General features: G+C 38.2%; 65 protein-coding genes and 1 pseudogene (1 of these 66 running past the window's edge). 5 read left to right on the forward strand and 61 right to left on the reverse strand.

The window, feature by feature from the left end:
- The 28 genes from UFO1_RS20360 to UFO1_RS20495 all read right to left on the reverse strand — a co-directional run.
- Positions 1-590 carry the beginning of a tetratricopeptide repeat protein gene (locus tag UFO1_RS20360; RefSeq protein WP_158442851.1) on the reverse strand. 868 nt of this gene lie to the left of the window's left edge, so only the first 590 of its 1458 coding nucleotides appear in the window; its start codon is at positions 588-590; the stop codon falls past the left edge of the window.
- A gap of 174 nt (positions 591-764) precedes the next feature.
- Complete coding sequence (locus UFO1_RS20365; RefSeq protein WP_038673812.1) at positions 765-1394, reverse strand: PIG-L deacetylase family protein; 630 nt, start codon at positions 1392-1394, stop codon at positions 765-767.
- Between the two features lies 1 nt (position 1395).
- Complete coding sequence (locus tag UFO1_RS20370) at positions 1396-2094, reverse strand: WbqC family protein (RefSeq protein WP_038673814.1); 699 nt, start codon at positions 2092-2094, stop codon at positions 1396-1398.
- Positions 2079-3035 (reverse strand): hypothetical protein, encoded by a 957-nt coding sequence (locus UFO1_RS20375; RefSeq protein ID WP_038673817.1) that lies wholly within the window; start codon positions 3033-3035, stop codon positions 2079-2081. Before UFO1_RS20375 ends, UFO1_RS20370 begins: the two co-directional genes overlap by 16 nt.
- On the reverse strand, positions 3017-3691 hold the full coding sequence (locus UFO1_RS20380; RefSeq protein ID WP_201771039.1) for a cytidylyltransferase domain-containing protein: 675 nt from the start codon (positions 3689-3691) through the stop codon (positions 3017-3019). The genes UFO1_RS20375 and UFO1_RS20380 overlap by 19 nt, the downstream gene beginning before the upstream one ends.
- Positions 3692-3715: 24 nt before the next feature.
- A complete protein-coding gene (locus UFO1_RS20385; protein WP_038673819.1) occupies positions 3716-4732 on the reverse strand; it encodes an N-acetylneuraminate synthase family protein in 1017 nt (338 codons plus the stop codon).
- A 17-nt stretch (positions 4733-4749) separates the two neighbouring features.
- Positions 4750-5517 (reverse strand): GNAT family N-acetyltransferase, encoded by a 768-nt coding sequence (locus tag UFO1_RS20390; protein ID WP_038673821.1) that lies wholly within the window; start codon positions 5515-5517, stop codon positions 4750-4752.
- Positions 5504-6649, reverse strand: a complete 1146-nt coding sequence (locus UFO1_RS20395; protein WP_038673823.1) for a DegT/DnrJ/EryC1/StrS aminotransferase family protein — start codon at positions 6647-6649, stop codon at positions 5504-5506. Before UFO1_RS20395 ends, UFO1_RS20390 begins: the two co-directional genes overlap by 14 nt.
- A 19-nt stretch (positions 6650-6668) precedes the next feature.
- Positions 6669-7715, reverse strand: a complete 1047-nt coding sequence (locus UFO1_RS20400; RefSeq protein WP_038673825.1) for a radical SAM/SPASM domain-containing protein — start codon at positions 7713-7715, stop codon at positions 6669-6671.
- A gap of 17 nt (positions 7716-7732) precedes the next feature.
- The gene (locus UFO1_RS20405) at positions 7733-8449 is read right to left on the reverse strand and encodes a nucleotidyltransferase family protein (RefSeq protein WP_038673826.1); all 717 of its coding nucleotides are present in this window, start codon (positions 8447-8449) and stop codon (positions 7733-7735) included.
- Entirely contained in the window at positions 8442-9455 is a 1014-nt protein-coding gene (locus tag UFO1_RS20410) for an NAD-dependent 4,6-dehydratase LegB (protein ID WP_305809521.1), read from the reverse strand. Before UFO1_RS20410 ends, UFO1_RS20405 begins: the two co-directional genes overlap by 8 nt.
- 36 nt (positions 9456-9491) lie before the next feature.
- Complete coding sequence (locus UFO1_RS20415) at positions 9492-9878, reverse strand: flagellar protein FliT (protein ID WP_038673828.1); 387 nt, start codon at positions 9876-9878, stop codon at positions 9492-9494.
- A gap of 13 nt (positions 9879-9891) precedes the next feature.
- On the reverse strand, positions 9892-10278 hold the full coding sequence (gene fliS / locus UFO1_RS20420; protein WP_038673830.1) for a flagellar export chaperone FliS: 387 nt from the start codon (positions 10276-10278) through the stop codon (positions 9892-9894).
- Positions 10271-12127 carry a motility associated factor glycosyltransferase family protein gene (locus UFO1_RS20425; RefSeq protein ID WP_038673832.1) on the reverse strand — a complete coding sequence of 619 codons (1857 nt, stop codon included), beginning with the start codon at positions 12125-12127 and terminating at the stop codon, positions 10271-10273. Before UFO1_RS20425 ends, fliS begins: the two co-directional genes overlap by 8 nt.
- A 1-nt stretch (position 12128) precedes the next feature.
- A complete protein-coding gene (locus UFO1_RS20430) occupies positions 12129-12560 on the reverse strand; it encodes a hypothetical protein (protein WP_038673834.1) in 432 nt (143 codons plus the stop codon).
- Entirely contained in the window at positions 12538-12777 is a 240-nt protein-coding gene (locus UFO1_RS20435) for an Rrf2 family transcriptional regulator (protein WP_038673836.1), read from the reverse strand. Before UFO1_RS20435 ends, UFO1_RS20430 begins: the two co-directional genes overlap by 23 nt.
- Positions 12778-12887: 110 nt before the next feature.
- A complete protein-coding gene (gene fliD, locus UFO1_RS20440) occupies positions 12888-15254 on the reverse strand; it encodes a flagellar filament capping protein FliD (protein WP_038673838.1) in 2367 nt (788 codons plus the stop codon).
- Between the two features lie 14 nt (positions 15255-15268).
- Positions 15269-15589, reverse strand: coding sequence for a flagellar protein FlaG (locus UFO1_RS20445; RefSeq protein WP_038673840.1), 321 nt, complete (start codon positions 15587-15589; stop codon positions 15269-15271).
- A 68-nt stretch (positions 15590-15657) separates the two neighbouring features.
- A complete protein-coding gene (locus tag UFO1_RS20450; protein ID WP_038673842.1) occupies positions 15658-16479 on the reverse strand; it encodes a flagellin in 822 nt (273 codons plus the stop codon).
- A gap of 207 nt (positions 16480-16686) precedes the next feature.
- A complete protein-coding gene (gene csrA / locus UFO1_RS20455) occupies positions 16687-16938 on the reverse strand; it encodes a carbon storage regulator CsrA (RefSeq protein ID WP_038673844.1) in 252 nt (83 codons plus the stop codon).
- 4 nt (positions 16939-16942) lie between these two features.
- A complete protein-coding gene (gene fliW, locus UFO1_RS20460) occupies positions 16943-17350 on the reverse strand; it encodes a flagellar assembly protein FliW (protein WP_038673846.1) in 408 nt (135 codons plus the stop codon).
- A gap of 14 nt (positions 17351-17364) precedes the next feature.
- On the reverse strand, positions 17365-17904 hold the full coding sequence (locus UFO1_RS20465) for a DUF6470 family protein (protein ID WP_038673848.1): 540 nt from the start codon (positions 17902-17904) through the stop codon (positions 17365-17367).
- 40 nt (positions 17905-17944) lie between these two features.
- Complete coding sequence (flgL, locus tag UFO1_RS20470) at positions 17945-18991, reverse strand: flagellar hook-associated protein FlgL (RefSeq protein ID WP_038673850.1); 1047 nt, start codon at positions 18989-18991, stop codon at positions 17945-17947.
- A gap of 26 nt (positions 18992-19017) precedes the next feature.
- A complete protein-coding gene (gene flgK / locus UFO1_RS20475; protein WP_038673852.1) occupies positions 19018-20493 on the reverse strand; it encodes a flagellar hook-associated protein FlgK in 1476 nt (491 codons plus the stop codon).
- Between the two features lie 14 nt (positions 20494-20507).
- Complete coding sequence (gene flgN / locus UFO1_RS20480; protein ID WP_236639265.1) at positions 20508-20996, reverse strand: flagellar export chaperone FlgN; 489 nt, start codon at positions 20994-20996, stop codon at positions 20508-20510.
- A gap of 36 nt (positions 20997-21032) precedes the next feature.
- Entirely contained in the window at positions 21033-21530 is a 498-nt protein-coding gene (locus UFO1_RS20485; RefSeq protein ID WP_038673854.1) for a flagellar protein FlgN, read from the reverse strand.
- Between the two features lie 12 nt (positions 21531-21542).
- Entirely contained in the window at positions 21543-21842 is a 300-nt protein-coding gene (gene flgM / locus UFO1_RS20490; RefSeq protein ID WP_038673856.1) for a flagellar biosynthesis anti-sigma factor FlgM, read from the reverse strand.
- Between the two features lie 106 nt (positions 21843-21948).
- Positions 21949-22341 (reverse strand): flagellar protein, encoded by a 393-nt coding sequence (locus UFO1_RS20495; RefSeq protein ID WP_038673858.1) that lies wholly within the window; start codon positions 22339-22341, stop codon positions 21949-21951.
- A gap of 243 nt (positions 22342-22584) precedes the next feature.
- On the opposite strand from UFO1_RS20495, the gene UFO1_RS20500 reads away from it, so the two are divergent.
- The gene (locus tag UFO1_RS20500) at positions 22585-23187 is read left to right on the forward strand and encodes an HD-GYP domain-containing protein (RefSeq protein ID WP_038673859.1); all 603 of its coding nucleotides are present in this window, start codon (positions 22585-22587) and stop codon (positions 23185-23187) included.
- 2 nt (positions 23188-23189) lie between these two features.
- On the opposite strand, the gene UFO1_RS20505 is transcribed toward UFO1_RS20500, so the two are convergent.
- On the reverse strand, positions 23190-23825 hold the full coding sequence (locus UFO1_RS20505) for a ComF family protein (protein ID WP_236639267.1): 636 nt from the start codon (positions 23823-23825) through the stop codon (positions 23190-23192).
- 215 nt (positions 23826-24040) lie between these two features.
- Positions 24041-26197: an ATP-dependent RecD-like DNA helicase gene (locus tag UFO1_RS20510; protein WP_038673863.1), complete on the reverse strand. Its 2157-nt coding sequence runs from the start codon at positions 26195-26197 to the stop codon at positions 24041-24043.
- A gap of 214 nt (positions 26198-26411) precedes the next feature.
- Here UFO1_RS20510 and UFO1_RS20515 point away from each other — a divergent pair, with 214 nt between their 5' ends.
- A complete protein-coding gene (locus UFO1_RS20515) occupies positions 26412-26657 on the forward strand; it encodes a TIGR03905 family TSCPD domain-containing protein (protein WP_038673864.1) in 246 nt (81 codons plus the stop codon).
- Between the two features lie 110 nt (positions 26658-26767).
- Here the strand turns inward: UFO1_RS20515 and UFO1_RS24610 are convergent, their stop codons facing one another.
- The 8 genes from UFO1_RS24610 to UFO1_RS25500 form a co-directional block, all read right to left on the reverse strand.
- Positions 26768-26911, reverse strand: coding sequence for a YvrJ family protein (locus UFO1_RS24610; RefSeq protein ID WP_071842039.1), 144 nt, complete (start codon positions 26909-26911; stop codon positions 26768-26770).
- Between the two features lie 90 nt (positions 26912-27001).
- Positions 27002-27214 carry a DUF2922 domain-containing protein gene (locus UFO1_RS20520; RefSeq protein WP_038673866.1) on the reverse strand — a complete coding sequence of 71 codons (213 nt, stop codon included), beginning with the start codon at positions 27212-27214 and terminating at the stop codon, positions 27002-27004.
- Between the two features lie 41 nt (positions 27215-27255).
- On the reverse strand, positions 27256-27480 hold the full coding sequence (locus tag UFO1_RS20525; protein WP_038673868.1) for a DUF1659 domain-containing protein: 225 nt from the start codon (positions 27478-27480) through the stop codon (positions 27256-27258).
- Positions 27481-27485: 5 nt separating this feature from the next.
- A complete protein-coding gene (locus UFO1_RS20530; RefSeq protein WP_038673870.1) occupies positions 27486-28070 on the reverse strand; it encodes an RNA polymerase sigma factor in 585 nt (194 codons plus the stop codon).
- A gap of 225 nt (positions 28071-28295) precedes the next feature.
- Positions 28296-30197, reverse strand: a complete 1902-nt coding sequence (locus UFO1_RS20535) for an ATP-binding cassette domain-containing protein (RefSeq protein WP_038673871.1) — start codon at positions 30195-30197, stop codon at positions 28296-28298.
- Between the two features lie 190 nt (positions 30198-30387).
- Positions 30388-31224: a family 1 encapsulin nanocompartment shell protein gene (locus UFO1_RS20540; protein WP_038673873.1), complete on the reverse strand. Its 837-nt coding sequence runs from the start codon at positions 31222-31224 to the stop codon at positions 30388-30390.
- Positions 31225-31249: 25 nt separating this feature from the next.
- On the reverse strand, positions 31250-31600 hold the full coding sequence (locus UFO1_RS20545; RefSeq protein WP_038673875.1) for a demethoxyubiquinone hydroxylase family protein: 351 nt from the start codon (positions 31598-31600) through the stop codon (positions 31250-31252).
- Positions 31601-31748: 148 nt separating this feature from the next.
- Complete coding sequence (locus UFO1_RS25500; protein WP_173406233.1) at positions 31749-31913, reverse strand: hypothetical protein; 165 nt, start codon at positions 31911-31913, stop codon at positions 31749-31751.
- A 285-nt stretch (positions 31914-32198) separates the two neighbouring features.
- Here UFO1_RS25500 and UFO1_RS20550 point away from each other — a divergent pair, with 285 nt between their 5' ends.
- On the forward strand, positions 32199-32756 hold the full coding sequence (locus UFO1_RS20550; RefSeq protein ID WP_038673878.1) for a hypothetical protein: 558 nt from the start codon (positions 32199-32201) through the stop codon (positions 32754-32756).
- A gap of 121 nt (positions 32757-32877) precedes the next feature.
- Here UFO1_RS20550 and UFO1_RS20555 read toward each other — a convergent pair whose 3' ends face one another.
- From UFO1_RS20555 to UFO1_RS20585, 7 genes are all read right to left on the reverse strand, one after another.
- Positions 32878-33357, reverse strand: coding sequence for a hypothetical protein (locus UFO1_RS20555; RefSeq protein WP_038673879.1), 480 nt, complete (start codon positions 33355-33357; stop codon positions 32878-32880).
- Positions 33358-33427: 70 nt separating this feature from the next.
- Complete coding sequence (locus UFO1_RS20560) at positions 33428-34099, reverse strand: response regulator transcription factor (protein ID WP_038673880.1); 672 nt, start codon at positions 34097-34099, stop codon at positions 33428-33430.
- Positions 34100-34185: 86 nt separating this feature from the next.
- Positions 34186-35664, reverse strand: coding sequence for a hypothetical protein (locus UFO1_RS20565; protein WP_038673881.1), 1479 nt, complete (start codon positions 35662-35664; stop codon positions 34186-34188).
- Positions 35665-35697: 33 nt separating this feature from the next.
- A complete protein-coding gene (galU, locus tag UFO1_RS20570) occupies positions 35698-36618 on the reverse strand; it encodes a UTP--glucose-1-phosphate uridylyltransferase GalU (protein WP_038673882.1) in 921 nt (306 codons plus the stop codon).
- 163 nt (positions 36619-36781) lie between these two features.
- Positions 36782-38167 carry a phosphomannomutase/phosphoglucomutase gene (locus UFO1_RS20575; protein WP_038673883.1) on the reverse strand — a complete coding sequence of 462 codons (1386 nt, stop codon included), beginning with the start codon at positions 38165-38167 and terminating at the stop codon, positions 36782-36784.
- Positions 38168-38454: 287 nt separating this feature from the next.
- Positions 38455-38634, reverse strand: coding sequence for a hypothetical protein (locus tag UFO1_RS20580; RefSeq protein ID WP_038673884.1), 180 nt, complete (start codon positions 38632-38634; stop codon positions 38455-38457).
- Between the two features lie 99 nt (positions 38635-38733).
- Entirely contained in the window at positions 38734-38949 is a 216-nt protein-coding gene (locus tag UFO1_RS20585) for a helix-turn-helix domain-containing protein (RefSeq protein WP_038673885.1), read from the reverse strand.
- Positions 38950-39079: 130 nt separating this feature from the next.
- Between UFO1_RS20585 and UFO1_RS20590 the strand changes: the two genes are divergently transcribed.
- A complete protein-coding gene (locus UFO1_RS20590; RefSeq protein WP_038673886.1) occupies positions 39080-39409 on the forward strand; it encodes a helix-turn-helix domain-containing protein in 330 nt (109 codons plus the stop codon).
- Between the two features lie 138 nt (positions 39410-39547).
- On the opposite strand, the gene UFO1_RS20595 is transcribed toward UFO1_RS20590, so the two are convergent.
- The 11 genes from UFO1_RS20595 to UFO1_RS24170 form a co-directional block, all read right to left on the reverse strand.
- Positions 39548-39751, reverse strand: a complete 204-nt coding sequence (locus UFO1_RS20595; protein ID WP_038673887.1) for a hypothetical protein — start codon at positions 39749-39751, stop codon at positions 39548-39550.
- Positions 39752-40025: 274 nt separating this feature from the next.
- Positions 40026-41408, reverse strand: a complete 1383-nt coding sequence (locus UFO1_RS20600; RefSeq protein WP_038673888.1) for a mannose-1-phosphate guanylyltransferase/mannose-6-phosphate isomerase — start codon at positions 41406-41408, stop codon at positions 40026-40028.
- A 264-nt stretch (positions 41409-41672) separates the two neighbouring features.
- Positions 41673-42677, reverse strand: coding sequence for a GDP-mannose 4,6-dehydratase (locus tag UFO1_RS20605; RefSeq protein WP_371256734.1), 1005 nt, complete (start codon positions 42675-42677; stop codon positions 41673-41675).
- A 9-nt stretch (positions 42678-42686) separates the two neighbouring features.
- Complete coding sequence (locus UFO1_RS20610) at positions 42687-44057, reverse strand: UDP-glucose/GDP-mannose dehydrogenase family protein (protein ID WP_038673890.1); 1371 nt, start codon at positions 44055-44057, stop codon at positions 42687-42689.
- 31 nt (positions 44058-44088) lie between these two features.
- Positions 44089-44355, reverse strand: coding sequence for a sugar phosphate nucleotidyltransferase (locus tag UFO1_RS24165; RefSeq protein WP_144390907.1), 267 nt, complete (start codon positions 44353-44355; stop codon positions 44089-44091).
- Positions 44356-44809: 454 nt separating this feature from the next.
- Positions 44810-45934 carry a non-hydrolyzing UDP-N-acetylglucosamine 2-epimerase gene (gene wecB / locus UFO1_RS20620; RefSeq protein ID WP_038673891.1) on the reverse strand — a complete coding sequence of 375 codons (1125 nt, stop codon included), beginning with the start codon at positions 45932-45934 and terminating at the stop codon, positions 44810-44812.
- 5 nt (positions 45935-45939) lie between these two features.
- Positions 45940-47049: a capsular polysaccharide biosynthesis protein CapF gene (locus UFO1_RS20625; RefSeq protein WP_038673892.1), complete on the reverse strand. Its 1110-nt coding sequence runs from the start codon at positions 47047-47049 to the stop codon at positions 45940-45942.
- Complete coding sequence (locus tag UFO1_RS20630) at positions 47046-48077, reverse strand: nucleoside-diphosphate sugar epimerase/dehydratase (RefSeq protein ID WP_305809523.1); 1032 nt, start codon at positions 48075-48077, stop codon at positions 47046-47048. Before UFO1_RS20630 ends, UFO1_RS20625 begins: the two co-directional genes overlap by 4 nt.
- 2 nt (positions 48078-48079) lie before the next feature.
- A complete protein-coding gene (locus UFO1_RS20635; protein WP_038673893.1) occupies positions 48080-49432 on the reverse strand; it encodes a lipopolysaccharide biosynthesis protein in 1353 nt (450 codons plus the stop codon).
- A 643-nt stretch (positions 49433-50075) separates the two neighbouring features.
- On the reverse strand, positions 50076-51347 hold the full coding sequence (locus UFO1_RS20640; RefSeq protein ID WP_038673894.1) for a glycosyltransferase: 1272 nt from the start codon (positions 51345-51347) through the stop codon (positions 50076-50078).
- Positions 51316-52719: a hypothetical protein gene (locus UFO1_RS24170; protein WP_051789035.1), complete on the reverse strand. Its 1404-nt coding sequence runs from the start codon at positions 52717-52719 to the stop codon at positions 51316-51318. Before UFO1_RS24170 ends, UFO1_RS20640 begins: the two co-directional genes overlap by 32 nt.
- A gap of 190 nt (positions 52720-52909) precedes the next feature.
- Here UFO1_RS24170 and UFO1_RS26260 point away from each other — a divergent pair, with 190 nt between their 5' ends.
- A complete protein-coding gene (locus tag UFO1_RS26260) occupies positions 52910-52999 on the forward strand; it encodes a helix-turn-helix domain-containing protein (protein WP_071842041.1) in 90 nt (29 codons plus the stop codon).
- Between the two features lie 361 nt (positions 53000-53360).
- Here UFO1_RS26260 and UFO1_RS25870 read toward each other — a convergent pair.
- The 5 genes and pseudogenes from UFO1_RS25870 to UFO1_RS20670 form a co-directional block, all read right to left on the reverse strand.
- A pseudogene (locus UFO1_RS25870) lies at positions 53361-53662 on the reverse strand (integrase core domain-containing protein); the annotation flags it as partial.
- Between the two features lie 41 nt (positions 53663-53703).
- A complete protein-coding gene (locus UFO1_RS20655; protein ID WP_144390908.1) occupies positions 53704-54879 on the reverse strand; it encodes a glycosyltransferase in 1176 nt (391 codons plus the stop codon).
- Positions 54880-54986: 107 nt separating this feature from the next.
- Positions 54987-56087 (reverse strand): glycosyltransferase family 4 protein, encoded by a 1101-nt coding sequence (locus tag UFO1_RS20660; protein WP_201771040.1) that lies wholly within the window; start codon positions 56085-56087, stop codon positions 54987-54989.
- Positions 56088-56102: 15 nt separating this feature from the next.
- The gene (locus UFO1_RS24620) at positions 56103-56996 is read right to left on the reverse strand and encodes an NAD(P)-dependent oxidoreductase (protein ID WP_071842043.1); all 894 of its coding nucleotides are present in this window, start codon (positions 56994-56996) and stop codon (positions 56103-56105) included.
- Between the two features lie 15 nt (positions 56997-57011).
- The gene (locus UFO1_RS20670) at positions 57012-57632 is read right to left on the reverse strand and encodes a sugar transferase (RefSeq protein ID WP_038673896.1); all 621 of its coding nucleotides are present in this window, start codon (positions 57630-57632) and stop codon (positions 57012-57014) included.
- Between the last annotated feature and the right edge of the window lie 39 nt (positions 57633-57671).

Below are 57671 nucleotides of genomic sequence, written 5' to 3' on the forward strand. Positions count from 1 at the left end.
TCATATTTCTCCCATCCCTTATCATATCGTCCTTGAAGTAGATATACAACACCAAGAGAAAATTGAGTATCCGGACAATCAGGATTCAATTTGATGGCTCGATGAAAGTAAGACTCCGCTTCTTCTAGACGATTCATATATAGCAAAATTGCACCTAGGCTTTTATAGGCATTGGGATAATCCGGTTTTAATTTGATGATTCGTCGAAAACAATTCTCGGCTTCCTCTAGACGATTCAATTCCTTTAAAACAATACTCAGATTGCTATAGGCTTCAAGATAATTGGGGTTTAGCTTAATAGCACTACGAAAACAACTTTCCGCTTCATCAAGGCGGTTGAATGCCATTAAAACCATCCCTAGATTATTATAAGCTTCAAGATAATTGGGAATTAGCGCAATTGCTCGGCGAAAACAGGTCTCTGCTGCATCTAAGCGGTTCGTTGCTTTAAAAACCACACCTAGATTATTGTAAGCTTCTGGATAATTAGGATCCAGTTGAATAGCTTGAATAAAAGCTTCTGCTGCTTGTTGAAACTTCCCGGCATTCGCCAATTTTATTCCAATATTCATATATGTTATCGTATTCATTTGTTTAATTTCTCCTGTTACATTTCCAGCAGTCATCAAAGATACTTATTGCCACCCTTATGACAATTTCGGGAAAATCAATTGTCATTTCCTGAAAATCCACCTAAAGACCCAAAGGGGACACCATAGTAATAGCCCTATAGAACCCAGTAGCAATAAGCCATAATCAGGGAATTACCTCTCTAGCCATTTTACCATCTCATAGACCTCAGCATATTTTACACCAATTCTTTGCCCAGCATTCTCTGCCTCATTCTTAAAAAAACTTACCCATTTGTAAGCCGTTCGCTGTAGTTCCGATTCATGTGACAATAGTGCTTCTTCCTTTTTTACCCAAAAATCAGTTATATCAATATAAAAATTCCCTTTAAAATCAACATTAGAAGGATACCAATTACTTCTATACATCAGCATGTTTGGAACATGTCGACATGAATGGAATGACGCCTTGGCAACCGCTTGATGGTCATGATGAACATCACCAACCCAATGAGTATATACTTTATCTATTTTTTTCGCTTCTACTATCTTTAGAATTTCTTGATTTAATGCCTCTGCAAATTCTACTTCTAACGTATTGAACTTGCCACATATTAGCTCTACTCCAAGTATATCCATAGCCTTTTGACCTTCACTTAAGGCAGTTTCATTGGATCTGATTACTTGATTTTGAGGATTAGCAAATCCAGATAAAGTAGCAACATAAGCATACACAGTATCCCCAGAGGCTACATGTTTTGCAAGTGCTCCTCCACAACCAAGCTCAATATCATCAAAATGTGCTCCTATAGCTAAAATATTCATGTTAACAACTCCTTATTATGTCCCGTGACTGTGTAATACCACAATTGAAAAGCATATCAATTGTACTTAGATACGGAATAAATGCTCCATATAGTTGTGGATAAATAGGATGGTTAAAATCCTGCCAGCTAACCTCAATTTTAGCTGAAATAAAAGGCTCCGGATCATAATAATCCCTTGCGCCAATTCCTGATAAATATCTAGTAGCGTGTACCTTTTGTAGAATATCGACTAGCATTTCATTGCTTTTATTCTGAACATTCAACGTACTTGATAACATCATCTCAACTTTTATATCCAATAGCTCCAGCAATATCTCTAACGCTTTTATATTAAAATCCATCATTCTTTCACATTTAAAACTATACATTTCCTCTACATACGGAAAAATTTCCGTAAAAAAGCATGCCTTACGATAGTTCTCACGCAACAAATTCAAATTATTAATTCGCCATTCATCACTCTTTTCTAACATAATTTGGTTTATCGGCGTGTCCCTAGGCGCCTTTTCTACAGCTATCGTCAGCCATTTTTCACCTTGAGGAGTCTTAATCTTATCTCGATTCATCCAACTCCTACTTCCTCTAAGATATTGAACATGATCAAGTATCACATACAGATCACACTTTAATAACCTATCAAAAAAGCCCAAATATGATAGAAAATCAGGTTGGTGAATTACAACTATTTTCTTAAGCATTTGTACATTACCTCGTATATTTTATCTGCCGCATTTGTGGATAAAATGTCTAACGCGCATTTACTCATCTGATGAACGTCCAGACAACGCCCAAAAACGGCTGCATCTATTTCTTTGTAATGCCCGGCAAATACTGATACACCTAAATCATGCAACAGTTGAGCATTGGGTATCTCATGAATTTCATTGGCGATAACTATACATGGAAGCCCGGAAGCGCAGGCCTCAAAAGAAGTGATCCCCCCACCAGTGACAGCAATGTCATGCTGGTAAAATTCAGCCATTAGAGAAGGTACTAAGCGTTTAATGGTAAACAGATCTGACATTACATCCCGTAATTCCGCTTCGTGTTGAAAGGAAGGTCCCAAAATAATAGTTGCAGGTAAATAACGCTGTCTTAATATGTTCATGACAGTGATAGTTACCCCATAAGTATCACTCCCTCCAAGCGTAACGATGTACTTCTCGGCTACAGTGCGAGCACGCTTATACTTATCAATTTCTTTGTTTAGAATCAAATACTCTATACCACGCAACACAACTTTGCCGTGCAAATCACTCGCATTGTTGCCAATTAATGCTGCGACATGAATATCTGCCAGAACTGCTCCACTTCCCAAATCGTCAAACGTAACTAAAAATGTATTTTTTCCTTTAACCTTTTTTGAGTGGTCAAGCTTTGTATCTAATCGATCATTAATCCATACGGCAATGTCATACTGATCTATAAGTTCGCCTTCCCAGTTCGAATGATAATCCGAAAGTTCAACAACCACATAGTTAAAACCGCTATATTTCAATGTCCTAATCACTACTTCATTATCATTAATTAGAAACAGAACATCATGTCCACATTCCTTAAGAAACATGGCAAAATTCATTGCGCGAAATAAATGCCCATTTCCCATTAAGTGAGAAGCTTCTATACATATTGCATACATAATCTGATAGCCTCTTCCGTTGATACAAAGTCTCTTTCACTATTTTTAACAATATAGCATGCCCGTTCGTAATCCTCTCCATTGTCCACCGTAAGCCGAATATCCGGGCGATTTTTGGCAACAGGTATATTTAAACGAGAGATTGAAAATTCATTCTGGTTTTCCAATATATATTCATTGACATGCTCAAAATGGTGAGGATGAGAGCTTTTGGTATAGCTTTTTTCTAGTGCTCTTAACGCAAACACCTCAGCACCTGCTCCGATTGGTAGACATTCATAGGAACATGAATATTCTACATGACTTTCCTGGTGAAAACTTAGTAAACGATCTAGTTCTTCAATATCTACAAATGGATTATCACCAGTTAGACGTACAACATGAGAGAAGCCATATTTACGCGCGCATTCAACATATCTTTCCAGCACGTTATCTTCACTGCCTCGGAAGCAATTCCAACCTTGGGCAACGCAATATTCCTCCAAAATGTCGTCCTTCTCCTGTCTACTTGTTGCAAGTACAATCGTTGCATCGTGTACCAAGTAAGATAGCCGAGAAAAAATATGCTCCAACAGGGTTTTAGGGCCGATCTTCATCATTACCTTTCCCGGTAAACGGCTAGAGCCCATTCTCGCCTGTATGATCACTCCAACCACAAATATCCCTCCCCAAGTGTTACATTACTCAATATCACTCCACAACACAAGTTCATCAATAGCAATATTCCTCGTTGCCCGTTTGCCAATAATCTGCTCCATGTACTGTGGAGATATTCCTGTTCCTGGTCTCTTAACATCAATATTTTCGCAAGTAATCATTGTGCCTTGTTTGATATCCTTAATGGCAGTTATGCTTTTTCGATTATTAATACGATTCAGGACTTCAGGACCAACCGGTCGCTTAAGTCCAGTACCACGCATTATCTCAATCTCACGGATGGTATCGACAATATATTTCATTTCTTCTGGAGTAGAAGATATTTTGTGATCCGGTCCCTCGGCATACTTATCCAAAGTAAAGTGACGTTCAACAACAGCCGCCCCCATAGAAGCTGCCGCAATAGCTGCTGCCGTTGTTAACGTATGGTCTGAATAGCCTATAAATAGATCAGGGAATTCCTTTTGCAAAGAAAGGATTACGTTCAAATTTACATATTCGGAATAGCATGGATAGGCTGATACCGTATGGAAAATCACAATTTTATCATTACCTTCGCCTAATATGACGTCAACTGCCTCTCGAACCTCCTGCATGGTACACATTCCGCTAGAAATGAGAATTGGCAGTTTTTTCTTGGCGATATACCGCAGAAGAGGTATATTAGTAGCATCATCTGCCCCGAGCTTAAATGCCCTTATCCCTAGCCGCTCCAACATGTCAGCGTCCTCAGGATGCGAGGGCGTTGAAAACCAATCTAATCCTTTTTCTGTGGCATAGGCAAATACCTTTCTATGCAGTTCTTCACTAATTTCGTATTTTTTGAAATAATCATACTGCGATATTTTCCCCGTGCTCTCCATATCAAAATAAGCACTGCGGGTACTGATAGTATCTGCTTTAAAAGTCTGCATCTTGACGCAATCAACACCTGAATAGGCAGCAGCGTCGATTAGCGCAACCGCTTCCTCATAATGCAAAAAATTACCGCCAATCTCGGCAATGATATAGCATCGATCTTTTCCAAGTTTCTCGTACATTTACTAATCCCCTTCCCTTATGACCACCTATGCAATACAATTCGGCTGCATGTAACCTTTCTAAATCCATTGCGTAAATAGAAATTCAGCGCACGAACATTACCAGCATATACTTCTGTCACAATATTTTCAGAATTAAGCATTCTTATGCTATAAGCTATCAGTTTTGAACCAATATTCAAACAACGATACTTTTCCAATATAGCTACAAAAAATAGTGTCGCTTTAGCAAGTGTCTGTTGTACAAATATTATACCTGCAATTTCTCCAAGATACGTGGCAGCAAACATCTTTTTATTCCCATCTAGCTGAATAGATTGTAAATAGTCAGACCAAAATTCATCTGCCCAATCATTGTGAATATTTTGCTCTAAATGAAACCGGGAATATTCAAATAAGCTGCCCAAATTTTTATACGGCAGATTTTCATTTTTTTCTATTTCAATAAATTTGACTCCAGGATATGTTTCTTCCTGCTCTGATATTGTTGCTTTACTTTCCCATAAATTCTGCAACACCAGTTCCGTACCTATGTACCGGAACCCAAAACTTTGAAGTTTGTCCAGCATTTTTTTTGAATTAGCATCTTCATTCAATTTCACCGTGATAAAGCTATTATCTAAGTGATAACCCCAATTGTCTGACGAACCGGTTGAAAAGTCGAATACTGAATCTGCTATATCTAAGAGATACGATGGCCTCCTAAAAAACTTTGTATCCCAAGGAAGAAATTTTAAAGATAGACGGTTGCCATCAAATTCGGCAATTCGATCACTGCATTCCATTTAGTATTTCTCCTAAAGAAGACACAATAAGTTCGACATCATCAAATTCCATTCCAGGATATAACGGCAATGTCAGTACTCTTTTGGATATTTCCTCAGCAATAGGAACATGACAATTTAATTTGTCATGATAGTACGTAAACTGAGAAAAAGCAGGATAATGAATGCTTGTTTGAATACCCTTTTGCTGTATCTGTTTGACAACCTCTATACGGTCCACGTCGGCTGGTAGTAAAATGGGGAATATATGAAACGACGACTTACCGTGTTCATAACCATCGTTCCAAGGAATAACCACATTTTTTAGTATCTGTAGAGTCTCAATATATTTCGCAACCAGTGCGCCCCTTTTTGCATTGCTTGTATCAAGTTTCTCTAACTGCACGAGACCAAGTGCAGCTCGTATCTCATCAAAACGATAATTTAAACCCGGCTCCAAAACATCATAGGAAATAACGGTGCCACTGTGCCGCTGAATCGTCATAGAAGTCATTCCATGTGACCGTAGCGATCTAGCCTTTTTATCAAGTTCTTCCGTTTTACAAACAACCATTCCGCCTTCACCAGTAGCCAAGTTTTTGTTGGAGAAAAAACTAAAGCAACCAATATCTGCAATGGCACCACACTTTCTTCCTTGATATTCGGCCCCAATTGCATGAGCCGCATCTTCTATTACAACAATATTATGCCTCTCGGCCAAATCCATAATTTCCTGCATATCGCAAGGATAGCCAGCGTAATGTACGACAATCATGGCTTTAGTTCGAGGAGAAATTTTTGCCTCGATATCCTTAACGGAGACATTCCAATCATCCAAAGATTTGCAATCAGCTATTATCGGCACGGCTCCGGTAAGAACAGTAACATTTAAGTCAGCAACAAAAGTCAAACCAGAAATAATTACTTCATCCCCAGACTGAACACCTGCCATCAGGAGTGCCATGTGCAAAGCGGCAGTACCATTGGCAACAGCGCAGCACCTTGTATCCCCGTCACCTAAATACTGCGCAAACTTAGACTCAAACTCAGCGGTTTTTGGTCCCGTAGAAAGCCATTTACTATCCAGCACTTCAAGTACTGCATTTTTTTCTTTTTCATCAAACGACAGATCAAACAGTGGTATCTTCCACATTGCTATTTCACTCCCATTTTTAAATATAATTTTTTATTGAAAAAGCTCGTCCATTAACTTTAGCAAATTCTGTTTCTTCCATCGCTCTTGGCAAATAACACTTAGCACAAACTGAGTGACACTTAAATCCCTTATTCTTCTTGTGCATTTCACGAACATCCGTCACATGCTTCCCATGCCACATCTCATATATTGTTTCTTTGTTGGCATCTCCCACGATGAATTCTCCATCCTCGTCATTCGCACACATCATAGCTAAACCATCTGCTCCAATTACAAGACGTTGGTAAAGCTGTGGACAAGAAAAGTCCTCAACATACACTATATCTTTATTCGTTTCGGTAAAATCAATCATCGGATTAAATGCTATGAGATCTACATAAGGGGCAATTGTATTATAGAACTCCTCTGGATTATTTCGAATTGCAGGCCATATTGATTGAACTTTTATTACCGGCCTGTGAGCACCGTATTTCTCTTTAACCCGTTTCATCATTTTAAATTTATTAAGGGTATCATTAAATTTGAGCGGTTTACGGATACTCTCGTATGTATCCCCAATACCATCAACCGAAACAGTAATCCAGTCAATACCGGCTTTCAACATTTCAGTAAAGTAATCTTCATCCAATTTACTACCATTAGTAAGAGTAGATACTTCACGAATACCTTTTTGTTTCGCGTATCTAATACAATCAACAAACTTGGGATGCAAAGTAGACTCACCACGCAGACTTAGGCGGATGGCAGGCACCTTGCCAGCAATCTCATCAATAATCCTTACGAACAACTCATAGTCCATAAGGGTACTTTGAACTTTGGATTTAAACTCATCTGAAATCGTATAGCACATAGGGCATTTTAAATTGCATACCGTTGACAATTCTATGTCTACCAACAAGGGGTACTCCGACACTATCTGATTTGTTGCATAATATGACCATTTATTGCGATAGTCCTTATATTCCTCTTCCCATCCCTCACCGCGATATAATTCAAAAACATTCTCGCGCTCAGGTGTTTCCATGCTATAATTGCCTTTGTTAATAGGTACAATTTCCGCCAAACTACCATCTCCTAAGATTAATTTTCAGGTAAAAACCGGCTTTTTAAACTTTCAAATTTTTCGATTGCATTTATATAATCATCCGGTCTGCCAATATCAAGCCAGCAACCATTAAAACGCTCTACATATGCGGGATTACCGCCAGAGATTAAATCAATCATTAAATGATCAAAACCATAGAATTGACCATCAGGAATATATTCCAATATTTTTTTATTAGCAATATAGATTCCCATACTAACATTGTATTTTGTAACTGGTTTTTCCTTAAATCCATACAATCTATTGGTATCATCAATTTCAAGCACTCCATACTCAGAGGTTTGCTCACGTTGATGTGCCGAGATAGTGAAGATACTTTTCCTAGCAAGGTGTTGATTAAAGAGTGCGTTATAATCGAGATCTGTCAAGATATCGCCATTCATTATCAAAAAATCATCCGGTAATTCATTGATCAATTTCAATGGTCCCATAGTACTCAACGGTTTGTTTTCAAGTGAATAATCTATCTCTATCCCCCATCTGTCACCATTACCAAAGAAAGTCTTAATTAATTCCGCTTGATGATTGACAGCCAACGTCACATGATTAAATTTGTAATAAGCCAATTGCCGAATAATGACTTCTAATATAGGATATTCACCTATTGGCATAAGTGGTTTAGGTAAAACTACCGTATACGGCCTAAGTCTTGTTCCTTTTCCCCCTGCCAGTATAATAGCTCTCTTAGACATTATACATACCCACCTTGTACTTTTTCAGATTCTCAGTAATAGTAAACCACTCTACTGTATGTTTAAGTCCTCGCTTAAATCCTTCTCTATCACCATAAAGTGGTGTCCATCCCAATAAATCCTTAGCCTTCTTATTAGCAGCCCATAGACGTTCCACTTCACTTTTCTCTGGGCGCAATCTGACAACATCTGTTTCGATAGTAATATCTGCCCCCATCACTTCAGCTATTAGTTGAACAGTATCGCCTATTGATACCTCATAGTTGCTGCCAATATTAATAACCTCTCCTATTGACCTATCTGATTCTGCACAAGCTATAAATCCGCGAACAGTGTCTAATACATAATTAAAATCCCTAGTAGGATGAATAGAACCTAATTTAAGATTCCGTTGCCCACTGGCAATTTGGGTAATGATAGTAGGAATCACTGCCCTAGCTGACTGGCGTGGCCCATACGTATTAAATGGACGAATAATCGAAACTGGAGTGTCAAAAGAATGATAAAAAGACATTGCGATTTGATCCGCACCAATTTTACTTGCCGAATATGGGGATTGCCCTTTTAGCGGATGATCCTCTGTAATAGGCACAAATTGGGCGGTACCATAAACCTCACTTGTTGATGTATGAACTACCTTTTCTACTCCTAACTCTCGTGCAGCCTGTACAATATTAAGGGTACCTTTTATATTTGTATCTACATAGGTGTCTGGGGAATGATAAGAATAAGGTATAGCAATGAGTGCTGCTAAATGTAGCACTATATCACAACCCTGCATTGCTGTCTTTACTCCATGGGGATCACGAATATCTCCGGTATGGACTTCGATTTGATCCTTAATATTTTGCGGAGCAGAATCCAGCCACCCCCAGGAATTAAATGAGTTATACAAAACAAAAGCCTTTACATCATGTCCTTGACGCACAAGCTCCTCAGTAAGATGAGAACCAATAAAACCGTCAGCTCCGGTTACTAAAATTTTCTTCCCTTTTATATTCATCATTAAATCCTTCCCAAGATAGATTAAATTCAAATTATATTATTTCATTATATTGAGTTTGATTCCATTCCCGTGAAAGGAATGGTTTTCATAAGCCTGCTGAATAGCAATTTCTTTACGTCCTGCCATCATTTTTTTAGTAATACTTGAACAATTGTCATTTAATATTTGCTGGCTCTCGTTTTCACTGACAGTAATTTGGCTAAATAATTCCTTCAATTTGTCTTTAATTTCCGGTTTACAATGATCAATATCAAACTCACCTTGCAGAGACATAATGCTCTCCATTATTATTTGTTTCTGAGCAACTAATTCAGTAGCCATATTTAGCTTTTCTTCTTTGATTGCATTCAGTTGTTCAATCGATAATCGTTGGAGATTACTATAATGCTTTATAAAAAGCAATTCCTTGTCTTCCTGTTGCATTTTCATCCCCCCATTAAGGTGCAATAGACGACTTATTTTTTAAAATAATACTGTCCCAAGCTTCTTTTAAAGTGGACAACAATTCAATAACCTCATCCACCTTCTCAGCGTCTTTATTTACATTGGCTTCCACTAAACGTTCAAGCATATACAAATATAAATTGCGTAAATTAGAAGCAATTTCACCAGCATTTAAATTCAATGTCCCATTTAGTTCTCTGATAATATCCTGTGCCTTTATTAAAGAGTTATGGGCTCCATTGATGTTCTTTTGGGTAATACTATTTTGCGCGATACGCAAATTTTTCAAAGCCCCATCATAGAGCATGATAATGAGTCTACCTTGACTTGCCGTTTCTACCTGCATGCGCTTATAGTGGGCATAAGGATTATCAGCCATTGTACATTTTCCCCCTAACATTTTCAATACAACGATAAAGCAGATCTTCTACTGATTTCGAACCTTCAATAATTGTTTTATAATAAAGAGAATAATCGTCTATTGCATTGCTAAAATTATCATTTGCTAAATACTCTGCCTCATGAGTTCGGGTAAAGACACTATGTAACTCCCTTTTAGCAAACCATTCAGCTGCTTCACGTATATGTTGCTCTTTCTCAAACTTTTCGTATATTTTACCAACTGCCTTTAAATGCTGTTGCATTTTTTTTGCTTGCCTATTCGTGCATGCCTTTTCCAACGCAATTAGATGCTTAATAGCCTTATTTGCATCAGCAATAGTCTTTTTTGTGTCTTTTAGACGCAGTTCTAGTTTTTCCAGTATAGGTTCCATAGTAGGTACTTTAAATGAATCTTGTGCTTCCTTGATAATTCCTTGTACATCGACTGTTTTCCGACAATATTGAGCAAGCACCTCATGTAACGTCATCAGCTTTGTACCTTCAATAAATGCCCCACCTTCTGTAGCATTGATATATTCACGTTCGGGATTGCTCTTGATCCAATGTTGAAAAAAAGTAAGGAACTGATAAAATGGTCGATCTGTAAGGAGCTGACCTCCATCATTTGCTTTTACATAAAAATATTTAAGGCTTTCACCACCTGAATAAACATCCGTTTCATAGCTTGTCCCAGCTGCATGAGAATGTCCATCTCTTGCATATGCTAAATCCTGCCCGACTAAAATGATAGGATTCCCACCCATTTTATAAGCCGCCACTAGAGCATTATTGGCAACCGATCCCCCGCTTTCAATTTTCCCTTTGTCTTCTATACTATCGCCAAACCATTTCAGCATCGCCATGTCCCCTGAAACAAATATCGGTCCCTGGTAACTTTCCAAAACCATATGACAAGATTGTACTTCAGCAACCAAGGCGGCTCCTCCCGTATCCACTCCTTTAAAATGCCTGTCATAATTCGTCACTTCAGGATGAACACTAAAAATAAAATCCGGCTCAATTTTCCATTTCTTCAATGCTTTAACAGCTGTCCCAACAGCCAAAATAGCCGCTTTACCTTTTGCTTCTTTTAATAGCTGAATATTTTTGTTTAAGGATGGTCCTGCTGATACAACAATAACCGGCATACCTTCTAATCGATTAAACAAGGAAGATACCCCCGGATGAGTACAATAATCCGCTAGATTCAAGAGCGTATTGGACACAAAATCCGGGCCCATTGTAATTATTGTTTTCAAATTAATTAGTTTCGTACTCACAGCATCTCTAATACATTTCATCGACTGATAATAAACATCAGAGTATACTGTCTGGTGTCCCAGCAATCCGGTCATAACAAACTCACTATACTTGGCTTCATCATAAATAGCAAAGAGAGAATGTTGAATTTTCTGAGCGGAATCGCCTAGAATAAGATTTACACGAGCAGAAAGGATCAGATGACGTAAATCTCGGCTAGCCATTGCTGCAAAAAATAACTCCCGGTCAGGTTCGATAATGCATAATGGATTTCTATCATCCACTGTTTCCAGTAATGCCTCTACCAAATATCCCAGGGCAAATCCATATACAACAATAACCTTCCCTGGTTCAGTAGAAACACTATCAGCAATTTTCTTGGCTTCTTTCACTGGATCAACAGAACTGTGCAGAAAAACCCATTTATCATCTGATGATTTAACCCTTGCAGTCGGTAGTCCTACACGGCTATTCATGATTTCAATCCGTTCTAGATTGCCTGCAGATTCAAACTTATCCATGCCATAGCGTTCCTTAAACGCAGCCCAGTTCTTCTCTTCCCATCTACTTCGCGTTTCGTGTGTCACTCTACATTACCCTTTCTTCATATCGTCCTTGCACTATTGCTAACATTTCTTGAGAAATGCAGATGGCAGGCATCAAATCATATTCAATAATATCTGTTAACAATGAATAATCTTCATTGTCAGTTGCCTCAACTATACTGGTAAAAATCTGACCCAAATGATCAAACAACGATAAAATCGACATTTTTTCACACAAAATCTCAGAAAAATCGATCTTTAGTAAAACCGCGGCAGACTTCAACAATTTTTGATAATAATCTAGTCCTTCCATAATCTGAGTCAACGTCTCCAATGATTGCGACCTATCAGCTGTATGAAACATAACCGATAACTCTTGGCACCCCTGTTCAACCTTATATAAATAATTTTTCATATCCCCTAGTAAAACGCCCAACTCTTCAAGCTGTTTTCTACTTTCGCTCGTTACTTCCATCTTGCTGCCTCTCCTCCTGCATCACGTAATATCCGCCACCATTGCCTCTACGCACTCTCACTAGTCTTACTTTCACCAATTGGGATAATTGGCTGCGAATATAGGATGGTGTTACCTTTAATATCTCGCCAATTTCCTGGGAATTCATCGGTTTAGCATAAGACGTTTCCTGTTGAGCCAGCAACCTGAGCACTTCTTCATGCAAATAATTACACATACCTTCCTCCAAGTTAACACAACTAGACAGTAGTGAACATTACACATTATCATTATAATGGTCAACAAGTGGCGTTAACCATTATAATGACAATCACCAATTAACCATCACTACTTACTACTACTATTTAAGCTGGCAAGCATTGACGTCATATAAGATCCCTGAGATTGAATCGACGCTAAAAGGGTCTGCATATTTTGATATTTAGTATACAAAGTAGCCTGTTGTGCTGCTAAGCGAGTCTTTAAATCTGAAATCCGATCATTATTATACTTCATCGTTTTTGTAATTGATCCATTAGACCCCGTTATTGCATCAAACTGACCACCGTATTTCGTATTATCGTTTAACATCGTCTGCATTTGCACGAAAATCCCTGCATTACTTCCTGAACTAATATCATATTTGTAGTCGGCAGATATTGTATCACCAGGAAAATCACTAGCAGGGTCACTACCAAATGTAATCTTTCCAGTAGTATAATCCACAGAATATTCATAGCCTGTTGTCTTAGTTAGGTCAGTCGGATCTGCAGTATGAGCTTTCGGCGTTCCAGAAACCTGAGTATACGTTTGAGTACCAACCTTAATTGTAACATCTCCAGTTATGGAGCCGTTTTTAAGCGAATATACTCCACCCGATTGAGTAACAGTTTCATTAGTAACAGAAGTCAGCGTATTACCAAAGAGTGAAGTAACAGATTGAATATCGGATTGTAGTGCACTCTTGAGTTTGGTTGTATCCAATTCCAAATGCCCACTCTGAACTTTAGCTGAGTCAAATACTCCGGGTGCACCAGTGGTAATACCAACCTGGGAAAGTTGCTGCATACTAGATACTTGGTTCGTTACAACAGTAGACGCAATACCCCTTAACTTATTGTTAATTGTTGCCAACGTAGGATCGCCAAATAAATCCCCAACTGACGGATCTGTCGAACTGTTGAGATCCTTACCTGATCCTTCATTCAGTTTGTTGTATACAGCATCTATCGCAGCATTGTACGCAGTAATAAAAGTTTGTACTTTTGCTACAATGGAGTCAACATCACTCTGCACCGAAACAGTCGCAGTTCCCGTACCCGTCAGGGTAAAAGTATTCCCATTAAATGTTACTTTGTTATTCACTGGAGTTACGGATACGCCATTTACCGTCACAGAAGCCTCAGTACCTGTTTTTTGATTCCCTTGTGCCAATCCTATTTTAGACAAAAAATCTGAACTGTCTGTGGCACCTGTCCCCAGCTTAATATCCTTGGCACCAGCCGTCTGAGAAGTCAAAGATATCATACCAGTGTTCGAATTATAGAAAGCCGAGACACCAACTGTTGTTGAAGTATTTATTTTGTTGATGATGGAATCAATGGTATCTTTCGTCGAGTCAACATTGAAAAAGGTCCCGTTGATGGAAAAATATCCCGAAGTTGCACCCGCAGCCGTTCCAAAGAGATCATCCAAGGTACGCGTCTCATCGGAATTCACCCCAGGATTTACAGTTGCCCCTGTTAAACCAAGAGGACCTAAAAGAGTGGAGGAATCCGTTATCTGAATCGTTGGAGTTAATCCCGCTGTATTCTGCTTGATAGTAACTTTGCCATCCGTTCCCACGGAAGCCGTTACACCAGCACCAGAAGCCGTAATTTTATTCACGATAGTGTTGACAGTATCATCTTTAGTTACAGCAATGCTTTTACCATTAATGGAAAATGTACCCGTTTCATTTAATGCAGTATTATAAGTAGGTATATCTGCAGCATTTCCCGTTCCTGTTACATACGCCTTTATACCACCACTGGTATCAGCATTTCCGGCAGTTACATTCGCTTGCAATATACCTGCATTCGTTAAAAATCCACTGGTATCTGTAAGCGTAATAGTTGGTCCCGCCGTTTTTTGCGTGATTGACACTTTGCCGTCTGTCCCAACTGACGCGGTGACACCTGCAGCAGAACTATTAATATGATTTACAATCGTGGTAAGCGAATCCAGCGCTGTTACACCGATAGGTATACCATTAATCGTTAACACACCATCCGTAACAGGAGTTCCCGAATCATAAACTTGCGTCCCGGCAACATTTGCCTTACGCGCAGCATTTCCAAGAATGGCACTTGTATTACTTGTAATCGTAGCTGTGGCTCCAACATTAATAACATAACTACCGCTGGTACCGCCGTTCTGCGAACTGGCAGTAACGATTTTTTCATCTGACGACGTTGCCTTCATTGCGGAAAAGGTACTGGCGTAAGTCAAATCAGTAGCCGCATATTGCAACGTACCCAAAGCGGTTTTGATCGTGTTGTAATCATTCATCTGGGCTTGCAATTTTGTATTCTTATTTTGAAGACTTATCATAGGCAAACTAGCTGATTGAATAGTCGCACTAACCAAGGCATCGACATCAAGTCCTCCAACCGTATTGTTCATGTGAGTTGTGCCAAGGGACGAAGACGTAGTCGTAGATAATGAAAGACTCATACTTTCACCTTCTTCTAAATTTTTTTATCAAATATCTTAAAATCTTGATCCACCATTCTAGCCATCTCAAGAATTTGCTTGGGGGGAAATGTTGAAATAACTTCTTTGGTGGTTTTATCCACAACTTGAACTATAATTCGATTCGTATCTTTATATACAGCAAACTGAACGTCATAATTCGTTTCTTCAGCCTTCTTATTTAACTTGTCAACGGCCTGTTTCAACTGGTGCGAGTCTATCACATCTAAAACTTGTGTTGCATTCATTTCTTGATCTTTTGTTGTATTCTCTGTGTTCTGTATCGTTCCAGTTGAGTTAACCTTGTCAATTTTCACTAGGCAACCCTTCCTTTATTATTAAAAACCGGCCGGCATATCGCCGGCCGGTTTTTGCTTTAATAAAACTATTGTAATAATTTAAGAACTGATTGAGAGGATTGGTTAGCTTGTGCAAGCATTGCAGTACCGGATTGAATAAGTACTTGCTGTTTGCTGTAGTTAGCCATTTCTTTTGCCATATCAGTATCTTGAAGGTTAGAACGAGCTGCACTAAGGTTTTCAGATGCAACTGTCAAATTGTTTACAGTGTGTGTTAAACGATTTTGAACAGCACCCAAATTAGCACGATTACTGGAAACTTTACTTAAAGCGGCATCAAGTGCAGAGATTGCACCAGAAGCCCCACCAGCAGTAGCAAGAGTCACAGCATTAATAGCCAAAGCAGTTGCTCTCATATCAGCAACAGTCACTGCAAGTGTTTGATTTTGATTAGCACCAATTTGGAAAACCAATGAAGCAGTTGAAGCAGCACCATTTAACAATTTTTGAGTATTAAACTCAGTATCGTTAGCTATACGTGAAACTTCAGAAATCAATTGTGTTATTTCTTTTTGTGTTTGTCCACGGTCATTATTCGTGTTAGTATCATTTCTTGATGCAACTGCTAATGTACGCATACGTTGGAGAATAGCAGTTGTTTCGTTTAATGCACCCTCAGCAGTCTGAATCATAGAGATAGCATTTTGTGAATTTTGAGTAGCTTGGTCCAAACCATTAATTTGGCTTGTCATTTTTTCGCTGATAGCCAAACCTGATGCATCATCAGCAGCCTTGTTAATTTTTTTACCTGAAGATAATTTTTCCAAGGAACTGTTCATGCTATTTTGGCTAAGAGTAAGGTTTTTCCATGCATTTAAAGACGCAATATTAGTATTTACAACACTCATTATTATTTCCTCCTTGAATTTAAATGTGGCATCCTTGCCTACATTAACGACTTGCTGGCCAGCTGAGTCATCCAGTAATTTTTACTGTCACTATATATATCGTAGGCTTTTCCCAGTATATTAAGTATAATTTTTGTCTAAATTCGTTTTTTTTTGTTATTTTTATCATTTTATCTTTTTATTACTTCAATTTATCAGCTTTTTTCTCTATTTTTTACTTTTTTCACCTTTGTCTGGCATTTTTTTTAGAAGTGACAATACGTCAACATTCTGCACTGTTTGCGCAGACTGGGTATTCGATTCTTTAACAGCCTCATATAGCTCTTGCCTTAATATTGAAACCTCACGAGGAGCTGTAATCCCCAAACGTACTTGATCCCCTTGTACATCGACAATCGTTACCAGAATATCATCACCAATCCGTAGCGTCTCATGTTTTTTGCGGGTTAAAATCAGCATTATCTTAACCCCCAGCCAAATTTGCAGCCATCAAATTATATTGTAGTGTATAGTTTTTATTGGAAACTAACACTTGGCATGCAATACCGGTATTTTGATTCACTACAATTGGCCCCATAAGGTTTGCGGTGATTTTTTCTGGAGTGGATGCCACGTTTACAGTAACAAAAACTCCTAGATTCGAATTATCTCCTACCTGTTCTGCTTGTACATCGTCTAGTTGAAATTCATAGTCGGGCATAAACCAAAATGGATTGGTAACTACCAATCCAAAATCCTCATCTTCTAAACTTTGCAGTAACCAGAACATAGTCTGATCAGGTAATTCGGTAAGAGAAAAATTCCGATAATTTTCTAAGCCGATTAATCCTTTGGGAAAGTGTATTTTTTTCGGTTGTTCAGACTTGTCCATATTTCACCCTCCAGTTATGATTTAATGTCAATTGACGGTTCACGTTCCATATATATATCCACCTTGCCCCAAGTAAAGTTATTAGTTATTGTTCCTTCGTTTACCTTACTTTCAATACGAGCAGGAGTGTATACTCCTTTTATGGTTCCTAAGTTTGCCGAAATCTTCGGTCCCACCGATGGAGAAAGACCAATGGCTACCTCTTTTTCAGGACGTTTACTTGCTTGTGCTACAATTTGCCCAATGGAAGGTCCATGGGGATCAGCCATTTGATCCCCCAATTGAGTCCGCCGATCAAGTGCTTGTAAAGCAGCTTGTTTTGCCTCTTGAGCAGCCGAATCAGCAAAGGAGTAAGTATCTTGTAAACCCATACTATTAAAAGATCCTCTTAAATCAACAATGATTTCAGGAGGTTCAATTTTCAAATCTAAGTTCGCAGGTGTTGTTTTCATTTTAATATCTGGTGCTGTAATCTTTAAATTTATATTAGGCTGAGTAATGTTTAGCCCTAATTGACCTGACACTTGGTGAATTTGAATTTCTACTGGTTTCAAAATTCCCCCTCCTTTATCTCATTACTAATACAAACATATCTTATAAATAATCAACCAAGGATTTAGGCAAGACTTTAGCCCCTACTGATAATAACGTATTATAAGCATTCTCTGCTAGTTGCATTTCAATACTCGATTTAGCTACATCAAAGCCGTCATTCTCTTTAGCATCAGATGCAATGATAAGAGAATCTGATTCCAAGCGATCCTTTATTGTCTGGTATGATTTTTGTTTTGCCCCATTTGTTGTTTGAGCAGAAATCACGTAATTCATATCTGTATCAATGGTTCCTATGTCATTCGTTAGAGTGGTTGCTGTCACTCCATTTGCCCCAGTTTTAATATCCACCAAATGTTGCTTAATAGCTATTAAATCTTGAAATATTTTGGGAACATTATTATAAGTAGCTCCATCCACGGGTGATGTTACGGTCATCATTTCCCCAAAAACCTCTTGACCATCTAGATTAATCTTGTCCCGTGATGTACTAATATCCCCTGGAACAACTTGCATCGTTAAAGTTCCATCAGTAGTAGTACTAGCAATATACGGATTCGTAGCAGCATTATACGGCAAAGTAGGATTTGTTAGTTGTTTAGAAGTACCATTATAAGTTACGGCAGTCATATTACCACTTGCATCATAGTTGATTTTAAAGGGCTCGGTAGCGTCATTTTGTCCGCCAAAAACATAGCGATCGCCAACCTTTGCATTAGCACTTTGCACCACTGTTTTAATCATCTGATCCACTTGTTTAGCAATTGCATCATAGGAGCTAGTTGGATTTGCAGAAATGGCACTTGAAAGGGCAGTTTTTATATTCGTCACGGTAGTTACAATAGTTGACAGATTGGAATCACTGGTTTTCATCCAGGAAATCGCATCGTTAGCATTTTGTGTAAACAAGGCATTCGCACTGTCCGCAGCTGTATAATGAAGATTACGCGCCGCCCCAACTGGATTGTCGGAAGGTCTATTAATATTTTTTGAAGCAGAAACTTTTTCTTGTACATCTTGCATACGTGATAGGGTTGTCTGGTAACCAGACAAAAACTGATTACTTAGCATATTATTTGTTACGCGCATAATTTTTCTCCTTTATATCTAACTCTTTATTTTATATTAATTAAAGTCTCTAACATAGAATCCATAGTTGTTAACACCTTAGCACATGACGCGTAAGCTTGCTGAAATTTAAGCATATTGGACAATTCTTCATCCATATTGATTCCAGATACGGATTCCCGAGTTGTTTCTACAGAATTGAAAATAACCGTTTGATTGGTCGTCATATTTTGAGCTTGCTGCGACTGTACACCTACCGCACTAACGATGGAAGAGTAGTAATCTGATATACTAAGACTTCCTAATGATGCAGATGTTGTAGTGGGTGCTTTTACTAACCAGTTGGCCAAAGCCGTAGCATTTGTTCCATCTGCAGTTCCCGTTGCATTGGCACCTGCAGCAGCAATCAGCTTAAGTCCATCTGTGCCATAGAAATCTTGGTTAACTTTGAGTTGACTAAGCCAACTTGCTGGTGGAATCTGATTCGTAGGGTAATTAGCTGTATTCGTATAATCGACTCCCGTTACACCAAAGAAATTACCCGCAGCCGTCAAATTATCTGTTAATCCTTGCTTATGCTGTGTATTAAAATCTTGCATCAATGACTGGGCCATGGCATCTAAATCAGACAAATACCCATTAATCGTCGTATCTCTAAGATCCTCTAAACTTGCTATTGTACCATTCTTAAAGCTAACATTAATTGTACCATTCATTGCTGTAATCTTAGTCGTATCATAACCATAAGGAGTGTTTTTTCCCTGCTCCGCTGTTAACTCTGTGGCATGATCTCCCTGCACTAGAGCAATTCCTCCAGAAATCATCACCGTATAAGAACCATTTTTTTCTTCTGATACGTTTACCTGGGTTAACGCAGACATTTGATCAATCAATTTATCTCTTTGATCACGCAAATCATTTGCAGTAGCGCCAGTAGCTTCTTGACTGATGATTTGTTTATTTAAAGCTGCAACTTGGGTAGAATAACTATTTAATTGAATAATCTGGGTAGTAATTCGGCTTGATGCGTCACTCGCCTCAGTAATAAGTTCGTTGCCACTTGTCTGCAAAGTATCCACTAATGCCGTACCGGCTTCACGAGCAGAAGTACGAGCACTAGTCTCATGAGCGTTATTAGAAAGTGTCCCCAAGGCAGTTCTAAACAATTCAATCGAATTTTGAATCCCCGTATTCGTGGTATCATTAAAAACATTCTCAACCTTTGCCATAACATCCGATTGGGTATTCCAATAATTTTTTGTTGAGTTTTGTTTCCAATATTGGGTATCTACCAAAAAATCCCGTGCTCTTGTAATGGACGCCGTAGTGACCCCGGTACCGGCCAGCGACATTCCATTCGCCGTATAAACCTGCTGCGGTGTGGTTGTGATTAGATTAACTGTTTGCCTTGAATATCCCGCAGTACTGGCATTTGACACATTATGCCCCGTAGTATTTTGGGAAAGCTGCTGCGCTGACATTCCTAGTGTCATTATATTTAAACCACCAAAAGTTGATCCCATTCTCATTCTCCTATCTAAATAATTTTATTAAAGATACTTTTATTATTAACAAAGCTATTGTTTTCGCCATAATCAGGTACTGTACTTACTTGAAAAAGAACATTTCTTTTATGCTTTATTAAATTAAGCAAATTGTAAAGTACAGTAGAATTGGCCTCTTGCAGTAAACACAACGATTTCATCAATCCCCTTAATTCTTGAGCTAAAGATATGGCTCGACTTTTTCTGGGTTCATCCAGCAATGCAATCAGCTGATTGATTGAAGAATGAGAACTATCAATTTCATTTTGCAATGTAATCCGTTGCTTTTCTAAAGCATCTACCATAGAAGTCATTTCTCTTTCCTGCTGCACAATTTTCTGTAAGCCTTTTACATCATCTGTTGCTAAAACACTTTGCTTCTCATTATTCAACACATTCAAATCCTGATAAATAGCAACTAGGTTTTCTAAAATATTTAATAATTCATCAACCAAATGATATTTTTTTTCTGATAACATCATAAAACAGTCAGCCTTTCTATTTGTTGTATAAACATTTTAAACTTTACTATCAAACATAGCTTTATTAGGGGACACAAAGGAGTTTTTTTCATTCGGGTGATAGGTCGGTCCCACCGAACTTTGTGCCAGTAAATTAAGACTGTAGTTTACAATCAGCAATCCTTGCTCAACAAGTTTTTTATTTACATCATTCACTTCAGCAATTTTAAGAATCACACTCTGAAGTTCGTTCTTTATATCATTTAAATTACTCACCAAGTCTTGATCAGCCACTTGACTGATTCCAGACAAGGTAGCTTCCTTATCTGGAAGACCGTACATAACAGCAAGATCTTTAATCATACTTTTTCTTATTCTATCAAACTTAGTCACCTGAAAGAGCAAGTTTTCTTCCTGTTTCATGTTTTTTTCTAAGTCTTTTACATTATTTTGTACTAATATATCTCGTTTTTGAACACTCAAGCCTAATATTTCCTGATATAACATAAGTAGCTTCTCAAAAACAGCAATCAGCTTTTCCCACTTTTCTTTCACCAATATTCTCCTTTACAATAGGTCATCTACCAGCATACGCCCAATCATTTTATCTGCTACATCCTTGGCATCCACCTGATAAGTACCAGCTTGAATCTTTTTGGATAATTCACTTACCTTCGCTGGCCTTACATCAGACATGGCAACCGCTCTTTGCAGCACCTGCCCAAATTCCTGGACCCCTGATGATAATATCACCTGATCTTGCCCTTTAGCAGATTGTGCTTTTTCTGTCTTTGCACTTTTTCCCACATTATTTTGTTCACCATATACCTTCATTACACTTTGAACTTGCTTGTTTGAAATAATCATTTTATTCGTACCTCACTCTACACAAAGAAATCCTTCACTAATAGTATCGACAAAAATGGCCGGGACATTAATCCCCGCCATGAATTTTTTATTTTTTTTAGAATTATTACTTATCCTTCGTATACATCCTCACACCACGTTGGGAATCGACTGAACGTTCATCTGTTTTCCAAACCTCTTTCACTTGTTTGGTAAAATCACTGCCACATTTTGAACATAAACGACCTTCGTAAATAGGAGCACCACACATATCGCAAGGGTAATTGACTAAGTTTTGGCCCTCAGCAAACAAGCGTCCACTTTTGAGCATACGCAATATGACTTTTTCCTTCACACCTGTTGCCTTATGTATTTCCTCAACAGATGATTTGCCAAACTCTCGTAAATATTCACCAATCTTATGCTCATATATCTCTTCTTGTTTGTAGCATGCTGGACATAAACCACTAGGGTTTTCCATGAATAATTTACCACACTCTGGACAATTTTTTACACCCACACAAATCTCCCCCTATTTTAAACAAGCTATAGCGACAGTAGGATCTCACGAGTTTTTTAATGATTCAATAAATATATTTTCTGTTTTCATTATAGCAATACTTTGCAATAATTCCTATCAAATCTTGACATACTCTTTTTAAAAATATACCTTTTTTATTTTTTTAGCAAGATTCTGTTGTTTTTTGGCAAAGCATAGCATAGAATATAGTTTGATATATTTTATATGGAAAGGCAGTTTGCCATGGTTATGTTAACACTTATGCAAGGCCCTGAAATTTATTCTGGAGATTCGGAAACGATAGACAAGGTCATTGCCAACCTAATGCAGCTCATTCAACTGAAAAGTTCAAATCTATACTTACACAGCCAACAGGTAGCAAACTACGCCGTTAGCGTTGCTGCCAAGATGCGTCTGCCTCGCGAGGAAATTGAACGTATTCGCTTGGCTGCTTTGCTGCACGATATTGGGCATCTTACAGTTCCCAATGCCGTCTTAGCAAAAGTTCCCTATCTTTCCACCCGCGAAATGACCGTCTTTAAAAATCATTGCAATGCAGGCAGTTACATGCTAGAGAATATTGCGCAATGCCAAGAACATATTCCCTATATCCGTTACCACCACGAACGTTGGGACGGTAAAGGCTATCCCAAACGTTTAAAAGGGGTTAATATCCCTCTTGGTGCCCGTATTATTTCCGTTGTAAACTATTATGACCGCTTTATCAACCCTTGCACAGAACATTGGGAAAAAACGAAGGAAGAGGCTGTAAAAGAGCTCCAAAATATGTCAGGCACTGCCTTTGATCCTGACATTGTAAAGGCATTTATTGAATCTCTGGGGTAGAATTATCTGGCTCCACTTGCAATTGTTAAGGCGTAGACAGAAGCCGCCCCCGCTTTTTTCATCACCTTAGCGCATTCATCTAAGGTAATTCCCGTTGTAACGATGTCATCAACTAACAAAATATTCTGATTTTCAATCCTATCAGGGCGCGTTGTGATAAACGCGCCCTTTATGTTTTGCTTTCTATCTGTTGAAGTCAGTTCCCATTGGGGAATTGTATGCTTTTCCCGAATTAATAAATCAGGCATCCAAAATAAGTTCTGCTCTTTGGACCAATCTTTAAAAATAAGCTCGGTCTGATTATATCCTCGTTCTTTTAGACGATCAGCGTGTAAGGGCACGGGCACTACATAGTCAATTTGAGAAAGATAATCTGTCAGCTTACAGCTTATAAGTAACCACTTAAGATGAATAACATACTTTTTTTGCTGGCGAAATTTCATGTCATGAATGATTCGCTTCAGCCCCCCTGTATATTCACACACTGCCCTGCAGGCAGTCAGATACTTGAGACGATGTTCTATTACATTAATGTCTCGTACTGACAGGATACCTGCTAAACATTGCTGACACCAGGCGCCATGTTCCTGGACTAGAGTCTTACAATAGGGGCACTTGGGTGGATAGATGATATCCATAAAGGTACTCCAGTAGTTGCTGAACACAACCTCACTTCCTTATTAATGAATACTGCCACATTATTCTATGAAATTGGGGGAAGAAAAAATATTTGAACCACAAAGACACAAAGGACACAAAGATTTTTCACAAAAAATTGTATTATAAATAATTTTTGTAGTCCCCTTTGTGTGCCACGACAGTGGCATTGTGTCTTTGTGGTTCGTTATTTTAGCTACAACTCTTCTCCACGCAGGCGTTCCGCGAGGAGGGAGTAGCGGCGTTTGGTACGATCGTTCATTAGGGCGGTGTTGAGGGCAGCTTTGCTGCCTAGGAGGATGACCCGTTCTTTGGCCCTTGTTACGGCTGTGTATAACAGATTCCTCTGTAGCATGACATGGTGTCCCGAAATGAGTGGCATAATGACCACAGGGTATTCACTGCCTTGGCTCTTGTGTACACTCATGGCATAAGCAAGGTGCAGTTCCTCTAACTCGCCTCTTTCATAAATCACATCTTGCTCTGGATAACGAACGGCTACCCTGCCATTTTGAATACCTGTAATAAAACCAATATCCCCGTTATATACCCCTTTGGTATAATTATTTTTCATCTGCATAATCTTATCCCCTTCTCGGAGGACTTGATTGGCACCAGAAACAGAGGCTTTGCCATCACTTTCAGGATTCAAAGCCTGCTGAAGCAGCTTGTTCAAATTTTCTACACCACACACTAGCCTGTGCATAGGGGCCAACACTTGCACATCATAGGAAACATTAAAACCTTCCTTAGGAAGCACATCACGACATAGCTCTACAATAGACTGAGCTACCGCATCGCTATCATTAATTTCTTTAAACTGAAAATCATTACTGCTTTTAAAATCAGGCAACATCCCTCGGTTAATCTGATGGGCATTCATAACAATCATGCTTTCCCCTGCCTGGCGAAAAACTTCCGTTAAGCGTACGACTGGCACCGTTGTGGAGCGAATAATATCCTTGAGTACAGACCCTGGTCCAACTGCTGGCAACTGGTCTACGTCACCAACTAAAATGACTCGACAACCGTCAGGTATCGCTTGAAGAAAATGATTCATCAAAGAAATATCCATCATAGAAACCTCATCAATGATGACAACTTCCGCATCTAAAGGGTCCTTTTCATTGCGCATAAATAAAGGTGCGCCTTCCGTCCCGCCAGTCGATTCTAGCAAGCGATGTACTGTCATGGCTTCTCGGTCCGTAGCCTCATTTAGCCGCTTTGCCGCTCGCCCAGTAGGTGCCCCTAAGAGCAATTTAAAACCTTGATCTTCTAGTACATCCAGCATGCCCCTGACAACTGTGGTTTTCCCAGTGCCTGGCCCACCCGTTAACACCAATACACCATGAAGTAAGGAAGATAGAACCGCTTCCCTTTGGGCTTCAGCCAAGGTGATCCCTGACTGCTTTTCCCAGCGATCAACAATCGCCACCAAGTCTTCATCAGGTGCTTCTTTCGCCCTATCTTTCAAACGCAATAACCGTTCCGCTACTCTTTTTTCCGCATAATATAAGTGACGAGGATACACAAGAGTCATACCATGAAAATCTTCAACACATAAACTATCATTTTGAATAAGCTGAGATACACGCCTAGCTACATTGATAGGCTCAATCAATAATAGCTTGGCGGCCTCCTGCACTAATATGTCCTCCGGTACACAACAATGCCCGCCTTGGGAAATCTGTAATAAAGCGAAGTCAATCCCCGCTGCAATCCGTTCCTCATGGTCCCGCTCTAACCCTAACGACATGGCAATCTGATCCGCAGTACGAAAGCCTATACCTTGTACTTCTTGGGCTAAACGGTAGGGATTTTCCTGTAATACGCTAATCGCCAAAAATCCATATTGAGCAAAAATTTTACCTGCGTAGGCCCCTGTTACTCCGTTCATTTCCAAAAATAGCATGACCTCATGCATTTCAGATTGCTGGGCATAGGCTTCGTGAATGGCCTCCGCTTTTTTCTTGCCAATTCCCTCTATTTCTTGCAACCGTTTCGGCTTCTCTTCAATAATTTTTAAGGTATCAAGGCCAAACTGCTTTACTAACCGTGCCGCCATGGCAGGACCAATGCCTTTAATGGCCCCCGAGGCCAAAAAGCGTTCAATACCCTTCACACTGGCAGGTGCTACTTTCTTGTAACTGGTGGCTTTAAATTGGCGGCCAAAACGGGCATGCTCCGCCCATTCCCCAGTTAGTTCTAATTGTTCACCAACCAAGGGCACCAGCATACTACCCACAACGGCTACCGCCCCATTTTCATTCGCTGGTTTTAGTTTGAAAACGACAAAGCCATTGTCAGTATTTTGAAATATGATATTTTCTACAGTACCTTCTAAATATTCCACGGCGTTCTCCACTCAATATAATATATCTTTTTTATTCGCAGGTTTCTGCTTAAATCCTGCTGGTAGCATGAAATAAGAACAATAATGACTAGACAGACAGAGCATTTCGGTGTATCTTTAAAAGAAATGTAAACCATAGAGGTACAGAGGACACAGAGATTTTTACTAATTATGTGCCTTGTGGTTTAAAATTATTTACAAAGGGGTTTTATCAATGACTACTTACAATACATCGGGCATCTGTGCCAAAGAAATAAATTTTGACTTACAGGACGGAATTGTCCGCAATGTAAAATTTAATGGCGGCTGCCCTGGAAACCTCCAGGCTATTAGTTCCTTATTAGAAGGCATGCCAGCTGATGAAGTGGTAAAAAAACTCAAAGGTATCACCTGTGGACAAAAAACAACCTCTTGCACCGATCAGTTAGCAACTGCTTTACTAGAACAAATGAAAAAATAGGGGGGAACGACACACCCCGCCAGTGGCCCCCCTCTCTAGAGGGGAATGGAGAAGATAATACTAAACCCGAGAATATCTAAATGATAGATACTCTCGGGTTTTAGTTTGCCCTATAATTTTGTCGCTATGATTTTAGCCAAATCGTTAATACTACCAGTCAACTGCTCCAATTTCCCTTCGATGCGTACCAAAAGGTAAACGCTAATCACCGCAGGAAATCCATAGTTGGCTGCATATGTGAGGATTTGCTCCATAAGTTAGCCTCCTTTACACACCCCGCCTGCGGTCCCCCCTCTCTAGAGGGGAATTAGAAATTTAATTCCTTAGAGAGGGGTACCTTAACGCTAGGCCAATACTGCCGTATCTTTGCTAGTCATACGGGCCTCCACTACCTGAGCGAAATCACCCGTTTTACTAGTAAAAATATTCTTAGCGACAATGTCTTGCATAATCACCTTAACTTCTGCTAAAGTCAAATTTTCTTTGGGATCTGCAACATTCAAAGTCACTTCCTTACCGCTGGTATTGCGGAAAACCATCTCCAGGGTTTTTGCCATCTTATATCACCTCCTTCTTACTTCAATTCAGTTTCAGCATATTAGCCATTTACCAAGTAACAATCATCTTGTCGGCTAATGGTTACTACCGCATGAGTTTGTAACCCAGCAATTCCTTGAGCCACGGCATACACATCCGCATCGCTTGCGCTAGCCTTTACGTTTTTGTAACTCCGCTGACGCTGAACTACCTCTCCGTTCGCATTCAAACCATTTTCCACTGTGATAACCATTTTGCTTGTTTGTGGTACTTTATCGACTGCCATATCTCTCACCCCCTTTCACTGGTATACATTCCAGCGCAGAGGGTTTTTAAACGCGCTACACCACGCTGCCGTAAATTAAATACAGCTTGTATTGTAATTCCGAGCTCCGCCGCTACATCCTTTAAGGTGCTGTGCCCTACAACTGTTTGCAATATTACTTGCCGCTGTTTGCCGGGCAAAGCTGCTACAGCAGTTATCAATTCCTGAGATAGCCACTCTAATTCTACCTCCTGAGCCACATTGGCCTTATCCGGCAGCTGAGCAAAGGCATTTTGCTCCTCCTCCTCTGCTGCACCTTCTAAAAGAACTTCCTCTTGCCAACGGCGACGCTCTTTTTTAAACAAATTCCAAATGGCAAATTTAACTTTACTATCCACATAACCAGCAAAATGAACACCACATGTTTCATCATAAGACTTCACCGCCTGCACGACGGCTAACCAGCCTTGTGATGTTGCCTCCTCAACGATAGGACGCAAATGAGGCTTATTGGCATGCTTCTTCACCAATCCTGTGAAACGACTGCATACTTCCTGAAAGGCATGCTCATCACCAGCTTGGGCTGTTTTAACTAGTTGACATAATTCCATTTTTCTCACCTTAAGGCGAGAAACCGGTTCCTCTTAAATTAGCGCTTGCTTCACTCTACCAGGTTAATTTGGGCAAAACAAAAGCCGACCTATGTGTCTCTCGACACACAAGTCAGCCTAAAAAGATATAGGAAAGAAAGTAGTACGGTTTATTTAACCACAGAGGCGCAGAGAACACAGAGATTAATAAATCCCTCTGTGTTCTCTGCGCCTCTGTGGTTAGTTTTACTCTCCGCCTTCCGTAAGTTCTACCCAAGCATCATATTTCTCTGCCAGGGCAGTTTGGGCTTGGCTGTATTCCTCGGCTAATTTGCTGCTCGCCTCTGGGTCACCATGACTGGCAGGATCGTTTAGGCGATGCTCAAGGGCCTTGATCTCTAGTTCTAGCATCGCAATCTCGCCTTCTAGCTTTTGCAAATTCCTTAGACTCTTTTCTGGATCTGCCTTACGCTGCCTAGGTTTCTCCGTTTTCTTGGCACTTGCTTCAACTTTAACAATTGGCGTCTGCAAAGCAGCTGCTGCTTTTTGGTTCGCCATCTTTTTCTCTCGATAGTAACTATAATTACCCGCATATTCCGTTAATGCACCATCAGCCAATTCCACCATACAATTGGCTACTTTATCAAGAAAATATCGATCATGAGATACGGTAAGGAAAGTACCAGGAAAGCTTAGAATGGCTTCCTCTACTGCTTCTTTTGCTGGAATATCAAGATGATTGGTCGGCTCATCCAAAATTAAGAAATTGGCTCCCGTCAACATGAGCTTCAGCATGGCAAGCCTAGACTTTTCTCCGCCACTTAAATCACCAACGATTTTAAATACCTCATCCCCTCGAAATAGAAAAGCGCCCAGGTAATGCCGTGCCCGTTCTTCACTAAAGCCGTATTCCATCATAATTTCATCGATTATCCGATTTTTCCCGTTCAAACCTTCATGTTCCTGAGAAAAATACCCTACCTTGACTCGGCTGCCGAGTTTGACTCTACCACTGGCAGGAGCCAGTTCACCAGTCAATAATTTTAATAAAGTAGTTTTACCTGCCCCATTAGGCCCTACTAGAGCAACTCCATCTCCCTTACGAATGAGCAGAGACAGTTTTTCGAAAATTTTTCGTTCTCCATAGGCCGCTGCTACTTCTTCTAATTCCGCTACTCGTTCGGCACATTCACTAGGAGGATTGAAACCAAAAAAATCAAAACGGGCAATGTCAGCAGGCAATACAATGCGCTCCAAACGCTGCAATTGTTTTTCCCGCCCTCTGGCTTGCTTAGACTTGATTCCCGCCCGATACATCGTAATATATGCTTGTGTTTTGGCAATATGGTCTTGCTGTTTTTCATAAGCACTTTCTAAGGCTGCCATACGTTCCGCTTTCTGCTGCATATAAGAGGTATAGTTCCCTTTATAAGCCGTTAGTGCCTTATTTTCTAATTCAATGACCCGATTAACTACTTTATCAAGAAAATAGCGGTCATGAGAAATAATGAGTATGCCCCCTGGATATCCTACGAGAAAATCCTCCAACCACTCAACCATTCCAATGTCCAAATGATTTGTCGGCTCATCCAAAAACAAGAAATCTGGTTGACGAATTAGCGCCCTTGCCAAACAAATTCGTGTCTTTTGCCCACCAGAAAAGGTTTCAATCCGCCTTGAAAAATCCTCGCTAGTAAAACCTAAACCAAAGGCAACTCGGCGAATCATATTTTCATATTCATAGCCCCCACCTCGTTCAAAGGTTTCGACTACTTTAGCATAGTCCTTCATCAGCCCTTCTAAAACAGTTTCCTCTTTGGTTACAGCAATGACCTGCTCTAGTTCATGCATTTTCGTCTGACAAGCTAAGACATCCTCATAGGCTGAACACAATTCTTCATAGAGTGTCCCTTGGCTTAAACTAGCATCCTGCTGTACATAACCAATTGTTTCACCAACGGGCACCGCTACCCGCCCGCCATCAATGGACTCCAGGCCAAGCAAACATCGCATCAGCGTAGTCTTGCCTGTACCATTCGCCCCAATGAGGCCAAAAGTATCTCCCCGCCCCAACTCAAACGCTACATCTGTAAATAATATCTCAATACCAAAAGCCTTATGCAAGCCTTCTACCCGCAATGTTCCCATGTATCCACCTCAAACAAACCCCGCAAGGCTGTACTTATTCTTATAACATTATACTCGGCAACCGTAGGACCTGCAAGGGACGAAGACGGAAGAAAATAACCGCAGAGGCACAGAGAACACAGAGCGGGGCATATTTACCCCACCATCTCTGCTTCCTCTGCGCCTCTGCGGTTAAAATCTTTTCTACCTACTACTCAATTGTACAAATAGCATCTGGGCGGCGTACTAATAAAGCTGTTGTTTCTAGCACTCTGAACACATGATTCATATTAGTAGGTCCCATGTAAGAAGTCGTCATATCTTGACCAACTGCCAAGTTTACATTATGACCACCAGTCGCTAATACGACAGCCTTATTACCACTAATTGTGTTGGAATAATAAACCCCACCACTAATTAAAGCTTTCACCTGGTCTAGTTCAAGCATACCAGTATTCCCATACACTCGTACCATACGGCCGAAAAGTACAGGGCTCACTACCATAGCATAAGGACCGTAATGTCCAGCTTCACTTAATGCACTCACAGCTTTTACTGCATCTGCCAAAGCACTGCCTGGCTCATCCCAATTGCTGATTTTCACAGTCTTACGACCCTGAACATTCATCAATCCGACTTGACCAAGTTCTTTGTTGCCATTAAAAATCAGATTGTCTTCCTGAACCGCTACATAATTGGCAGCAACTGCAGCAGTGCTCACATCAAGTGGTAATCCCATATGACGGTCGGCTTCCACATCGCGCCACATAATTTTAAAATCTTTATAAAGCATAGGTACACTAGTCGTCGCACGAGAACTAGGTGCTACGATAAAATCATCCTGCTCTCCCACCATATCAATGCCCGTTGAAGAGGTTCCACTAAAAACGGAATAAGGAATGGTATAGACTCCAGGCCCCATAGGTCCAAGAACTTCAATTACTTTCCGACCTACTAACATACGACGAGCCGTAGTTACTACAGCCTCATCAATTTTTGACCATTCAGCCTCCGTCAACGGTGCTGAATCGCGATCTAAAATATCCATAGTTTATCTCTCCTCTCTTTTTAACCTATTTTTGTCCAAACATATTGCCGACTGTTGCTACTTTTTCATCCACTTCTTTTGCGCCTTCATTTACAACACGTTGTTCGGGAGCCATTGTGTGGTCCTCGGCAAATTTCTCCCGTTGAATCATGTCAATGCGAGCTAAAAGATGAGTAATCTCGGCGACATGCTCTTTTTCGTCATCCCGAATATGTTCCAATAATTCTCTAACTTCTTCATTATCAATCTTATCAATATGAGCCTGGTATTGGTTGATTGCTTCCAATTCTCCTACGAGATCTTCGCGTAACCAGATCAATACTTGTTCTAATCCAGAATCCTTGGTTCCTTCACTTGCGGTTTTACCATAAGCCATACATATCAACCCCTTTTCGAATTAACAATAGAACCCTCAACCACAATTCCCAAAAGCAAAATTGAGGCTAAGGGTTTGTTTGTTATTATTCTTTCGACACAACCCATGAATTTCCTGTAACTAATCTATTATTTATTATTATTATTTATTAATATTCTTCATTACTTGTCTCTATGACACGGCATTTCACTTCATCACAGATCATAGAGCAAAATGGGCATCGTACTATATTATCATGATATGAAGAAAACATACCGCCACAACGGTTACATCTGTAACCTTCCTCTACATTGTCCAGCCGTTCATTCAACATGATTTTCCCTCCTTATTTCCTCATTGCTATTCAGTATGCGACAGAATAAGACTTACTATACAAAAAATCCCTTTATCCGATGACTAAACCGCTCTAAAACTCCCATCTTTTTTAAGTGGGAGTTAAGAGTGGCTAAGTCCCTGGATAAGTGCGACTAAGATTCAGATGGAGTTAAAATTCCATCTGAATCAAGTCTTCTTTATTAATTTTCTTGTCATTTCATCCAATTTTTGTTATTATAAAAACAAAAACATCGAACACATGTTCGATTTAAAGGAGCTTTTTATGTTAGAAAAAATACCAAATTACAATCAGATTGCCGCCATCCTTCCCCGCTATACCAGCGCTGGTGATACTACTACTATCATTACCACAGACGGACAAGAAATGTCTACTAAGACACAAATTCGAACAATCCTGCGCCGCTTGGCTCACAGTCGCTCGAAAGATCTGATCGCGCTAAGAGAGCATACAACTCGCGCAACAGGACGACGAGTTCTACAGCCGCTCCCCTTGGCCCCTGGACTTGTCCTCTGTCCGGTTAAAACTAGAATTCCTCGCATTACTGGAGATACGAGTACAGGCTACGTCAATTACCATGCCGTAACTGGCGTAGCCGAAAATAGTCTTATTGCTTACCAAGCCATTGTCAGTCTTACCGGTGGTACGGACATTCCTGTTTTTTGGACCTCAGATACAGTTAATAAACATTTACAATCTGCTAGACTGGCAATCTCTCACACCGTACAATCCCCTGATTCCCACCCTGACCTTATGCCTATCGCACAAAAGTTGGTGGAGATTATCTATGATATTTTGGTGCTGAAACATAAGAAAGAATGAAAGCACACGAAGGAGTTTTTAACCGCAGAGGACGCAGAGCGCACTGAGGGGTAATTGTGGTAATAAAATCGAACCTCTCTCTGCGTCCTCTGCGCCTCTGCGGTTCGTATTCCGAATCCCATTATCTGGCAACCCGCTTGACCATGACCTCTTGGTAATCTTGGCGAAGGAGACCACAAACTGCCACCATAAAATCCTCTGTACTCATTCGGTTGGCTAAATCCATTACATGAACCACGGCACCACGGCACAAAGCAATGGCCTCGCCCACAGGACGTATACCAGTAGGAAATGACATTATACTAAGATCTGGGAGTTCTTCAGCTAATCGCTCTAAAATTACTGATGTCAAATCATCCAAACTTACATCTACTACTACAATATCACAATCAACCTCGGCCCGTTCTATTTCATGAGCCAAATACCGCAGCAAGCCTTCCACTCTATAATCTAAATCTTTTACCACGACCAAAAAACTACAACTTGGCACAGATACGAAACGCGGGGCAAGCCACCATTTCCAAAGATCCCGAATAAAATACCAAATACCGTACATGGCCAGTGATAACAAAATTACACTCATCGTATAAGAAAAAAACAAAATATCCTACCCCCTTCATCATGGGATAGGATATGATATGCAAATATAATAAAAATGTGAGAAAAGATAATTATTCCAGGGTAACAATCTTATTTTTTATCGCATAAAGTACTGCCTGAGTACGATCATTTACAGCAATTTTGCGAAAGATACTCGTCAAATGATTTTTAATGGTCTTTTCACTCAAAAACATATTTTTGGCAATATCTAAGTTGCTTAAGCCCTTACAAACTAATTGCAGTACTTCCAGTTCACGATATGTAAGCCCCTCTTCCCTGCGATGCTTCATATTCGTCAAGGCCTCGGGCTTCTTTTCCTGACAACGGTTGATTTCAGAGAATAAACTCTTAGCCAAGGTAGGATAGATATAAGACTCACCACCATATACCTTACGAATCGCCGTCACTAACATACCTGGTTCAATATCTTTTAGTAGATAACCCGCCGCGCCAGTTCGTACTACTTCTAGTACATAACTTTCGTCATCATGCATGGTCAATACAATAATCTTACTGTTCTTCTGCTCTTCTGTGATTCTTTTAATCACTTCAAGACCATTCACCTTTGGCATATTTATATCGAGCAAAAGAATATCCGGTGCTAGGGTAATGGTTTTCGCGATTGCTTCTTCCCCATCACTAGCTTCACCAATTACCTGAAAATCCGGTTCCAATTCCAGAATATTGCGAATTCCTTGCCGTAATAGGGCATGATCATCTGCAATCATAATGCTTATTGTCATAACCACCACCACCTTCTTTGTATAAAATTCTACAAAAAATGCAAAAATCCTGTTAATTCTAACAGGATTTTTACGTAGAAAGAGATTTATTTTGTTTTCATAGCCGTTAACCTTGGCCCCATGATTCGTTTATACGCTTCTACACCTGGTTGGTCAAAAGCATCTACATTGGCCAATTCCCCTTCATACGCTACAGATAATGCCAGCATGTAGAGCAATTCCCCTAAATGATATGCATTCAAACGCGGTAATACAAAGGTAGCATTAAAACGTTCATCATTAATCAAGGCCTGCGCATTGGCTTCCCGCGCTACATCCAAAGCTTGGCTAAGACGAAGGGACGAGATCTCGGACAGTTTTGCGACCTTTGGAAACACATCAGGAATGACAGCGTCTTGTTCCCACTCTGCTATTTTTACAAACTGAACCACTTTATCCTTTTTACCATCTTGATGCTGCTGCGTCTGTGCATGCATATCTGTAGTTCCCACCGCTACAATAGGAGTCCGTCCGTAGAATACTTCTTTGCCTTCCCGATCGGTACGTTTCCCTAAAGACTCCGCTAACAATTGTACATACCACTCCGCCACAGATTTTAGATAATCCGCATAAGGCATAAAGACTTCAATATCTCGGCCATATTTCTCCGCTGCGATAAATTTAAGCGCCGCATTCAGTTTTGCAGGATTTTGGTATATATCAGCATTCTGACATACCTTATCCATAGCCTGGGCTCCTGCTAGAAAGGCATCGATATCGAAACCGATACAAGCAGCCGTTACTAGTCCAACTTCAGAAAAAATACTGAACCGGCCACCCACACCATCAGGAACACTAAAGGTAGGCCAACCTTGCTCTGCAGCTAGCTTCTTCAATAAAGTAGCTTTTTCTCCTTCGGCAGGGTCCGTTACCGCAACCACTTCGATCTCTAATAGAGGTGCCTGACGTTTTAAGGCGTCATACACTACCATAAAGGTAGACATGGTATCTAGGGTTCCGCCAGATTTTGAGATAACTACTAAGGCGACTTTATAGCTGTCAGATTGACCATGTACAGCCTTTAATCGTGCTTCTGCCAAAAGATGTTCTACCATGTCGGCAGTCCGTCTCGCATCAATATTATTCCCGTTAAAATACAGCTTAGGATATCCATTGCGCTCTTTCAAGCTTTTGGAATTCCAAAACTCGCCACAATGTACATCAAACAATACCTTATTGCCTAAATAAGAACCGCCAATCCCAAAAGATACTACGGCGTCCACTCGGTTTTTCAGAGATTTGCCAAACTCTTTCAATTTGCCGATAGAGGATGGCGAATTCAGATTGCCCTCTACTACATAGGGCAGCTGAGTGAAGAGTACCTTCTCTGGTGTGCCATCTTTAGATAGGTGCCCTCTTACTTCTCCTGTAGAACGCATATGTATTACTGCCTCTTCAGCAGCGACTAAACGCTCAGCTAAAGCTTCCACATCACTAGACGTTACCTTTCCATCTCCATATAGATTGCCATAATCAAAAGAGAATCCTGAAGCTAATGTTAGACAAGAAGATTTTTTGTTACTCATGCAATAACCCCCTCTTATTTATTTTAACCAACGTTACTTACAATCCCCACCACTACTTTCTTTACTAGACCCTAAAGACCCTACGGTCTTTAATAAGTAGGGCAAAAACTTATCCCGCAGATCAGGACGTTTCAAAGCAAATTCAATGGTTGCTTCCAAGTACCCCTGTTTGTCCCCCACATCATAACGACGTCCTTCAAAATTATAGGCATAGACAGAGTTCTTCTCTATTGCTAAGGTACGCAGAGCATCAGTTAACTGTATCTCCCCGCCCTTACCCGGCTCCGTATTTTCCAGAATATCAAAAATCTCAGGCTGAAGAATATAACGTCCCAGTACCGCCAAACGGGAAGGAGCTTCGCTAGTAGCTGGTTTTTCCACCAAATCCACAGCCTGCCATAAATTATGTTTTACTAATTGCGGCTTTACAATCCCATAATTGCATACTTTATCTTGAGGTACTTCCTGCACTCCCAAGATTGTACCCGGGCAATCTTCATAGACACTCATCATTTGCTTCAAGCAGGGTACGCTGGCATCAATAATATCATCCCCTAAGAGCACGGCAAAAGGTTCATTCCCTACAAACTGTTTGGCGCATAGCACAGCATGTCCTAGGCCTTTAGCTTCCTTTTGGCGTACATAATGTATGGTGACATCAGCGATTTCTTCAACAAGGTTCAACAAATCGTATTTTCCCTGTTCTTTTAGCAGCATTTCTAATTCTACGGATCGGTCAAAATGGTCCTCTATGGAACGCTTATTTCGCCCTGTGATAATGAGAATTTCCTCAATTCCTGACTGTACAGCCTCTTCAATAATATACTGAATGGCAGGTTTATCGACAATCGGTAGCATTTCCTTCGGCTGCGCCTTTGTCGCGGGCAAAAACCGCGTTCCCATCCCCGCTGCTGGAATAACCGCCTTACGAACTTTTCCATGACCCCTTACCATCTATAATGCACCATCCTTACATTTTTTTGAACCACAAAGACACAAAGTACACAAAGATTTTTTACACAACCCAAGTCTATTCTTATCCTCTTTGTGTGCTGCGCTAGCAGCATTGCGCCTTTGTGGTTCGATTTTTTTACTCCATCAGTCCTTCAATCCCTATTCATTTTCCTAACATTTCTATACAAGCCAGTAATTCTGCCGTTTTCTCCTGCATCAGCAACATATTATCCCTACTCTCCACATTGAGTCGAAGCAATGGCTCCGTGTTGGACATTCGGAGGTTAAACCGCCAATCTTGATACTCTACACTAAGCCCATCTGTCCGATCCACAGTGGCGCCCTCTAGGACAAACTGCTTCTCTATTTCCTCGACTACCTTATGTGCATCTGTCACGCGGCGATTAATCTCACCACTCACAGGGAATTTCCCAATCCGCTCCCCTACTAATTCAGATAGAGATTTTCCAGACACACTTATATTTTCTGCGACTAATAACCAAGGAATCATACCACTATCGCAATAGGCGAAATCTCTAAAATAATGATGAGCCGACATTTCCCCACCATAAACTGCATCTTCTTGGCGCATACGTTCCTTAATAAAAGCATGGCCTGTTTTACATAACACAGGAGTACCGCCAGCTTCTTTTACCATTTCAATAGTATTCCAAGTCAAGCGAGGATCATGAATAATTTTCGCCCCTGCATAATGACGCAAAAAGGCTTCCGCTAAACAACCTACTATATAATAACCCTCAACGAACTCTCCCTGCCCGTCAAATAAGAAACATCGATCAAAATCTCCATCCCAAGCTATGCCAAAATCGGCGCCACTCTCTTTTACCGCCTTGGCTGTGGCCTCCCGATTTTCCACTAACAAAGGATTGGGGATACCATGAGGAAAGGTTCCATTTGGTTCATGATATACCTTAATAAACGTAAAAGGCAATAAGGCCTCTAAGGCATCAAGAGTTGGACCTGCACAACCATTACCTGCATTAACGACGATCTTTAAAGGCTTCAAGGCAGAAATATCTACATAGGCTAGTAAATGCGCTACATATTCTTTCATCACATCATAAGGTTCAATCTTACCTTTGGCTATGCCTGCGCATTTTTCTAGCGAAAAATCACCAGTCACGACCCTATCTTCTAGTTCCCTTAGGCCTGTATCGCCGCTAATCGGTTTGGCGTCTTTACGCACCAGCTTTAGGCCATTATAATCCATGGGATTGTGGCTAGCTGTTATCATAATTCCGCCATCTACCCCTAGATGAAAGGTAGCGAAATACACCATCTCCGCACCACACAAACCAATATCTACTACATCACACCCCATGTCCGTCAAGCCCTGCACTAATGCTTTCGTTAAACTTTCACTAGACAGCCGCACATCTCGCCCCACGACCACACGTTTTGCCCCAAACAATTCCACAAAAACCCGCCCAATTCGATAAGTCACTTCTTCATTCAGCTCATCAGGCACCCGACCACGAATATCATAGGCTTTAAAAGCCTCTCTTGTAACTGCTATCTCGCTAAACAATACAAGGCCCTCCTCATCGCTAGCCAATTTAGCCTTATTTACAAAAAAAGTAATCTATCTATTGACTATTTTTCGCCAAACCCCAATCTCTATCCTGCCACTACGGCAAGAACAAGCATAAAAAATACTCCATTCCCACATTAAGAATTTTTGTGTCTTTATTATACCAACATTGCTTCCAAAATAAAACAGCTGCAGTAAACCACAGCTGTAGATCTATTTCTATATGTATTATTACCTATGCCTTTTTATTCCCTTACCCTCTATCTTCAAATACGAAGATTCACTTAATGCAATAACTTACTAGTTAGCCCCTCCAGGTTAAAACTTTGTACATAACGATTGCCATCAATCCCTAACTGCTGCATATTGCAATATAGTATTGCTATCTCATTCTTCCCATCTTCCTTCTCATAGGTATGATGAATGCAAATTTTCAATACAACGAGTAACTCGTGGATGATCATTTTTCCCCTCCCAGTACTCCCATAATACAATGTTTAAAGAGATTTGAAATTACTTACAAAATGAATTTACTATTTCCTTTTCGATTTTTCATCACCTCCTTAACTGGCTTTCGATTTTGGAGATCCGAACTCTTCATTTAACAATTCTGATAAAGTGATTCCTAAGGCTGTAGCAAGTTTCTGTGCGATAAGAACAGTCGGCTGCTTCTTACCCGCTTCCAGTTCCGATATGAAGGTTTGTGAAACACCTGCCTTATCCGATAACTCTTTTTGGGACCAACCTTTTGCCTTACGAAAGTTAACTAAATTCTTCAAGTCATCACCCCCTTGATGATTTCTATTGTACCGCTTTAGAGGAGCAATAGTCAACCGCTTTTGCGCTTATATTTATATAGATTTTTCATTATGTTATAATTGCTATAGCGTTGTATAGAAGGTGGATAATATGAACGATGTTGGTAAAAGAGTCCTTGATCTAAGGCAGCAAAAAGGATGGAGCCAGTACAAATTATATAAACTAGCTGAGATAGGTCAAACGACTTTAAGTGAGATAGAATCTGGCAAAAAAGTTCCCACTGTGACTACCTTAGCTAAAATCTGCAAAGCTCTCGAAATCTCCCTATCAGACTTTTTTTCAGAATACGAGACCATTACAGCTAATCATCATGATGATGACATAGATAAACTTCCCGATCATATAAAAAAAGAACTGGACATAGCGAAAGAATTTATTCTTTATAAACATGGCATCAAAAAAACCTCCTCCGACAAGTAATAAGAACTTAATAAAAGAATAATAAGGAGACAACGTCGCAAAACGACTTTGTCTCCTTATTCTCTACATATCAAAAATATAATTAAGCATTTTATACTAAGAACTATCAATGCTTAATTCTTTCTTTAATTCTATTCTTTATAATTTAATTTTTTGGCACTTCTTAGCAAACTCACAATAGTATTCCAACGTTTCGATTAACTCGGAGCATTTTTCACAAGTAGTAGGAAAACTTGTATTACCAACGACTTCTCTAATAATATTACTCAGCTGAGCAGGATGGTAACCTGCAGTTATTATTAACTGTTTTAATTCGGATATTCGAGCTAATTGCTCATCCACAAGAAACATCCCCTTATACAAAATAGTTGTTTTTATAAATCTATGCTCGGCATAATATCCATATTACAATTTTGCAGTAAAATTTCCCGTCTTATAATCTCTACTTTCACGTTCTATAACCTAATAGCTCTAGTGTTACCAGTATTTAGAATTTAAATACTGCATAAATCACACCTAATCTATTCTCATGCTTCTATAATCAATAAAAATCATCCCCACGAACGCAAAACAGCCGCAGCAAAAGCTGCGGCTGTAAATTATTGATTTGATAACTTCATTCTCTTCCATATACATCATCAAATCGAACAATATCATCTTCCTCTAGATACTTGCCATTCTGTACCTCAATAATCTCTAGTGGTATACGTCCTGGGTTTCCTAAACGATGCTTCGTAGACAACGGAATGAAGATACTTTCATTCTCATGGACTAGCTTTGCCTCATTCCCTAGAGTCACCTCAGCTGTACCACCCGTCACAATCCAATGCTCACTACGATGATAATGCATTTGCAGGCTAAGACGCTGTCCAGGATTTACTATAATCTTCTTCATCTTATATCCAGGCCCTTCACCAAGGACCGTGTAACTACCCCAAGGACGGTACATAGTCGTATGTTCTTCTGCCTCACGACGGCCTCGACTTTTTAGCTCGCCTACCAAGTCCTTAACTTTTTGGGATTCCCCTTTCTTTGCCACTACAATGACATCATCCGTCTCAACCACCAGTAGATCCTCAAGACCAATACCAGCAATCAGGCGACTGCGTCCTAGCATAAGAGTATTTGTACAATCAATAGGTATACAATCACCCTTTACCGCATTGCCAGCTGCATCTTTATCGAGCACATCATAAATTGCATCCCATGAACCAATATCATTCCAGTAGACCAACAAAGGAATTGTCACTACCTTGTCAGATTTCTCAGCAATCGCATAATCAATCGAAATATTTGGCATAGCTTCAAACTGAGCTAACGTGTCCCTATAACTAGTAGATGACAATTGATAAATCTCCGGCTGGTGATTGCAGAACTCTGTCATGATTTGCCCGATAGTAACCGCGAACATACCTGAATTCCAATAATACTTTCCTGCTGCCAAATATTCCTTAGCCACTTCCTGGCTAGGCTTCTCTTTAAAGGACTTTACTGCAAAACCATAACCACAAACCTCACCAGCTTCAATATATCCATACCCTGTCTCAGGTTTATCAGGTGTAATACCAAAAGTAACAATATTTCCCTGCTTTGCCATTTTATCCGCTTGCCCTACTGCTTGAATAAACAGATCATTTTGGCGAACAATATGATCTGAGGGAGCAACAAATATGACTTCATCATCAGTTGCTCCCAATTCATCTATACAATACCGTGCCGCTAATGCAATCGCTGGAGCTGTATTTCGTCCTACTGGTTCCGGCAAAACGTGAGCATCTCCCGCCCCACAGGTTAAGAGTTCAGCTTTAATATGATGAATATATTCCTGATTCGTGACAATTACCACATCCGATGTTTTCGCTACTGGAATAAACCGTAGGACCGTTTGGGATAAAAGAGAATGCTCACTACCAATCTTCATAAATTGTTTAGGGAAACACGTGCGAGATAAGGGGAATAAACGAGTACCTCCACCACCGGCTAGAATAATGATTTTCAATGCAAAAGCTCCTTTCAACCAATAAAGCTTTTACAATATCCTATGTTCTAAAGATAAAAATATTGTTTTAATACTAGTGACTATTTTTGTTTTTTGAACTGTACTCGTTTTTAAAACCTTAGTTATTATAACAAAAAACCCCTCTTAAGAGGGGTGCTGCAAGTGCGCTTCCCTTGCAAGATCGGCCGAGCCTACTTGATCATGGACAACACGCATATATTAAGCTATAACTCTGACAGTCCAGCTATATTTTGCCCTTAGCGTTCATGTTTTGTTTTTATAAAACCAATTTGCAAATTTTTTTATTCCTTCTTCAAAATCCATAGTCGGATTATATCCTAATATCTGCTTTGCCTTGGTAATATCTGCATTGGTTCTATCCACATCACCAGGCTGCATTGGCAACCGGTCTAGATTAGCCTTCTTACCCGTTGTTTCTTGAATTGTTTTGACCATCCTACTTAAACTTATCGTGTTCGACTCACCTAGATTAAATACTTCAAATTTTCCATTGCCTTCGCCAGCCCAGGAAATCGCTTTCGTAATACCATCTATAATATCATCGATATAAGTATAATCTCTTTCTGTAGTACCATCTCCATAGTAGGGAATAGACTTTCCTTCGGTTATAAGTCGAGTAAATTTATGAATTGCTAAATCCGGCCTTTGTCTAGGACCATAAACTGTAAAAAATCTTAGGCAAGCTACATTAATGTCGTATAAGGTATGGTATGTATGACACATCAATTCTCCCGCTTTTTTTGTCGCTGCATATGGTGAGATTGGGTAATCCACTATATCATCCTCAGAAAAAGGAACTTTTTTATTGTTCCCATATACGGAAGAGGAAGACGCGAATACAAAATTTTTGATACTAAATTCTTTACAGATTTCCAACATATTTACCGTCCCGTTTATGTTGACACTTGTATAGAGTACGGGATTCTGAATAGATGGACGTACACCAGCATAAGCGGCTAAATGGACAATGGCATCTACAGCATGTTCTTCAAACACGCTTCTTAAAAATTCTAAGTCTCTAATATCGCCTTCTTTCACAATATACATGCTTGGGGCGATGTTATTTTTCTTTATATATTCTATCGTTTCTTTAACATTATCCTTTTTGATTTGAGGGTCGTAAAAATCATTAAAGTTATCAATATTAATAACCTTATCCCCTCTTCTCAATAAAGCTTCGCAAAGATGAGAGCCGATAAATCCAGCGCCACCGGTTACTACTATTGTACTCAGTATAATTACCCCCAGTTCTTCTCGCTATTTTCCTACACCTTCATAAATGAAACCAAGTTCCTCAAGTTGCTTTCGGTCATAGATATTGCGGAAATCAAAGAAATAATTACCCTGCATTAGGTCCTCAATTTTCGTCAAATTCAAACTTCTAAACTGATTCCACTCAGTCAAGATAACGATAGCATCCACACCATCAACAGCATCATACTCATCCTGACAATATATTATGGGTACATTAATAACGCCTAACATTTTCAATAATTCTATACTCTCGATGCTTTTAATATCCTCAAATCCATGAACCTTCGCATTTTCCATTGCTACAGGATCATATACTCTGACCGTAGCTCCCTTTGCTAACAGCTCCTTTATAATTGTAATGGATGGAGCATCCCTCATATCATCTGTCTGAGGTTTAAAAGCCAGTCCTAATATTCCAAAGACTTTACCATCTAAATTTCCCATTTTTCTTTCTATTTTGTAGACCATATGCTTTTTCTGATTTTCATTAGCCGTTACTACGGTGTCTACCAGACTCATATTTACGTCATACTGCTGCCCGATATTGACTAGCGCTTTCGTATCCTTTGGAAAGCAGCTACCACCATAACCGGGTCCTGGATGCAAGAAATATTTACTGATACGTCCATCCAATCCCATCGCCTTAGCCACATCATGAACGTCAGCACCGATGATGTCGCACAAATTAGCGATTTCGTTAATAAAGGTGATCTTGGTGGCCAAAAAGGCATTAGCGGCATATTTGATGAGCTCGGCAGTTTCGATGCTGGTAAAAACGAAGGGGGTTTCAATCAGATACAAGACGTTATAAATATTCTTCATGACATTTTTCGCTGTTTCGCTCTCCGAACCGATGACGATTCGATCGGGATGCATGAAATCTCGAACTGCCGATCCCTCTCTTAAAAATTCCGGATTGGATACCACATCAAAATCAATATCTACGCCACGTTGATCCAGAACTTCCTGAATCACCTTCTTCACCTTTTGTCCCGTTCCCACCGGCACCGTACTCTTATCAACAATCACTTTATAGCTGTTCATATTCTCAGCGATCGCCTTCGCTACTGCAAGAACATATTGCAGGTCAGCAGAACCGTCTTCTTGGGGCGGCGTGCCGACAGCAATAAAGATAGTTTTTGAATCCTCTACCGTTACTTTTATATCAGTAGTAAACTTAATTCTACCCGCCTTGTAGTTTTTCTGAACCAATGAGTCCAGACCAGGTTCATAGATAGGAATTTCACCCTGTTTTAATCGATTAATCTTACCTTGATCTACGTCCATACAGGTAACCTGCATACCAAATTCAGATAAACAGGTTCCCGTTACTAATCCTACATACCCTGTGCCTATAATTGAAACTGTATTCAATCTAAGCCCCCCCAAAAAAATATTAAAATAATTACAAGTTTCCCTCATCATTAGAAGAAGCTCGGCAAGCTTGTTGATAGGATTCCAATGTCCCAATATCGTAACGTCTGCCTTCAAACTGATAAGCGTATACATCCTTATACGTAATCAGCCAAGGGATAAAATTCCCCAGTGCATCAGGATTATTACCTTCATCGAGGTATTTTCTTATCAATGGTAGCGCCCCCCTTTTATAGATATAAAACGGCGGAGCCACTAGATTCGACTTCGGATATAGCGGTTTTTCTTCAAAAACTATACCTTATGTTGATTATCTATCTCAATTACCCCAGTTCGCTGGAGCGAACCGCCAATCGGCAGGCTTCCGTTGATAAATGCACTAAAACCACGAAATAACCCTCATGATTGGGATAAGACACCAAGTTGACGCTGGCCTGCAAGGCCATTCCGGTAACCAATCCATGTTGGTGATCTACATAGGCACCTAATGGACAGATGCGTAAGGAGAATTTAATCAACCGAAATCTCTGCATCAAGATACCGAATCTTAAATTTTAATAACAATCTTTCATACACAGTTTCTAATCCCGAAGATTAAAATACGGAAGTATTACTGACCATAGTCTCTCGTATTGGCCTTTAAGATCATCTAAAGATGATAATATTGTGCGTTTGATGAAATGTGATTCCTATCGTCCTGTTTCTTACATAGTCTGAAAAGAATTAATTAGCTTATATAAACTTTTAAATTGTTATTTTCCCCAAACCACTCTATTCACATAATCTATATAAGATAATATTATTCTAAGTACCTTATCCGATACATTAGGCATACTGTAATCTGATACATGTTTTAACGTATCTTTCTGTTGAGTCTCAAGTATCTCCAAGCCCTGTAAAATTCTTTCTTTTTCTAATCCTACCATCATAACGGTTGCTTCTTCCATTGCCTCTGGCCTTTCGTGTGCTTGTCTTATATTTAGTGCCCTGAATCCAAGTATTGATGACTCTTCACTAATTGTCCCACTATCACTAAGAACCGCTTTTGATTTAATCTGTAGCTTAACATAATCATTAAATCCTAATGGTTTCATTGTCTGGACCAATGGATTAAATTCCACACCTTTTGTTTCTATCATTTTTCTTGTTCTAGGGTGTGTACTTACTATAACTGGCATTCTATATTTATCTGCTATGGCATTTAAACTGTCCACTAAATTAAAAAAATTTTCTTCTGAGCTTATATTTTCTTCTCTATGAGCTGACACTACGAAATAGTGTCCTTCTTTTAAATTAAGTCTCTCTAATGCATCTGACTTTTCTATATCATCTAGCCTAGAATTGATAACTTCAAACATTGGACTTCCTGTTTTGATAATTCTGTCTGCAGGTAATCCTTCCCTTAGAAGATACTCCCTAGCAATATCACTGTAAGTTAAATTTATATCTGCAGTATGGTCAACAATTTTTCTATTTGTTTCTTCAGGTACTCTTTGGTCAAAACACCTATTTCCTGCTTCCATATGAAAAATAGGTATATGTCTTCTCTTAGCTGCAATTGCACATAAACAGCTATTGGTATCCCCAAGCACTAAGAAAGCATCTGGTTTTACTTCTTCCATGATAGGATCTATTTTAATCAATATATTTCCAATTGTTTCTACTGCAGTTCCAGTAGCTGCATTAAGAAAATAATCTGGTTTTTTTAATTTGAAGTCCTTGAAAAATACTTCATTTAGTTCATAATCATAATTTTGTCCTGTGTGGACAAGGATGTGTTCGATGGCTTCTGATTCTTCAAATTTATTGATAACAGCTGATAGCCTAATAATCTCTGGCCTTGTTCCTACAACGGTCATCACTTTAAGTTTCTTCATTAGATTTATACCTCCAAGAAATAGGTGTCTGGCTTTTCAGGATTAAATGCCTCATTGGCCCACATGAATGTTACCAAATCAGTATCGCCTACATTAATAATGTTATGAGTGTATCCTGTCGGTATATCCACCACTTCCATTCTGTCACCACTCACATAGTAATCAATGATTTCTTCTGTATCGATCTTCCTAAAACGAATTAATCCCTTACCGCTGACTACAAGAAACTTTTCATTCTTTGTATGATGCCAGTGGTTACCCTTTGTAATACCCGGTTTTGCGATATTAACTGAAAACTGTCCTCTGTCCATTGTCCGAATGATCTCTGTAAATGAGCCCCTATCATCTACATTCATCTTTAGCGGATAACTGAATTGATCTGTAGGTAAATAACTTAAATATGTGCTGTATAATTTCTTCTCAAACTCATTGGCCATACAAGGAACATTTAATGTTTTTCGGTTTTCTTTAAATGATTTAATTAAATCTACAATTTCACCAAGTGTAATAGTATGTGAGACTGGGACCTCACAGAAGTCAACTTTTCTATTTTCTTTACCCTTTAGTGCATTTATCAATTCTTCCACCACATCATCAATATAAACTAAGTTCATAACAACACTGGGATCATTGACTTGAATAGGCAAGTCATGCGCAATATTATTACAGAATGTAGCAATTGCACTGTTGTAATTAGGTCTGCACCATTTACCAAATACATTAGAGAATCGGTAGACTAGTACTTTTGCTCCAGTTTCTCTATTATAAGAGAACAATAACTCCTCACCAGCTTTTTTACTTTGTCCGTAAGGATTATCTAATGCTGCTTGTGTTGAAGATGAGATCATAATTGGAGCTTTATTATTATTCTTTTTTAATGAATCAAGTAGAGTAGAAGTAAAACCGAAATTTCCTTCCATAAATTCGTCTTTCTTTTGGGGACGATTAATCCCCGCCAAATGAAAAACGAAATCACATTTTTCAGTGTATCTATCAAGAAGTGATGGATCTGTTTCTGTATCATATTCTAAAACATCAGTATATTTTTGGTTTCTTAATTCGGCAATAAGATTTTTTCCTATAAAACCTTTTGCACCTGTAACTAGAATTTTCATACTCGATTCCTCCAAGCTTCCAACTCATGCCTAATATATTGTAAAGACAACAATTTTTCTTTCGTCTGTTCTACTGTAAGAAGTTGTGTATTATTGGAGTTAAATTCGGTTAATTTTGTTCTTTCTTGGTTTCCATCCGTAAAGTACTTATCATAATTCAGATCACGTTTGTCAGCAGGCACACGATAAAATTTACCCATATCAATCGCATTTGCGCACTCTTCATTGGTAAGTAATGTCTCATACATTTTTTCACCATGACGAATACCAATAACCTTAATTTCATTCTCTACTTCAAATAATTCTTTAACAGCCTGAGCTAATACCTCAATAGTCGTTGCAGGTGCTTTTTGAACCATGATATCTCCACTCTCAGCATTCTCAAAAGCAAAAATAACAAGCTCTACAGCTTCTTCTAGACTCATGATGAAACGAGTCATTATTGGTTCTGTCACCGTTAGTGGTTGTCCCGCTTTAATCTGCTCTATGAATAAAGGAATAACAGATCCTCTTGAGCACATTACATTGCCATATCGTGTTCCACAGATAAGAGTTTTCTCTGTATCTACAGTTTTAGCTTTCGCGACAAATACCTTCTCCATCATCGCTTTAGATGTACCCATGGCATTTACAGGATATGCAGCCTTATCCGTTGATAAACAGATTACCTTTTTTACACCTGCTTCAATGCAGGCTGTTAATACATTTTCAGTTCCAATTACATTTGTTTTGACTGCTTCCATTGGGAAAAATTCACATGATGGCACTTGTTTTAATGCTGCAGCATGGAAAACATAATCCACGCTATACATAGCATTTTTTATACTTGCAAGATCACGTACATCACCTATGTAATATTTGATCTTATCATTATTATATTTATGGCGCATATCATCTTGTTTTTTCTCATCACGAGAGAAAATTCGAATTTCTTTTATATCTGTTTCTAAAAAGCGGTTAAGCACAGCATTCCCAAAAGAGCCTGTACCACCTGTTATTAGTAAATTTTTGTTTTTAAACATTGTCATTCTTACCTCTCCTTTTCTAGTTTCAAGTATTTATTTATATATAAAGGCTGAATTACACAATAAGGAATTAACGAAATTATGTTTGCACCAACGATTGAAATCCAGCTTCCTGTCATTTGAAACAGTATATATGCAACCGGAATGTTAATAAGACCGCCTAGTGTCAACCATATAAATTGTATTTTTAATTTTCCTATTCCGTTTACAATGCTTGTTATTGCACTATGCCAAATATATAAACTTCCTGATACTGCAAAAATCAATGCATAAATAATGTTTATTTTTATTGTATTTTCGCCGAGCCATATATTTACTATAAATTGTAACAAAGATATTAATACAAACTCTCCAATAATAAATACAATAACTACAAATTTTAGTTTTTTGTATAATTTTCTTATCCATATAAAGTCATCCTGTGAGAAGGCTTTAGTAACGGCCGACCAAATAGGCGTTAAAGCTAATGTAAAAATTGTTCCTACTAAAGAAAATAATTTACTATAAATTTGATACTCAACAACATATTCATTTCCCACAAACCATGCTATTAAGAATTCATTTGTACCAGTAAGAAGCAAGCTCATAATTTGAAGCCAAAAAAAAACACCGCCAAGTTTCATAACGTCAATTGCATAATCAATTTTAAAAGACCTTGCACTAGGTATACAGAATCTAAGTTCCGTTAAAAAAGCAATAATTGTTGCCATAAAAAGAGGGATGATAGTAAAAACAATGTTAGCTTTTGCCAGTAATTTCAAATTATTTTCCATGCTTCCGGAGTCTGAATAAATAACAAAAGTAAGCAATAGAACGCTAGAAATTAAGGAAAGAACATTAGGGATCACTGATTTTTGCAAAGCATAAAATATCGAATATATTAATTTAAGTACAAATTGCAATAACATTCCAGAAAACAGTAATATAATAACTTCTAAAAGTACTTGTGAAGAAACAAGATCAGATGAAATATTAAACACATTATTCCAGCTAATAAAAGGAAATATAAGATATCCTAAAACAAATGCTATAATTGCTAAAATACTCGATATTATATATGAAGAAGATATGTATATTCTTGCGCTTTTCATATCATTTTCCATTAAATATCTTACAAGCCTATTACGTAATCCATTTCCAATACCTAAATCAAATGTCAAAATCCATGATAAAACAGAAATCATCGTAAACCAAAGCCCTAATATCTCCTGATTCTCAAAATACTTCATATAAGCCGGCATTGTAAAAAGAGACACGATCAATGCTAATCCCCTTACAACAAATGCTGCTACAGAATTAATAAATATTGATTTGTTAATTCCTTCCAAACGTTTAAATTTAATCAATCCATCTATCATTAAATAATTACCCTTCATTACTATTTTTTATATAGTGTAACTTTCTAGAGCCACGAAATTCTGCTAGTACATAGACATCTAATTACATCACCCTCTTGCAAGATAAATATAGGCCATGCAAATAACCCCTGCCCGAACCTTCTTTTGCAACTTTAATTCTATTGCTCAGATGAATCAGAGACTCTTTTAATGAAAGCCTACTAAACTTCGTGCTATATTCTCACTTATCAAAGAGATGGATGTGCGTTCCTCCTGGCCCCTTCAACTACAAGGCATTATCCGTTAAAAAGCGTGTCACTACACAAGAACGATTCGATGTTTAGCTTGTTAGAGGCACCTCCAGGTGATATTCGTTCCAAATGCAAGGTTGTGGACGTTCTTCATGTAGTGAATGCTCTGATTCATTCTGTGAGAAAAGTTGTGTTTGCGATGTCTATACTTCAGGACAAATTGATCTTTAGCATTGATGTTTCCTCTGAGTTTCCACCATCGCCCTGCTCGAAACTTACGGTTTACTCATCCGTAAGTCAAATATTCATTATCTTTAAATAGGAAAAACATCAGATATTTCCAAATCCTTAATTGTTAAAACAGTCCATTTTTTCCCATTCCAAAAATTACAAAATTCCTTTAATTCCATATATTAATAATCCAAAACTTCTTTTATAATTTTATCCTTATATTCTTCAGAGTGTTTCTCAGCGGAAATCCTTATTCCATTTTTCGACATTTCTTTTCTTAATATATCATCTTCCAATAATACCTTTATGCCATTATACAATTCATCGGTATTGGAAACTGATAATCCACAATTACATTTATTAACATACTTTGAGACAGCAATATCTTTTGGTGCATAACAAATAATAGGTTTACCTGCTGACATATACTCTGGTATTTTGGTTGATAATGAATACTTTGTAAATTTAATTAATTCAGCATCAAATGATTCCACATGAATTAGTATATCTGCCATTTCATATATTTTAAAGACTTTGTTGTGAGGCATAAAATCATGAAATTTAGTATTTTCTTTATTAAAAACTTTTTCGTATTTTTCTTTATCTGTTTCCTTTGTAAATATATGTAATATAATTACTTTATCTTCTCTATTAATTTTTTTTATCACATTTTCAAAATCAAGTAATACTTTCCATCTATCTAAATGTAATCCACCCGCATAAACAATATTAATTTGATTATTTTCAAACTTATTTTGACTAGATATATTCAAATTGGGAACGGTATTCATTAAAGCAACATATTTCTTTTTTGATATTTTACTATAATAGTCTGCCATTTCTTCACTAATAGTCATTCCGCAGTTCATAACCGATTCTACACTGTTTAGAACCTTAATAAGTTTATTTCTACAAGGCCTAAGTAAATAAGAATCATTATATTTAGTTTCTCTCCAATTATCCATATGGTGTAAAACAATAGGTATATTATATTTATTAGAAAAAAATAAAGAAACCTCTAACGGAAATATAGCTGACCCTAATGTATATATTATTTCTGGCTTAAATTGATCAACTAGTTCTATTTCTTTCTTATTATATTTCATATATATTGGTAAATAGTCGTTAATAGCTAATAGTAGATTTTTTACTTTATGCAAATTGCTTACTTTATTTGTTATTTCGCTATTAACAATTTTATTATTTATTTCATTTTTTAATTTTCCAGTATAAACTTTCCTAATTAAAGAGTATAACCATTTTGTTTTCGAGTTTAATTGAATTGATTTAATCACACAATTTTCATCACTATAATTATTTATGGGATAATAATATAATTCAAGTAAAGTATTACTATCAAAAGATGAAATAATACTTTTGATAGTAATACTTGTTGAGTTATTCTCATATGCACTATGTCCATTAATTATTAATACTCTTTTTTGACTTTTCATATTTGCCCTCCTCCCTATTCTGTGTTGTATCAACATTATGATTAAATAGCCAAACTAATAAAATTAGTATTGTAACAATTACTGAAGCTCTTGTTTGAAATAATTGATTGTTTGCAGGTACATATAATAACAGAATATTAATATTAGAAAACATTAATATATTTACCCAGTGACCGTTTCTTAAAATTCTATTCCAACTTAAAGCATATATAATCATAACCATACATAGAAAAACTATTGCTCCGACATAAGTAAAGTCAGAGGCTAGCCAAGGAAATATCGTATGCCAATTAGAATAAGCATCCCAATGAGTTTCCGCTTCCATCCTTATAGGATAAGAAGCAATAAAATTATCCGATAATGGTATTATCATATTAAACAACTCTTTCACTGCAAAAGAACTTCCATATCCATAAGACCAAACAAAGGGTAAGTCTAAACAAAGTGAAAGACCATAGTATCCATGAGATATATAGTAAAGGAATGTACCAATTCCAAGTTTTAGATCATCATCAAATAAAGACAACATCCAATTGTCGATATTTAGGGTTGCTCTACCCCCAACTGAATAATACTCAACTCCCCATAATCTCATCCTAGAATCTAATATACTTGCAAATAATAAAAGACATCCACAAATGCTAATAGAGATTAATAACATTTGTTTCGCATTTATTCTTTTACCAGACTGACAGAACTTAATAAATGCTACGGAAGCTATATATATAATTATATCCCCTAGCGCTTTTTGATTACCAACATATAAAATATTATAAATAACTGAAAGTAGTAAGACAGTAACATACAATACTCTATAAATTTTATTTAAAGAGCTAAAATAATAAGCTCCTAAAATTACAGTTATAACATATACTATTGAAAAATATGCAAAAAGCCATCCACTTCTATTTAATTCCATTCCTATATCTTTTTTGTTACTATATGCCTCTGCCATAGTTATGAATATATCATTTGTAGTTGGTAAACCAATCTCACTGATTTTAATTAATATCATAATTACAAATAAAAGCATAGATAATACGATACTTTTATTTGTGATTTTTATTCCGTTCCTCCACACTAGTAGGTTTTTTGTATTATTACTAATAACAAATCTTACACTCTTACTGGTTTTAACAAAAATTAAATATGTTATTATTGTAGATACTAAATATGTGAATATAAAATTACTTACATATAACTTATTAAAATTCAAGTATTCCCATGGACCATATAAATTAATAACTAATGTTATTAAAATATAGCCGACAAACAATTTCAAAGGTGTATTTAATCTATTTACTTTCTTAATTGGATATTTAACTTTTTCCAAGCAAGATTCATCACATTTTGTTGATTTGTTTTTATGCATATCATTTTCACCACTTCTATAAATTCCAAAACGGAACGACGCCCGTTTATGGTATTGGTCTGCTTACTGAGTATGTTACTTTGATGCACGAGAAAAAATTGTTTTTATTATATAAAACATAAAACTTGACCTTACTGCGATTATGTGGAAACACTGAACTCGTGATAGAATAACATCATGGCTGTAAAACGTGTTAAAAGAAAGTGGCAATTCTGTCACTGAGGTCGCTAGAGAACTTGATATGAGTCCCAATACTCTTCAAGTGGATGAGCAAGTTTAGTGAGCATGGTACTCAAGCATTTCCTGGAAGTGATCACCTTCACGAATCTGATGATGAATTGCGTAAGCTACGTAAGGAAATTGCTGAATTAAAGGAAGAGACCGCTATCTTAGTAGACCGTTGGAATTTCACCAACAACTTAGGCTCTCTTCTGGCTATCTTCTCAAGCCATTTGAATACTTGGTGGTTAAGTCTGGCAAATTGTTGCCTATACTCGCGTTGTGCCCAGCGTGCTATTGCTCGATTCATGTGTTCAAGCACAGAGTTTAACTCTGTTGCGGTGTCCCCCATTGTGTATACACATAAAATCAACGAATTTCTTAATATTTCATAGAATTGCTTAAATTTTTTAAATAATGACTTAATCAGCGATTCTTCCTAAATAATATTCTTCAGGCGTAAGGGTAATGATTGGAAGCATGTAACCTTCGTCGGTTATAAAAATCTCAACATACTCAAATACTGCTGATTTTTCTTCATCTCGTGTTTTAAACTGATAATCAATGAGCCATTCATATTTCATTTTCCCACAGAATGATTCCATTGGAGCATTATCCCAACAGTTTCCCTTTCTGGACATACTGCAAACAAACTTTCGTTTTTTAGTATCTGTTGATAATCGCTTGAACAATATTGACTGCCACGATCTGAGTGAAGAATACTACAAACCATTTATAAAAATTCCACTCATTCTTACTACCTTTTTAAGCTAACCGGATAAAATTCGCTATAGTATCAGTATATTTTTTGTAATCCAGTGTATTATTCTCCTGTACAAATCTACACATGTCTTTCATTTCATTTTTATTGACAGTAATTGCTCTTTTTATCGTTTGAACAAGCGCTTCATAAGAAAAATCTTTTGTAACCATTCCATTTTTTCCATCTATAACAAAATCAGCAATATTGCTAGAAGGCGTTGTAATAACTGGTGTACCACAAGCAAAACTTTCGCTTAATTTCGTTGGAAAGCCAGCTCTTGTCATACGTGTGTCTTCTCTTATAATAACTGAGTAATCGACACTACTTATTAAATGCAAACACTCTTTATGCGATAATTTACCCAAATAATGTATGCATTTTCTATAGAATACGTTATTTGCAATATATGGATATTCAATTTCAAATAATGCTTGATCAAACCCAGCTAATTTTAGTTGACAAAAGTATCCTTTTTCATTTAGATCACACACAGCAGTTATTAATAAATCTATGCGTTCCTTCTCACATTTTACACCTGGATTTCCTGCATAGCCCAAGGTGGGAGCAATGTTAGGAACATATTCAGGTATACTGCCCCACTTTCCCTCTTCTTTATCTATAGTTCCTGGAATCAAAATACAATTGGGCACTTTATCTTTATAGTAATCATAAAGGTATTTGCTAATACATATAATCTTCTGAAGTCTTGTCTGAACGTACTTCATTCGCAAATACGTATCTACATCTTTCACTATATTTAACGGGAATTTTTTCTTTGATGGAGGATACCACTCCGTCACATCAGCAATTAAGTATATATTGTTTGTCACGCAAAATTTATTAAGTCTCCATAGTGCTACCGCAGGGTAATTATAACAAATAACCGCCTTCAACATTGGCGTTTTTTTTATTATCTCAATCTCTTTTTTACATGAACTTAATCGAAAAAACCATTCCCTCACACTTCTGGGATAACCCCATTCTTTCATGTCAATGCCTATTATATTACTTTTACGCTCTACTGCATGAGGACTAGATATTTCCTTGTTCAACCCGTATAAAACAACTTTATAACCAATATCCCGTAACGATTTAGATATAGAAACTACTCTTTGTGCTGCGGCATTTTTATCAGGCAGTTCAAATCCCCCAAAGTATAAAACCGTTTCCTTATTCATATTTTCTACCTCTATAATATTTTTCTTATACCATTCCACTAGAAGCTCACTTCTTTGGGTGAAACGATAAATCGAATTATAACCTAGAAAACATCTTAATTAAATATTTAATAAAATTGCACTTCCTTTAAATAATTATTTATTACAATCTGCCTATCAAATTCATTCTCAACCTTTTTCCTACCATCCAACCCCATCCGCTTTTTAGCTTCATAATCTAGCTTTAAAAACTTTTCAACTTTATTAATTAAGTTTTGTGCATCTCTAGTTTCAAATAAATATCCAGTTACTTCATCGTCAATAACATCTTTAGACCCATTGATCTTTGTAGCAATACAAATTCTACCCATAGCTGCAGATTCTAAAAGCACATTAGGTACTCCCTCACCGCCATGAGACGGTAATATCGTGCAGTGGCATTTTTGAATCCACGGCTTGATATTTTTCTGAAATCCTATATAATTCACGACACCTTGCTCATGGTAAGTATCAAGTATTTCTTTGTATCTACCCTCTTCAACAAATCCCGCGATGTAGAAGTTAGTTTGTGGATACTTTTCTTTAATTGTCTTTGCACATTCAAGATACTGGTCAATGCCTTTAAGCTTCATTACTCTACCAACAAAAATGAAATTTACTTCGTCGTCAGGAGGTAGTTCACATACAGTATACTGTTCCAAGTTGACTCCGGAACCAGGAAGCACTTTATAATTATTACCAATCATCTTGTTCTGCACAAAATAGTCTTTATCACCACTATTCTGGAAAAACACTTTGTAGGACTTCTTAACTGAAATCTTGTACAGCATCTTTGCTATTGTACTAACAACATTCTTCTTCAAAAAGGTTGCACCCGTTCCAGTAATGTTGCTAACTTGAATATTCTTAGTTAGGTTAGAGGCGATGCAACCATATATATTCGGCTTAATAGTATATGAAAAAATAATATCCGGCTTTAGCTCTTGCATAATTTTGATATAAGTGCAAAGCAAGCTACAATCCTTGAAAGGATTAATTCCTCTGCGATCAACAGGTGTTTCTATTATTTTGCATCCCATCTCACTGAAGAATCCGTTTTCATCAGATTTAGGCATTGAGATATATACATCATTGCCATCTTCTACTAACTTTTTGATAAGTTCTTTTCTAAAGGAATATAAAGTTATAAAATGATTTGATAAAATCAATATTTTCTTATTCATCATCATGTACTTCCTTTTACACTATCGATTCTGCAATTTTAAGTACTCCTTAACTTCTATTTCTATTCCATCCTCGAAGGACATTGGTTTATAATTAAAATCTTTCATTGCTTCCTCATGCGAGAAACATCGATCCTCACTCATTCTTTGAACTCTTTCTATATAATCAACTTTACCGAATGTAATACCCTTCATGCATCTTGCCAAGAAAACGCCTACTTTTGAAGGAACACTAATAAAAATTGTCTCTTTGCCTAAATTAATGTTTATCAATTTGAAAGCCTCAAGCATTGTAATCGGTTTCTCACCAGATAGAATATATTCTTCTTTTGCCTTCTCGATGGGTAACGTAAGTACGCTATAATAAGCCTTACCTAGGTTTCTAGCATTAACCGGCTGAATTAAGCCATTTCCATGGTCAATTACTGGAAACATTCTCAATTTATCTAACATCTTAATAAATTTACTAATGTTGTGATCACATAAATCACCATATATCATCGTAGGACGCAGGATCGTAATTTTCACCTGCTGGTTTTTCGCAATATCCTGCAAATTCTTCTCGATTATTTTATACTCACCAGATGCCGCCTTAAATTTTGAATAAATCCCCGTGGTATGCACGAGGATTGCTCTTGGTACATTGTTTTTGATTGCAGCCTCAACGATATGGAGGGAATATCGTATACTAGGAATGTGTAGGACAGTAGTAACATCCTTTAAACAAGTATCTAGGAATTTAGTATCATTTAAGTCTCCGACAACCATCTCTATTTTTAACCCGCTATTCTCAATCATCTTTTTGTCTGAATTTGCTCTAACTACACAACGGATAGTATCCTCATACTTATGGTCAATCAACTCTTGCAAAAAATATCTTCCTGTATGGCCTGTTATCCCTGTAACTAATAACATAAGAATCCCCCAGCCCTATTTATTATAATTTGAATTTGTATTAGGTTGCCTGCTTCCCTCCCTAACTCCCTCACTTCTAAGCACATAAAACATCGTCTTTAGGAATACTTTAACATCAAAAAGAAAGCTCATTTTATCAGCGTATTCCACATCAAACCCAACCTTAATATTAATCGGCAATTCATCCCTACCATTAATCTGCGCCCAACCAGTCAAACCTGGATAGAAATTATTAACTCCATATTTATCTCTTTCTTCAATCAAATCATATTGATTCCATAAAGCTGGCCTTGGTCCAATGATGCTCATTTCACCTTTTAATATGTTGATAATTTGTGGCAACTCATCTAAGCTTGTCTTTCTCAAAAAACCACCTATCTTAGTTATGAACATATCAGGATTTTGTAGCATATGAGTAGGCATATCCTTAGGAGTATCTGTCCTCATGGTTCTAAATTTCAATATGTAGAATTCTTGTTTATTCTTGCCTATCCGTTTTTGCTTAAAAAACACTGGTCCCTTTGTACCTAGTTTAATTAAGATTGCAATAAGCAAAAAAAGTGGCCAAAGTATACAAATCCCTATGAGAGATAATATTAAATCCAATATACGTTTGATTACTGGGTAAAGTTTCACAAAAACACCTCTAATTAAATCATGTAAGAAGGCTCATTA

This window comes from Pelosinus sp. UFO1, from assembly GCF_000725345.1.
In the GTDB taxonomy this organism is placed as follows: domain Bacteria; phylum Bacillota; class Negativicutes; order DSM-13327; family DSM-13327; genus Pelosinus.

What these genes read in the sequence shown, in the direction of transcription:
- UFO1_RS20365 (WP_038673812.1), bottom strand. Translation starts at nt 1,394, where the DNA reads ATGAATATTTTAGCTATAGGAGCACATTTTGATGATATTGAGCTTGGT.
- UFO1_RS20370 (WP_038673814.1), bottom strand. Translation starts at nt 2,094, where the DNA reads ATGCTTAAGAAAATAGTTGTAATTCACCAACCTGATTTTCTATCATAT.
- UFO1_RS20375 (WP_038673817.1), bottom strand. Translation starts at nt 3,035, where the DNA reads ATGTATGCAATATGTATAGAAGCTTCTCACTTAATGGGAAATGGGCAT.
- UFO1_RS20385 (WP_038673819.1), bottom strand. Translation starts at nt 4,732, where the DNA reads ATGTACGAGAAACTTGGAAAAGATCGATGCTATATCATTGCCGAGATT.
- UFO1_RS20390 (WP_038673821.1), bottom strand. Translation starts at nt 5,517, where the DNA reads ATGGAATGCAGTGATCGAATTGCCGAATTTGATGGCAACCGTCTATCT.
- UFO1_RS20395 (WP_038673823.1), bottom strand. Translation starts at nt 6,649, where the DNA reads ATGTGGAAGATACCACTGTTTGATCTGTCGTTTGATGAAAAAGAAAAA.
- UFO1_RS20405 (WP_038673826.1), bottom strand. Translation starts at nt 8,449, where the DNA reads ATGTCTAAGAGAGCTATTATACTGGCAGGGGGAAAAGGAACAAGACTT.
- UFO1_RS20410 (WP_305809521.1), bottom strand. Translation starts at nt 9,455, where the DNA reads ATGATGAATATAAAAGGGAAGAAAATTTTAGTAACCGGAGCTGACGGT.
- UFO1_RS20415 (WP_038673828.1), bottom strand. Translation starts at nt 9,878, where the DNA reads ATGCAACAGGAAGACAAGGAATTGCTTTTTATAAAGCATTATAGTAAT.
- fliS (WP_038673830.1), bottom strand. Translation starts at nt 10,278, where the DNA reads ATGGCTGATAATCCTTATGCCCACTATAAGCGCATGCAGGTAGAAACG.
- UFO1_RS20430 (WP_038673834.1), bottom strand. Translation starts at nt 12,560, where the DNA reads ATGGAAGTAACGAGCGAAAGTAGAAAACAGCTTGAAGAGTTGGGCGTT.
- UFO1_RS20435 (WP_038673836.1), bottom strand. Translation starts at nt 12,777, where the DNA reads ATGTGTAATTATTTGCATGAAGAAGTGCTCAGGTTGCTGGCTCAACAG.
- fliD (WP_038673838.1), bottom strand. Translation starts at nt 15,254, where the DNA reads ATGAGTCTTTCATTATCTACGACTACGTCTTCGTCCCTTGGCACAACT.
- UFO1_RS20450 (WP_038673842.1), bottom strand. Translation starts at nt 16,479, where the DNA reads ATGAGTGTTGTAAATACTAATATTGCGTCTTTAAATGCATGGAAAAAC.
- csrA (WP_038673844.1), bottom strand. Translation starts at nt 16,938, where the DNA reads ATGCTGATTTTAACCCGCAAAAAACATGAGACGCTACGGATTGGTGAT.
- fliW (WP_038673846.1), bottom strand. Translation starts at nt 17,350, where the DNA reads ATGGACAAGTCTGAACAACCGAAAAAAATACACTTTCCCAAAGGATTA.
- flgL (WP_038673850.1), bottom strand. Translation starts at nt 18,991, where the DNA reads ATGCGCGTAACAAATAATATGCTAAGTAATCAGTTTTTGTCTGGTTAC.
- flgK (WP_038673852.1), bottom strand. Translation starts at nt 20,493, where the DNA reads ATGGGATCAACTTTTGGTGGTTTAAATATAATGACACTAGGAATGTCA.
- flgN (WP_236639265.1), bottom strand. Translation starts at nt 20,996, where the DNA reads ATGATGTTATCAGAAAAAAAATATCATTTGGTTGATGAATTATTAAAT.
- flgM (WP_038673856.1), bottom strand. Translation starts at nt 21,842, where the DNA reads ATGATTATTTCAAACAAGCAAGTTCAAAGTGTAATGAAGGTATATGGT.
- UFO1_RS20500 (WP_038673859.1), top strand. Translation starts at nt 22,585, where the DNA reads ATGGTTATGTTAACACTTATGCAAGGCCCTGAAATTTATTCTGGAGAT.
- UFO1_RS20505 (WP_236639267.1), bottom strand. Translation starts at nt 23,825, where the DNA reads ATGGATATCATCTATCCACCCAAGTGCCCCTATTGTAAGACTCTAGTC.
- UFO1_RS20515 (WP_038673864.1), top strand. Translation starts at nt 26,412, where the DNA reads ATGACTACTTACAATACATCGGGCATCTGTGCCAAAGAAATAAATTTT.
- UFO1_RS24610 (WP_071842039.1), bottom strand. Translation starts at nt 26,911, where the DNA reads ATGGAGCAAATCCTCACATATGCAGCCAACTATGGATTTCCTGCGGTG.
- UFO1_RS20520 (WP_038673866.1), bottom strand. Translation starts at nt 27,214, where the DNA reads ATGGCAAAAACCCTGGAGATGGTTTTCCGCAATACCAGCGGTAAGGAA.
- UFO1_RS20525 (WP_038673868.1), bottom strand. Translation starts at nt 27,480, where the DNA reads ATGGCAGTCGATAAAGTACCACAAACAAGCAAAATGGTTATCACAGTG.
- UFO1_RS20530 (WP_038673870.1), bottom strand. Translation starts at nt 28,070, where the DNA reads ATGGAATTATGTCAACTAGTTAAAACAGCCCAAGCTGGTGATGAGCAT.
- UFO1_RS20535 (WP_038673871.1), bottom strand. Translation starts at nt 30,197, where the DNA reads ATGGGAACATTGCGGGTAGAAGGCTTGCATAAGGCTTTTGGTATTGAG.
- UFO1_RS20540 (WP_038673873.1), bottom strand. Translation starts at nt 31,224, where the DNA reads ATGGATATTTTAGATCGCGATTCAGCACCGTTGACGGAGGCTGAATGG.
- UFO1_RS20545 (WP_038673875.1), bottom strand. Translation starts at nt 31,600, where the DNA reads ATGGCTTATGGTAAAACCGCAAGTGAAGGAACCAAGGATTCTGGATTA.
- UFO1_RS25500 (WP_173406233.1), bottom strand. Translation starts at nt 31,913, where the DNA reads ATGTTGAATGAACGGCTGGACAATGTAGAGGAAGGTTACAGATGTAAC.
- UFO1_RS20550 (WP_038673878.1), top strand. Translation starts at nt 32,199, where the DNA reads ATGTTAGAAAAAATACCAAATTACAATCAGATTGCCGCCATCCTTCCC.
- UFO1_RS20560 (WP_038673880.1), bottom strand. Translation starts at nt 34,099, where the DNA reads ATGACAATAAGCATTATGATTGCAGATGATCATGCCCTATTACGGCAA.
- UFO1_RS20565 (WP_038673881.1), bottom strand. Translation starts at nt 35,664, where the DNA reads ATGAGTAACAAAAAATCTTCTTGTCTAACATTAGCTTCAGGATTCTCT.
- galU (WP_038673882.1), bottom strand. Translation starts at nt 36,618, where the DNA reads ATGGTAAGGGGTCATGGAAAAGTTCGTAAGGCGGTTATTCCAGCAGCG.
- UFO1_RS20580 (WP_038673884.1), bottom strand. Translation starts at nt 38,634, where the DNA reads ATGATCATCCACGAGTTACTCGTTGTATTGAAAATTTGCATTCATCAT.
- UFO1_RS20590 (WP_038673886.1), top strand. Translation starts at nt 39,080, where the DNA reads ATGAACGATGTTGGTAAAAGAGTCCTTGATCTAAGGCAGCAAAAAGGA.
- wecB (WP_038673891.1), bottom strand. Translation starts at nt 45,934, where the DNA reads ATGAAGAAACTTAAAGTGATGACCGTTGTAGGAACAAGGCCAGAGATT.
- UFO1_RS20625 (WP_038673892.1), bottom strand. Translation starts at nt 47,049, where the DNA reads ATGAAAATTCTAGTTACAGGTGCAAAAGGTTTTATAGGAAAAAATCTT.
- UFO1_RS20630 (WP_305809523.1), bottom strand. Translation starts at nt 48,077, where the DNA reads ATGACAATGTTTAAAAACAAAAATTTACTAATAACAGGTGGTACAGGC.
- UFO1_RS20635 (WP_038673893.1), bottom strand. Translation starts at nt 49,432, where the DNA reads ATGATAGATGGATTGATTAAATTTAAACGTTTGGAAGGAATTAACAAA.
- UFO1_RS20640 (WP_038673894.1), bottom strand. Translation starts at nt 51,347, where the DNA reads ATGAAAAGTCAAAAAAGAGTATTAATAATTAATGGACATAGTGCATAT.
- UFO1_RS24170 (WP_051789035.1), bottom strand. Translation starts at nt 52,719, where the DNA reads ATGCATAAAAACAAATCAACAAAATGTGATGAATCTTGCTTGGAAAAA.
- UFO1_RS20655 (WP_144390908.1), bottom strand. Translation starts at nt 54,879, where the DNA reads ATGAATAAGGAAACGGTTTTATACTTTGGGGGATTTGAACTGCCTGAT.
- UFO1_RS20660 (WP_201771040.1), bottom strand. Translation starts at nt 56,087, where the DNA reads ATGATGATGAATAAGAAAATATTGATTTTATCAAATCATTTTATAACT.
- UFO1_RS24620 (WP_071842043.1), bottom strand. Translation starts at nt 56,996, where the DNA reads ATGTTATTAGTTACAGGGATAACAGGCCATACAGGAAGATATTTTTTG.